This is a genomic window from Pseudomonas sp. yb_9, from assembly GCF_043103635.1.
Taxonomy (GTDB): domain Bacteria; phylum Pseudomonadota; class Gammaproteobacteria; order Pseudomonadales; family Pseudomonadaceae; genus Aquipseudomonas; species Aquipseudomonas monteilii.
The window spans coordinates 55,921-97,556 of the sequence record NZ_JBICKA010000028.1; the positions used below are offsets into that span (position 1 = coordinate 55,921).

46 protein-coding genes and 1 pseudogene (1 of these 47 running past the window's edge) are annotated in these 41,636 nt (G+C 57.4%); 1 reads left to right on the forward strand and 46 read right to left on the reverse strand.

Features of this window, described 5'->3' with window-relative positions; genetic code table 11:
* The 16 genes and pseudogenes from ACF8MI_RS07345 to ACF8MI_RS07420 all read right to left on the reverse strand — a co-directional run.
* Positions 1 to 221, reverse strand: partial view of a cell division protein FtsQ gene (locus tag ACF8MI_RS07345; protein ID WP_200929034.1) — the 5' end (the start) only. The gene continues 934 nt to the left of window position 1, outside the view; the window shows 221 of its 1,155 coding nt (coding positions 1–221); it begins with the start codon at positions 219 to 221; its stop codon lies off the left edge, out of view.
* Positions 222 to 232: 11 nt separating this feature from the next.
* The gene (locus ACF8MI_RS07350) at positions 233 to 1,648 is read right to left on the reverse strand and encodes an MBOAT family protein (RefSeq protein WP_200929033.1); all 1,416 of its coding nucleotides are present in this window, start codon (positions 1,646 to 1,648) and stop codon (positions 233 to 235) included.
* A gap of 10 nt (positions 1,649 to 1,658) precedes the next feature.
* On the reverse strand, positions 1,659 to 2,324 hold the full coding sequence (locus ACF8MI_RS07355; protein WP_200929032.1) for an alginate O-acetyltransferase AlgF: 666 nt from the start codon (positions 2,322 to 2,324) through the stop codon (positions 1,659 to 1,661).
* A complete protein-coding gene (locus ACF8MI_RS07360) occupies positions 2,321 to 2,977 on the reverse strand; it encodes an SGNH/GDSL hydrolase family protein (protein WP_200929031.1) in 657 nt (218 codons plus the stop codon). Before ACF8MI_RS07360 ends, ACF8MI_RS07355 begins: the two co-directional genes overlap by 4 nt.
* 17 nt (positions 2,978 to 2,994) lie before the next feature.
* Positions 2,995 to 6,999, reverse strand: a complete 4,005-nt coding sequence (locus ACF8MI_RS07365) for a cellulose synthase subunit BcsC-related outer membrane protein (RefSeq protein ID WP_392517440.1) — start codon at positions 6,997 to 6,999, stop codon at positions 2,995 to 2,997.
* A 5-nt stretch (positions 7,000 to 7,004) separates the two neighbouring features.
* Complete coding sequence (gene bcsZ, locus ACF8MI_RS07370; protein ID WP_366516186.1) at positions 7,005 to 8,222, reverse strand: cellulose synthase complex periplasmic endoglucanase BcsZ; 1,218 nt, start codon at positions 8,220 to 8,222, stop codon at positions 7,005 to 7,007.
* Complete coding sequence (bcsB, locus tag ACF8MI_RS07375; protein ID WP_200929028.1) at positions 8,219 to 10,495, reverse strand: cellulose biosynthesis cyclic di-GMP-binding regulatory protein BcsB; 2,277 nt, start codon at positions 10,493 to 10,495, stop codon at positions 8,219 to 8,221. Before bcsB ends, bcsZ begins: the two co-directional genes overlap by 4 nt.
* Entirely contained in the window at positions 10,492 to 12,663 is a 2,172-nt protein-coding gene (gene bcsA / locus ACF8MI_RS07380; RefSeq protein WP_200929027.1) for a UDP-forming cellulose synthase catalytic subunit, read from the reverse strand. Before bcsA ends, bcsB begins: the two co-directional genes overlap by 4 nt.
* Positions 12,660 to 13,811 carry a cellulose biosynthesis protein BcsQ gene (gene bcsQ, locus ACF8MI_RS07385; RefSeq protein WP_200929026.1) on the reverse strand — a complete coding sequence of 384 codons (1,152 nt, stop codon included), beginning with the start codon at positions 13,809 to 13,811 and terminating at the stop codon, positions 12,660 to 12,662. Before bcsQ ends, bcsA begins: the two co-directional genes overlap by 4 nt.
* A gap of 464 nt (positions 13,812 to 14,275) precedes the next feature.
* Positions 14,276 to 15,043: pseudogene (locus ACF8MI_RS07390) on the reverse strand (IS4-like element ISPa1635 family transposase); the annotation flags it as partial.
* Between the two features lie 205 nt (positions 15,044 to 15,248).
* On the reverse strand, positions 15,249 to 15,662 hold the full coding sequence (locus ACF8MI_RS07395; protein WP_200929025.1) for a hypothetical protein: 414 nt from the start codon (positions 15,660 to 15,662) through the stop codon (positions 15,249 to 15,251).
* A gap of 3 nt (positions 15,663 to 15,665) precedes the next feature.
* Positions 15,666 to 17,684: an integrase gene (locus ACF8MI_RS07400; RefSeq protein WP_200929024.1), complete on the reverse strand. Its 2,019-nt coding sequence runs from the start codon at positions 17,682 to 17,684 to the stop codon at positions 15,666 to 15,668.
* Entirely contained in the window at positions 17,677 to 19,206 is a 1,530-nt protein-coding gene (locus tag ACF8MI_RS07405; RefSeq protein WP_200929023.1) for a site-specific integrase, read from the reverse strand. The genes ACF8MI_RS07400 and ACF8MI_RS07405 overlap by 8 nt, the downstream gene beginning before the upstream one ends.
* Positions 19,203 to 20,426, reverse strand: a complete 1,224-nt coding sequence (locus tag ACF8MI_RS07410; protein ID WP_200929022.1) for a site-specific integrase — start codon at positions 20,424 to 20,426, stop codon at positions 19,203 to 19,205. The genes ACF8MI_RS07405 and ACF8MI_RS07410 overlap by 4 nt, the downstream gene beginning before the upstream one ends.
* A 142-nt stretch (positions 20,427 to 20,568) precedes the next feature.
* Positions 20,569 to 21,111, reverse strand: coding sequence for a single-stranded DNA-binding protein (locus ACF8MI_RS07415; protein ID WP_104833549.1), 543 nt, complete (start codon positions 21,109 to 21,111; stop codon positions 20,569 to 20,571).
* Between the two features lie 9 nt (positions 21,112 to 21,120).
* A complete protein-coding gene (locus ACF8MI_RS07420; RefSeq protein ID WP_060499569.1) occupies positions 21,121 to 22,515 on the reverse strand; it encodes an MFS transporter in 1,395 nt (464 codons plus the stop codon).
* A 129-nt stretch (positions 22,516 to 22,644) separates the two neighbouring features.
* On the opposite strand from ACF8MI_RS07420, the gene uvrA reads away from it, so the two are divergent.
* Entirely contained in the window at positions 22,645 to 25,479 is a 2,835-nt protein-coding gene (gene uvrA / locus ACF8MI_RS07425; protein ID WP_060499570.1) for an excinuclease ABC subunit UvrA, read from the forward strand.
* Between the two features lie 72 nt (positions 25,480 to 25,551).
* On the opposite strand, the gene bfr is transcribed toward uvrA, so the two are convergent.
* The 30 genes from bfr to rpsJ form a co-directional block, all read right to left on the reverse strand.
* Complete coding sequence (gene bfr / locus ACF8MI_RS07430) at positions 25,552 to 26,016, reverse strand: bacterioferritin (protein WP_016715322.1); 465 nt, start codon at positions 26,014 to 26,016, stop codon at positions 25,552 to 25,554.
* A 163-nt stretch (positions 26,017 to 26,179) separates the two neighbouring features.
* Positions 26,180 to 27,619: a catalase gene (locus ACF8MI_RS07435; protein ID WP_060499571.1), complete on the reverse strand. Its 1,440-nt coding sequence runs from the start codon at positions 27,617 to 27,619 to the stop codon at positions 26,180 to 26,182.
* Positions 27,620 to 27,791: 172 nt separating this feature from the next.
* Complete coding sequence (gene rplQ, locus ACF8MI_RS07440; RefSeq protein ID WP_003255451.1) at positions 27,792 to 28,178, reverse strand: 50S ribosomal protein L17; 387 nt, start codon at positions 28,176 to 28,178, stop codon at positions 27,792 to 27,794.
* A gap of 42 nt (positions 28,179 to 28,220) precedes the next feature.
* The gene (locus ACF8MI_RS07445) at positions 28,221 to 29,222 is read right to left on the reverse strand and encodes a DNA-directed RNA polymerase subunit alpha (RefSeq protein ID WP_003255452.1); all 1,002 of its coding nucleotides are present in this window, start codon (positions 29,220 to 29,222) and stop codon (positions 28,221 to 28,223) included.
* A 22-nt stretch (positions 29,223 to 29,244) separates the two neighbouring features.
* Positions 29,245 to 29,865, reverse strand: coding sequence for a 30S ribosomal protein S4 (gene rpsD, locus ACF8MI_RS07450; RefSeq protein ID WP_009681977.1), 621 nt, complete (start codon positions 29,863 to 29,865; stop codon positions 29,245 to 29,247).
* 15 nt (positions 29,866 to 29,880) lie between these two features.
* Entirely contained in the window at positions 29,881 to 30,270 is a 390-nt protein-coding gene (gene rpsK, locus ACF8MI_RS07455; RefSeq protein WP_003255454.1) for a 30S ribosomal protein S11, read from the reverse strand.
* Between the two features lie 18 nt (positions 30,271 to 30,288).
* Positions 30,289 to 30,645, reverse strand: a complete 357-nt coding sequence (gene rpsM, locus ACF8MI_RS07460) for a 30S ribosomal protein S13 (protein WP_003255457.1) — start codon at positions 30,643 to 30,645, stop codon at positions 30,289 to 30,291.
* 131 nt (positions 30,646 to 30,776) lie between these two features.
* Positions 30,777 to 30,893 (reverse strand): 50S ribosomal protein L36, encoded by a 117-nt coding sequence (gene rpmJ / locus ACF8MI_RS07465; RefSeq protein WP_002555468.1) that lies wholly within the window; start codon positions 30,891 to 30,893, stop codon positions 30,777 to 30,779.
* Positions 30,894 to 30,921: 28 nt separating this feature from the next.
* The gene (gene secY, locus ACF8MI_RS07470; protein ID WP_003257108.1) at positions 30,922 to 32,253 is read right to left on the reverse strand and encodes a preprotein translocase subunit SecY; all 1,332 of its coding nucleotides are present in this window, start codon (positions 32,251 to 32,253) and stop codon (positions 30,922 to 30,924) included.
* Positions 32,254 to 32,688, reverse strand: coding sequence for a 50S ribosomal protein L15 (rplO, locus tag ACF8MI_RS07475; protein ID WP_003255461.1), 435 nt, complete (start codon positions 32,686 to 32,688; stop codon positions 32,254 to 32,256).
* 3 nt (positions 32,689 to 32,691) lie between these two features.
* Complete coding sequence (gene rpmD, locus ACF8MI_RS07480) at positions 32,692 to 32,868, reverse strand: 50S ribosomal protein L30 (RefSeq protein WP_003255463.1); 177 nt, start codon at positions 32,866 to 32,868, stop codon at positions 32,692 to 32,694.
* A gap of 2 nt (positions 32,869 to 32,870) precedes the next feature.
* Positions 32,871 to 33,371: a 30S ribosomal protein S5 gene (gene rpsE, locus ACF8MI_RS07485; RefSeq protein WP_003255465.1), complete on the reverse strand. Its 501-nt coding sequence runs from the start codon at positions 33,369 to 33,371 to the stop codon at positions 32,871 to 32,873.
* A 3-nt stretch (positions 33,372 to 33,374) separates the two neighbouring features.
* A complete protein-coding gene (rplR, locus tag ACF8MI_RS07490; RefSeq protein ID WP_009681973.1) occupies positions 33,375 to 33,725 on the reverse strand; it encodes a 50S ribosomal protein L18 in 351 nt (116 codons plus the stop codon).
* Positions 33,726 to 33,735: 10 nt separating this feature from the next.
* Positions 33,736 to 34,269 (reverse strand): 50S ribosomal protein L6, encoded by a 534-nt coding sequence (rplF, locus tag ACF8MI_RS07495; protein WP_009681972.1) that lies wholly within the window; start codon positions 34,267 to 34,269, stop codon positions 33,736 to 33,738.
* Between the two features lie 12 nt (positions 34,270 to 34,281).
* Positions 34,282 to 34,674 carry a 30S ribosomal protein S8 gene (gene rpsH, locus ACF8MI_RS07500; RefSeq protein WP_009681971.1) on the reverse strand — a complete coding sequence of 131 codons (393 nt, stop codon included), beginning with the start codon at positions 34,672 to 34,674 and terminating at the stop codon, positions 34,282 to 34,284.
* 209 nt (positions 34,675 to 34,883) lie between these two features.
* Positions 34,884 to 35,189, reverse strand: a complete 306-nt coding sequence (gene rpsN / locus ACF8MI_RS07505; protein WP_009681970.1) for a 30S ribosomal protein S14 — start codon at positions 35,187 to 35,189, stop codon at positions 34,884 to 34,886.
* Positions 35,190 to 35,202: 13 nt separating this feature from the next.
* Positions 35,203 to 35,742 (reverse strand): 50S ribosomal protein L5, encoded by a 540-nt coding sequence (gene rplE, locus ACF8MI_RS07510; RefSeq protein ID WP_003255474.1) that lies wholly within the window; start codon positions 35,740 to 35,742, stop codon positions 35,203 to 35,205.
* 20 nt (positions 35,743 to 35,762) lie between these two features.
* On the reverse strand, positions 35,763 to 36,077 hold the full coding sequence (gene rplX, locus ACF8MI_RS07515; RefSeq protein WP_016715319.1) for a 50S ribosomal protein L24: 315 nt from the start codon (positions 36,075 to 36,077) through the stop codon (positions 35,763 to 35,765).
* Between the two features lie 11 nt (positions 36,078 to 36,088).
* Positions 36,089 to 36,457, reverse strand: a complete 369-nt coding sequence (rplN, locus tag ACF8MI_RS07520; RefSeq protein ID WP_002555479.1) for a 50S ribosomal protein L14 — start codon at positions 36,455 to 36,457, stop codon at positions 36,089 to 36,091.
* Positions 36,458 to 36,480: 23 nt separating this feature from the next.
* Positions 36,481 to 36,747, reverse strand: coding sequence for a 30S ribosomal protein S17 (gene rpsQ / locus ACF8MI_RS07525; RefSeq protein ID WP_003255478.1), 267 nt, complete (start codon positions 36,745 to 36,747; stop codon positions 36,481 to 36,483).
* Positions 36,748 to 36,749: 2 nt separating this feature from the next.
* Entirely contained in the window at positions 36,750 to 36,941 is a 192-nt protein-coding gene (rpmC, locus tag ACF8MI_RS07530) for a 50S ribosomal protein L29 (RefSeq protein ID WP_002555481.1), read from the reverse strand.
* Positions 36,941 to 37,354: a 50S ribosomal protein L16 gene (gene rplP, locus ACF8MI_RS07535; RefSeq protein WP_003255479.1), complete on the reverse strand. Its 414-nt coding sequence runs from the start codon at positions 37,352 to 37,354 to the stop codon at positions 36,941 to 36,943. Before rplP ends, rpmC begins: the two co-directional genes overlap by 1 nt.
* Positions 37,355 to 37,366: 12 nt before the next feature.
* Positions 37,367 to 38,053: a 30S ribosomal protein S3 gene (rpsC, locus tag ACF8MI_RS07540; protein ID WP_003255481.1), complete on the reverse strand. Its 687-nt coding sequence runs from the start codon at positions 38,051 to 38,053 to the stop codon at positions 37,367 to 37,369.
* A 13-nt stretch (positions 38,054 to 38,066) separates the two neighbouring features.
* Positions 38,067 to 38,399 (reverse strand): 50S ribosomal protein L22, encoded by a 333-nt coding sequence (gene rplV, locus ACF8MI_RS07545; RefSeq protein ID WP_003103908.1) that lies wholly within the window; start codon positions 38,397 to 38,399, stop codon positions 38,067 to 38,069.
* 11 nt (positions 38,400 to 38,410) lie between these two features.
* Complete coding sequence (gene rpsS / locus ACF8MI_RS07550) at positions 38,411 to 38,686, reverse strand: 30S ribosomal protein S19 (protein WP_003255482.1); 276 nt, start codon at positions 38,684 to 38,686, stop codon at positions 38,411 to 38,413.
* 16 nt (positions 38,687 to 38,702) lie between these two features.
* Positions 38,703 to 39,527: a 50S ribosomal protein L2 gene (gene rplB, locus ACF8MI_RS07555; RefSeq protein ID WP_003255483.1), complete on the reverse strand. Its 825-nt coding sequence runs from the start codon at positions 39,525 to 39,527 to the stop codon at positions 38,703 to 38,705.
* A gap of 14 nt (positions 39,528 to 39,541) precedes the next feature.
* Complete coding sequence (rplW, locus tag ACF8MI_RS07560; protein WP_003255484.1) at positions 39,542 to 39,841, reverse strand: 50S ribosomal protein L23; 300 nt, start codon at positions 39,839 to 39,841, stop codon at positions 39,542 to 39,544.
* Entirely contained in the window at positions 39,838 to 40,440 is a 603-nt protein-coding gene (rplD, locus tag ACF8MI_RS07565; protein WP_003255485.1) for a 50S ribosomal protein L4, read from the reverse strand. The genes rplW and rplD overlap by 4 nt, the downstream gene beginning before the upstream one ends.
* A 12-nt stretch (positions 40,441 to 40,452) precedes the next feature.
* Positions 40,453 to 41,088, reverse strand: a complete 636-nt coding sequence (gene rplC, locus ACF8MI_RS07570; protein WP_003257089.1) for a 50S ribosomal protein L3 — start codon at positions 41,086 to 41,088, stop codon at positions 40,453 to 40,455.
* A gap of 80 nt (positions 41,089 to 41,168) precedes the next feature.
* Positions 41,169 to 41,480 (reverse strand): 30S ribosomal protein S10, encoded by a 312-nt coding sequence (gene rpsJ, locus ACF8MI_RS07575; RefSeq protein WP_003186070.1) that lies wholly within the window; start codon positions 41,478 to 41,480, stop codon positions 41,169 to 41,171.
* Positions 41,481 to 41,636 lie beyond the last annotated feature (156 nt).

Here is a 41,636-nt window from a genome sequence, read left to right on the forward strand (position 1 = left end):
AGCTCCCGGGCAATGCGATGGGTGATTTCACCGTCACGAAAATCTGTCCAGGTGACCTGATCCGGCAGCAGGTCGACCTTGTCGCTGACGAACATCGCCCATAGGCAAAAGCCCAGGCCGCTGAGCAGGAAGACGAACATGACGACCCCAGCCAAAGGGCTGAGGCGAATCATCATGGCGCTCGGCATGACAGGGGCGATGGAGGAACCTTTCTTGGACATTGGCACGCCCCTCAAAACTGGAAGTACAGGAACGGCACGGTTTCACGACTGGCGATCAGGGCAAATGACAGCAGAAACCCAGCAACCGGCCATATCATGCCCACAGCCCTGAACAACCAGACCTCACCAAAGCGGGCCTCGGCACGCGCCTGATACAGTGGTAGCAACAGGCACGCCAGCCCCAGCGCGGCGGCGATGCCATGAGCGGGCCTCAAGGTGGCCGCCATGGCGTCGCCCAAGGCAAACTCATGCAGACCAAACTGCCCGGCGTACATGCTCAGCGCCGTATCAAAATCTGGCGAACGGAACAGCGTCCAGGCCAGGCATACGAACAACAGCGTTACCGTATGCGCAAGCCACGCTGGCAAATCTGGCAAGCCGCTGCGCGTCCACGCACGGTCGACGCATAGGGCGATACCGTGGGCCGCCCCCCACAGCACGTAATTCCAGCTATCGCCACCGTGCCACAGGCCACCAATGGCCATGATCAGGAAAAGGTTACGATAGGTCTTCCAGGTACCGAAGCGATTGCCACCCAGGCCGATATACAGGTAGTCACGCAGCCAGCTCGACAGTGAGATGTGCCAACGCCGCCAGAAGTCCTGGATATTGCGCGCCCAATACGGGCGATTGAAGTTCTCGGGAAAGTGAAAGCCCAGCATCAGGCCCAGGCCGATGGCCATTGCGCTGTAACCGGCGAAGTCGAAGAACAGCTGCATGGAGTAAGCCAGGCAGCCGATCCAGGCATCGACGAAGGATGGGCTCTGCTGCGCGAACGCCATACTCACAAGAGGCGAGAGGCTGTCGGCGACCAGTACCTTCATGCTCAGGCCGATCATGAATCGGCGCGAACCGAGGGCGACGTTCTGCGCATTGAAGTAACGCTGCGCCAGCTCCTTGCGTACCCAGTCATAGCGAATGATTGGCCCGGCAATCGAGTGGCCGAACATCGCCAGATAGGTGGCGAAGTTGCTGAAACGATGCTCGACCGGCACCACCTTCCGATGGACATCGACCAGGTAGGAAATCACCTGCAGGACGATGAACGATAGCCCCGCCGGCAATGCCACTTTCTGCCACTCAAAAGGTAGGGCGCCGTAGGAAGTGATCAACTGGTTAAAGGTAGCCGCAAGAATGTTGGCGTACTTGTACCAGCACAGCACCAGGACGTTGATGGTGATCAGCACCACCAGCAGGCGAATACGCTGCCGCGATTCCTCGCGGGTGCGCTCCACCAGCAGGCCTCCGACCCAACCTACTACCGTCAGCAGCACATGCAGGAGAAGAAAAGCCGGGCTCAACCAACCGTAGAAGAACCAGCTACCAAACAGCAGCACATGGTTACGCCCGCCCGGACTGACCAGCGCGTATACCAGCATGAATGCTGGCAGGAACAGAATGAGGAACTCAAGGGAGGCGAAGACCATGGTCGCGTTGTCAGTTGGCCAGATTGTCTTGCACCGAATACAGGCGCGGGCCTTCGGCTGACGGGACGAGGAATACGGTGTAGCGCAGACCGGCAGCCAGTTCGCCGAGGTCCAGCGGTTCGCCGACGGCAACACCTGCACAACGCAGTTGCACCGCAAGCTTCAACGGATTGATCGAACGTCGCTGCAAGCTCCCATCGGCAACCGCCTTGAAAATATCGACGTTACGCCCTGCCGCTTGCAGCCCTGCGTCGACACACGACGCGTCCAGGCTGTAAAAAGCCAGCGATGCCTTCAGTGCGTTGAAGTCATCCGGCTGCTCTCGCACGGTGACTAGGCGCAAGCCCTGCTGTGCATCGGGCAAGCCAACCACGGTGGCAAATTCGCCGGGCTCGACGGTAATGTCCAGCGCCTGCTCGTGAACCCCCAGCTTGAGGCTGCCTTTCACCGGCTTGCCCGCCGGCACGGTGAGAAAGTCCGACGCGCGCATCTGCTCATCCACGCTCAGGCTCGCACCCGAGCCTGCAGCCTTGAGCTCCAGCACCCCGGTCCCAGCATTGAAGAAGCGCAGAAAGGCAGAGTCTTCACTGGGGCCCGTGGGGTAAAGCGGAATCTCGGCGGCCTGTACAGCGATCACCGAGATCAAATTGACGAGTGTAAGCAGAAGGTACTTCATGGACGCCTTTCCTTCCTAATACCTTCTAATGCACTGCTAATGGCCAAGCCCCACTGCCGATAACCTGGAGCCGTCAGGTGCTGACCATCGACAGTGGCCCACTGGCCTTGCTTGGAGAACGTCAGCGAATCGATATAGCTACAAGGCGCAACATTGCTGGCAAGCAAACTAGATACCTGCTGAACACGCGCATAGGTCTTGCCATACTTGCCACCCTCCGCTCCCCAATTCGGCCCGACCCAAGCACATTGAGTACCGCTGGCGGAAATGGCCTGTACCAGCCTGCTGATCTGCTGCCAAGCCCAGGCCCGCTGAAATGTCGGTTTGTCGTAGCCGGCCATGGTGTCGCCCAGTACCACTAGTACCAGATCCGGCTTCTCGCTGGCGATAAGCTCACCGACAGGCTTGGTCGAGGCTTTACCCCGCAGGACTACAGCTTTCTCCAGGCCCCGCCGCTCGGCACCACCACAGGTACCACCCGGTGAAACCTTCAGCCAATCTCCAGCCTGCGCCCCGCAAACACCGATGCTATGTACCTGGGCTCCCTTCCTCAGCAAGTCATCGTGAAGGCTACCGATCAGGTAATCGGGCGTAGCAAGGTGGCTATCGCCAATGATTAGGATAGAGAGACCAGTGAGAAGAGACCCAGCCATAAATACACCTTAAAAGTTTAATATGGAGATTGATGAGGGCTGACCGGCAGCGACAGTGGTCGGTATTGATCCTCAAACATGTAACGCAGGTATATACCGCCGTTCCATTGGCGGTAGTCTTGGGCGTTGTCGATGCCCAACTCTCCCCCCAGAGAGAAATTGCGCCCCAGTCGGTACTCGGCAACACCGTAGAGGCTGTAGCCGATACCGGTGCTGCTGGAGCCGTCGAACCGCGTAGGAACATCCACTCCTAGGGCCGCCACCTGCTCCAGGTTCCGCTGCATGTCCTTGTCGTTCGGGAAATATGGCGCCGAATCCGTCTTGATATGCTGAATCCCAACCGAGCCGCGCAAGGCATAGGTCCAGCGCTCGGTGCGCTGCGCCCAGCTCAGCGGCACCGCCAGCGAGAAGAAGTTCTGCGGACTGAAATAGCCGCCGTTGCCATAGGTGAAGTTGTTCTGATTGTTGTCGTAGGCGATGCCGGTGAGGCTCAGCCCCGCCGTCAGCATGCGACTATCGTCGTTGAGCAGATACCAGTAGATACCCGAACCCAGCTCCGCGCGGGTATTGGCCTTGACGTTGTTGCCGGTAAGCGCATGCAGCGCGCCATAACCGTAAACCCCCACGTCGCCATCGTCATAGCTGAGCTGCGCGCGGCCACCATTGGCGGTGACCCCGCCCCATTCGACATCGGTGCGCGCGTCACGGGCACCGGCGAAGGACACAAGACTGTCGGTTACTGCACGTCGTGACAGTTCCACGCTGTAACGGGCATGCTCACTGTCACCCAGCGGCCTCTCGACCCCAACGCCACCGATGATGGTGCTGTAGAGAAAGCCCATCGGGCTGACGCCGATATCGGCCTTCACGCCACTGGGTTCGTTTTCCCACGCCACGGCCAAGCCAACGCCGGTGTCACTCTGGCGGCCCACAGCCCCGGCTAACAGTGCATCGGCCCTGGCACCAGCCTCCTCCCTTCTGGTGTTCGCCCTGGCGACTGCCTCCTCGAGCTCACTATCAGTCGCATCAGGGTTTTCGGCGAGAAAATTGTCGAACTCGATCGCCGCAGTAGCGACAGCATTCCCATATTCAGTCGATGCGAAGCTGAGACCAGAGCCGAATCGCACCTTGGCCTCATTGCTGACGCCACCGGCATTGAGATTGACGGGCGTGACCCGCACAGCCAGACGACTGTCCCCCACCGGCAGGTTCACCTCGAATGGTGCTTGCACTTCAGTGATCTTGCTAAGCCCAGACTCACTGTCGTTGCTACGCACTGACAGCCCTTGCGCCAGGAATGCACTGCGCTCCTGGGTGATCTGATCCAGCGAACGGGCGGCTTCACTCATACCAGCCAGGCGATCGCGCGTGACCCCCTGTGCATCCACAGCGAAAGGATTGCCGACAGACGCACCAGACTGTGGGTACGGAGCAGGCGGCAGCCCGCTACCTATTTGCGCATACGATGACAGTGGGTCGGCTGTCTCGGACATGGCCTGCACAGGTGCAGGAATACCGACATCGCTGGTAACCCCAGAACCGACACCAGCAAAGGGGTTGCTGCCAACCGTAGGTGCGGCGGCGGCGAAACTTGGCGATTGCTGACGTTTCTCCTGGGCGACCACTTTGCGCAATAGTTCGGCTGCCGTCCCCGAACGCCCCAGCGAGCGGTAAACCTCGGCTGCCGACGTAAGAATTTGCCCATCCTGGGGTGCCAGTTCCAGCGCTTTTTCCAGCGAGGACTCGGCCAACGCCTTGTCATTGCGACGGGCTGCCAGGCCGGCCACAGCAACCTGCAGACTGGCGTCTTGAGGGTGCCGCTGCATCAGCGGCTTGAGCAGCGCCAGGGCTTTAGCCGTATCGCCATTGGCTTCGTACATGCGTGACAACGCCGAAACTGCCAGACGATCTTGCGGCCGCTGCGCCAGAGCCGGAGCCAGGGCTTCATAAGCCGCAGCCAACTGACCTCGTTCGCGCAATTGCTCAGCCTGCCGCACACGGTAGAGGAACAGCAGGTCGTCGTACTGACGACGCTCATCGACACTCATGCTGCGCCCCTTAAGATCGCGCAGGATCGCGGCAACCTCCACATCCTGCTCGGCCTGCAGGAGAACCCCGGCATAGCTGAGGGTCAGTGAGAGATCCTCACGCGGGCTGCTGGCAAGCAGACCACGCATGATGGCTATGGCGCGCTGCGGGTCACCTGCGTCGGCATAAGCCGAGGCCAATGGTGACAAACGCGAGGCTTTACCCTCTGCAGACTCTTCGAGTCGACTGAGGAATACGCGCGCCTCGGCTTTCTGTCCACTGCGGCTGAGATCGGCGATGCGCTTGAGTTGCAGGTTGAAATCGACCTCGGCGACCAGTCGATTCACATCGGCATCACGCTTGTTTTGAGGAATGCGCGCCAGAGCCTGCTGGGCCTTCTCCCACTCACCCAACTGGATCGACAGCAAGGCGTTGCTGTACAGCGCGTCGCGATCATTGGGCTGCGTGGCGAGCAAGCCATCCATCAAGCTACGCGCCTCGGCCACGGCGCCCATATCAACATACAGGCGCGCAAGGGAGAATCTTGCCCAGGCATTGTTCGGATCATCACGCAGGGCGGACTCAAGCGCCTGACGCATGGTTTGCGTATCTCCACGCGCCTCGGCCAACCGTGCGCGCTGCAGCGCCTGCGCAGCACGTAACCGACCGAGCCCGCCGAACGCCTCACGCTCGGCAGCTGGCAAGCTGTCTATTAGGCGCAGAGCCTCGTCCGGTTTACCCTGCTGTGCCAATGCATGAGCCAGACCACGCAGGGCGCGCGCCTCGCGAGGGCGTTGCGCCAGCACCTGACGATAGCCTACCTCGGCCGGCGCGGCCTGGCCTTCTTGGACCTGAAGGTCGGCGAGCACAAGCATCGCCTCGACATCCTTGGGTTTAAGGCGCCGCGCCTGTTCTAGCTGCTGACGCGCATCAGCGACGCGCTCGCGCGCCAGGCTGTCACGGGCACGCTGCAGCAGAGCCCAGTAACGCACGTCATCCAGCGCACTGCGCCAGGAGTTCCCACCTCTTTGCTGCACGGCCTTGGTGAGCAGCACCTCCGCATCCTCAAGACGCTCCTGCTTCTGACGAATGACACCCAAGCCGCCCAAGGCATCGGCATCATTCGGATAACGCTTAAGTCGCTCGTCGAACAGGCGCTCGGCCCTGCTCAAATCACCACTTTCCAGCGCATTGAACGCCGGCGTCAGCAATGTACTGGTCGTGACTGGGGCCGAGCGGGCGCTGCTCATCTGCCGACGGATACCCTCATCGCCAGGTACCTTCTGCAAGTAGCGACGAAATAGAGGAAGCGCCTCTTGACGGGGCGCCCCCAGCCAGCCCAACACCTCGCGCCAGGTCTCCAGAGCCTCGCTACCGACCTGCTGATGATCGGAAAGATCGGCCAGCCGGCGTAGCCCGTCCAGGCGGGTTGACTCATTACGGGTCAGTAGCTTGGCCAGGGCCAGCGACCAGTCCGCGCGCTCCGGCTGCTCCTGATGCAATCGTTCAAGGCCTTGCCGTGCTTCTAGCCAACCGCCCTTGGCATAGCCCAGATAGCCATAGTATTCGAACCCAAACTCACCTTGTGGCTGACGGTCACCCAGTAGGCGTCGATAGGCCTTCACAGCATCGTCCAATTCGCCGGACTCAGCTAAAATACGCGCCTGTTCTAGCTGCTGCTGACGCCCATGGTCTAGGAGGTATATATCCTGCTCCAACTGCAGGGCCGCGATCTTGGCCGCAGGCAACTGCTTGAGTTGCTGCAAATAACCGCGCGCCCTATCGAAGTCCTGCTCACCGGCTTCCAACCGTCCTAGCCAATAGAGCGCCTGGATATTCTGCGGCTGCTGCGCCAGCAAGCGTCCCCAGGCCTCACGGGCACGCTCGACATTGCCCTGCTTCTGCCAGTACTGGGCCTGTTTGAGCAGTGCCTGAAAAGCCTCCGCAGCAGCTACCGGCTGCGTCCAAAGCACACCTTGCAGCAACAGCGACAACGCACTTAATGTGAAGATGTGGCGCCGCGAGGACATGTCGCCTCCCACTTGAGATCAATGCCGCCATCGGGGCGAAAACTATATTGCTGCTCGAGCCAACCCAGAGCAAACAAACTTAGGACGAAGTCATAATAAGGGGGCTGACCGGTCTCCAGGCGCTGCGGGGAGACACTGAGCTTGAGCTCGTCGATCACGCGCCGCTGCTGCAAATCAGCAAGCCATGGCTGATTCATCGCCTGCAAATAAGGCACTAGCGCGGCAGAGAAGCCGAAGGAGCCCACTCCAAGAGTGGTGCCCTGAGCGATGTCGACTTTCTCGGGCGGTAGACCGTTTACGGCAACCGCTTTCGCCATGCCCGGCAACGCTTTCAGCACGGATGCTGCCAGTGGATCTTCGCGCGATACGAGCCCCGCCCAAAGGTATGTGCGGATGGCATCATAACTGCCGGTTCCGCCCTTGAGCATTGACTCCACAAATACACCTCTATTGGGTGCAACAGCACGGTAACCCACCCAGTCTGGAGCGAACCCTTTGGGGCTCGACTCCCCTATCAGCCTCGGCATGGCCCCACTCACCTGTTCCCACCCGCCTTGGGGCGATATCTTTTCCAAGCGACGTAGTAGCGGCAGCGGCAGGTAACTGGGATTAAGCACCCAGAGTCGGTCGGGCAAAACAAACCCCTGGTAGCCAGGCAGCAACATGCGCCCCAGCGCCGGAAGCTCGGCGAACTCGCGCTGTTCGATGTTGCGCAATAAGTGCTTGGCATCATCGATGTAACTCTGTTTCTGCCAGCGGTTGCCAGCCTCCAGCAAGGAGTAGACGAACCACATATCGGCGTCGGCAGCCGAGTTCGCATCAAGCACGCCCCAACTGCCATCATCCCTGCGTCCCCAGTACCAAGCCGGAAGATTCTTCTCAATGTCGCCACTAGCTAGGTTCATCACCGACCAGCTCCACAGGCGCTGAAAAGTGTCTCTATCGTTCGCTATCAGGGCGAAGAACATCGCATAGGACTGCCCCTCAGAAGAGCTGTGCTGCTGAGGCGTACTCGCATCAAGGACACGGCCGTCCTCCAAGATGAAATGCTCGGCGAAAAGTGGCCATAGCCACCAGTCTGTGACACCACAATTACGCTCCGCAGCCTGCGTCTGGCCGGCTATAACAAGTACTAGACAGATCGGCCAGCACCAACTCGTTAACCTACGCATCTTCACCGCCCTCATACGCTCAAACGTTGCCGCGCACGAGCACGAAGGCTGAGGAACAGCAACACGGTGGCCAAACCAACGCCAAGGGCTGTCAGCACCAGCATCAGCCCTAGGTGCCGTGACAGCAGCCACTGCAAATAACGGAACCAGCCCAACTCACCAATGAAGTACTGCTCGTCAGCGACCAGCGAATTGATACGCCTACCATTGACCACGGCAAGGCTGCCCTGAATCGACCGCTCGTAGTTCTCGCCACCACGCAGCGCTGCTGTAATGTCGCTCAGACCCTCGGGGGCGCTAGCCACGATAACCACCACGCTGCGGCCACTGGTCAGTGGCGACTCGAAGCCAGCCAGGTAGTTGCTCACTGCTCCACGACCAAGAGTAACGCTGCTACGGGCACGGCGTAGGTTGGCGCGCTGATCGCTGACCACCCAATCGCGTAACTGATGCACCAGATCGGAAAACTCGAAGCGCGATTGCCCGTCCAGTGCAGCCGGAAGGTATTGCGCCCAACGCTGCAGCAGCGGCTGATTCGAGCCAGAGCCAATCACCAGAAGATCTCTATCCCGCAGCACAGTGTCGTCATCAGCCTGCACCACACTGAGCCCGGTAGCCGGCAAACCGGTTGAGTTACCGAACCGACCAAGTACATCAAGCATCGCGGAGATATCAGCAACACCGGCACTGCTCGGCATGACTACAGCCGTCTCTGACAAGTCGGCCATCCGCGTAAATGGGAAGCCACTGTCCTGGAAAACACCCAGGTTAGGCATCGCAATGAAATGCTTGTAGCCACTGAGATCGATGGTTGAGTCAGGTTCAATAGTACCGCGCATGTTGTCGATGATGATGTCGCGGCATTCGCCCTGTTTGATGTAATCGTACATGAAGCGCAACTGCAGAGCGGACTGCAGCGGCAGGCTATCGAGCGGAATGCGCAGGTGCGCCTCGCGCAGCAGGGTATCGTCCTGTTGCAGCTTGGCCATCAGACCCTGCTCGTCCTGCAAACGCTCCTGCGAGGGCAGCGGCAAGGACTTGATGAACTTACCGCTGACGCTGATCAGCAATGAAGAGTTGGTCGATTGCGGCTGCGGTGTGAAGCGATACTTCACATGCATCGGTACACCGCTTTCGCGCCAATTGAACAGGTCCGGTGGCAATCGCATTGGCAAGCTGATGGTACCCGGGTCATAACCCGATACGCTCAGCCCCTTGGGATCGATCAACTCAGCCAACCGCACAGGGCGATCACTGGGTAACCAGTTCGGCGCATCGTAAGGTTTGCGCGATTGCAGGACGGTCAGCTCGGAGATCTCAGCGGCTTCCCCGGTCAGCACTCGGCTACCACTGACCAGCGCAAGAGCGGCCTGCTTCAATTGTTCGCCGTCACGCCCGGCAATGACCAGAAGTTTGCCATAGGGGTCATTGGGATTAGTGTGTACGCTCAGTGTTGGCCCATCGACGAGCCCCGTGTCGAAGCCAGCTACCTTGCTTTCACCAACCAGCATCACGATCGCATTGCCCTGCGCCGGGAGCTGCTCGGTACTGACCGGAAAACGCGCACCACGATAGCTGGCCAGAGCACCGAACCAGGACGCTACCACGCCAGCAGCCTCAAGCGTACGGTTGTCCGGCGCCCCTGCCAAGACGAAGGGCAGCTCAAGCAAACGCGAGTCCCGTGCATCGAAGAAGGGCAAGGGCAACAGCGACAAATCGTTAGCCAGTGCCAGCGGTATGGTCTGGAGATCCAACTGGCTATTGTTGCTGACCTTGGCCCACAGACTGGAGTGCAAAGGGTCTTCGCACTGCATGGTGTAGTGGCCGATCAACTGCAGGGTCAAGCGATTGAACTCGGTGACCAGATGCGCCGGGATCTGCACGGATTGCTGTTGCATGCTACCCGCTGTTTCCTTCGGCAGAGCAAGACTGGCCGCAACCTGATCGTTGACTAGCACATTGAGCTGAGAGAGTTCCGGAATAAGCGCTGGCGAGTAGCTGTACTCCAATTGTAGGCGCGCGTCCGTTACCACCTGATCAGCGCGCACATCGAAACTTACGCTATCACTGCCCTCGATACCCCGCAGGTTCATCACGTAGTTAGCGCCCAACTGTTTCAGCGTCGCGCTGTAAGTTGGCTCGAAGGAGACTTGCGTATCGCCCTCAACAACTTCATCCGTGAGTTCTTCGCCATCGGCCCAGGCCGAAGAAAAAACCAGGAGCGCCAGCAAGGATGAAAGGGCGAAAAGAGTCCGAGCTTTAGGTAAGCCAGAGTGCAGAGCGATCATGAATTCCTCGGATTTGTAATTGCCAGATCGGATGCGGAACGAGGCCGACGGCTCATTTCATCAAGCGTTGCGCGCGTGAGTTGTCGAATGCCGCGCCAGCCGATCACACTGACTTCCGCCAATGCAGTAAGTGGTGTGTCGACAACCCCCTGCCCCCAAGTCGAAGCCCAGGTATCGGCGCGGGAGAAAGTCATACGCGTCAGCTCGAATTGCTGCCGCAGATTGAGGTCGATGAAGCTCAAGCCGACAGTAGTGCCTTTGCTAAACACCACTTTGGCCGGCAGCTGACACGTCTCATTACCACGACTGAGCGAGACCTCTAGCTGCTGACCATGGGTAATTTCCATCCCTGCCGGCAGGTTGATACCCATTCCGCGCTGGGAGAAGTCATTGGTTTCACACGCCATGCAGGTGCCATCGGGCAGATATAGCTCGACCGGCAGCTTGGCAAACACCCTTGGTTCAGCGCGTATCTGTCGAGTTTCACTGGCCACAGCCACCGCGGCAGAGCTGATCACGATGTTGTAAATCGTCCAGGCCATGTTGATCAGTAGAGTCGTCGTACTGGCGTCGCCGTCGAATAAAAGCTTGAGCACACCCACCAAAGCACCGAGCAGATTGAGCAAGAGCACGATGATGTAGGGGCGGGCCATCTTCCAGTCGAAGTATCCCTTATCGATCATCCCACCCTTGGCCGTGACGTTGAACTTACCCAGCCTGGGGTTGACCATGGCCAGTAGCACAGGCCGCATGATGTACCAGGCAAGAACGGTCTCGTAGACCTCATTCCAGAAAGAGTGTCGGAAGCGCCCCTGGATGGTCGAGTTGGTCACGCTGGCAATCAGGATATGTGGCAAGGCGTACGCGAGGATCAGCAACGCGGGTGCCTGGAATATCTGCGCATCGAACATCAGATAGGCCAGAGGCGCGGTCAAAAACACCAGGCGTGGCAAGCCATAGAAGAAATGCAGCATGGCGTTCAGGTAGCAGAGCCGTTGCCCGAACGATAGCCCCTTGCCCAACAGAGGGTTGTCGGTCCGGAAAATCTGAGCCATTCCACGCGCCCAACGGATACGCTGCCCAATATGTCCGGAAAGACTTTCAGTCGCGAGCCCTGCGGCCTGCGGCAGAGCAAGGTAGGCCGTGTTGTAACCGAGCCGATTGAGCTTAAGTGCAGTATGTGCATCCTCGGTTACGGTTTCCACGGCGATACCCCCGATTTCCTCGAGCGGCGCACGACGAATGATGGCGCAAGAGCCGCAGAAGAAGGTCGCATTCCATAGATCGTTACCGTCCTGCACCAGCCCGTAGAACAGCTCACCCTCGTTCGGAACGGTGCGAAAGGTATTTAGGTTTTTCTCGAATGGGTCCGGGGAAAAGAAGAAGTGCGGAGTCTGCAGCATTGCCAGCTGTGGATCCTTGAGGAACCAGCCCATCCCCACCTGCAGGAAAGAACGTGTCGGCACGTGGTCCGCATCGAAAATGGCGATGTACTCGCCGCTAGTCTGGCGCAGTGCGTTATTGAGGTTGCCGGCCTTGGCGTGACTATTATCCGTGCGCGTGATGTAGCCAACCCCTGCCTGTTTGCAGAACCGACGAAACTCGTCACGACGCCCGTCATCGAGCACGTAGATGTTGAGCTTGTCTCGGGGCCAGTCGATTGCCTGTGCGGCCAGAACGGTCAGGCGAATGATGTCCAGCGGTTCGTTATAGGTAGGAATGTAGAGATCGACGCTGGGCCACTGACGACTGTCAGCTGGCAGAGGGTAGGGTCTGCGCTGCAGAGGCCAGGCCGTCTGCACATATCCAAGCAGAAGCACAAGGAGCGCATACAGTTCGGCAGCGACCAGACCGTAACCGAACGCTATATCCAACGGATCTTCGAAGCCTAATGACGAGGTCAGGCGCCAATACATATAGCGCAACGAAGCAATCACCGACATGACGATCATCGCCAGAATCGCAAGTCGCCCAGCTTTACGCCGCAGCAAAAGTGCAACCCCCAGACATATGACGCAAAACGTCATCTGCGCTTCTAGATCAAGGGGCGCAGCAATCACCACGACCAGCAGAGCGGCCGCCAGCAAGCCGAGTAGCGCTGAACACCAGGTAGAGCTGAGTAGACTGCCCACCGACGCGGGCAGCGTGCGACCTTCATCGCGACTCATATTGCTGCACACACCGCAGTAGCGGCTGCGATACGTGCGACCAGAGCACCTGAGCAATCCAGAATATCGCCACTCGCCACGCTTTGCGGGTCATACTCCAAAATATTGCGGTTGTAGGCCAATGCATCACCAATGGACGGGTCGTGATGCACCAGACCCAAAACTTTCTTGCCTAGCAACTCCTGAAGAATGCACGTGATATCACGACTCAATTTCCGAGCCTCATCCACCTGATTAATGAGGTAGGTTGTCCCCATAAAGCTCTTACGCCCAGCAGTGTAAGCCTGTATCAGCCCCTCGATCCTGGGCAGCGCTGTATAGGACGCTGCATCGGCAAGACTGACGACCACCGCCTCATTCGCCACGGATAAAGCCTGACGCAGGTAAATAGAGGGGCCAGGTGGCGTATCGATAAAAACGACAGCCCCTTCTTCCAGATCCATCGCGGCCAAGCGCTGGGCAAGCCAGTCGGGTGTGATGCTCAGCTGCTGCTCAAAATCAAGCCGCCGCACTTCGTCGATATCGCCGTAAGGCAATACGAATACACCACTGTCACTCGGCATACCGCAGACATGCCAATCCTGCTCAGCGTGCGCGATACCTAGAGCCGAGCAACTACCTACTCCAACACGGGCCTTGAAATGATGTTGCAAGGCATTCTGAGGATCCAGATCCAAGGCCACCACTGGCCGACCGGCACGTTGCATGACCGAAGCAAGGCTGGCAGATAGGGTCGTTTTACCCACACCACCTTTGGCCGAAACGACCGCAATCACTTTGACGCGCTCGAGCAAAGACTGCGCAGAGGGGGCCTCCGCCTCAACAGAGGGCGACACCTCCCTACGCGCCCGCTCGGTTAATAACTCTTGAAGACCGGTCGACGACCAAACGGAGGCATCACTACTGACCACAGGAGCCACAATGGTGGAGCTGCGCTTGATCTTGAGGACGTGCGTCTCAGCATCGTCAACGGGCTTTTGTGCATGTACCCCCTGGGCGTCGCCTCCTGCGACATCAGCCTCAGCAGATTCATGCGCCGAGCTCTCTTGATCTGCATACTGCAAATCATTATGAGGAATTTCCTGATAATGCTCAGGACGGCCGCCAAACCACTTGAACAAACCACTGATATCGTTCGATAAACTCATATAAAGGTACTGAAATAGGGTTTAAAGAGTGGCAGCCAAAGTAAAGGCGTCAAAATACAGGCAAATAGCGTCATCTAATAATTCATGCGTCAATATATTAAGCATTGACATATAGTGTCAAGATGACATCTGTCGGTTATTTTCCTCACGCCCCTCCCTAAGCAAGAGACTCGATGCCCGCACTAGCGTTATCAAGTTTGAAATTTAGGGCGCAGGCCACAGACCAATGTCATCAACCTAAGCTGCAGCCCTGCCCAAGGCAACCCCCCCGAAGCAGCCAGCCGCCATGGCCATCGGGCGATGACCAGGCCTCTGCCGCTCAATCAGCCGGTCTAGCTGGGCTGGCGGTGATGTGATCATCGTCTGTTCCGGCTGTCTAGGCGAGATTTCTCGTTCTCCGGACGAGCCTATGCCGACCGCTTGTGGCCAGCTTTTTTGCACGGAGGTTGGGCGGTGGTGTTTCTTCAGCGCGTCGGTTTGTAGCCCTCACAACCTCGGCTGGCTGCGCGTTTGCGTTGGCGCGCAAAGCTACGGCCTGAGCGTACGGCACTGAGGCTTTTAGCCATCAAGGCCAGCACATTGCTCAGCCCCTGAGCACAGTGCCGCACCAGCAGCTCGACCAGGGTATTTTTGAGCCGTGACACGCCTTGGGTGAAGTTGACTTTCCATCGCAGCTTGCGACCTTTGTGGCGCTGTTCGATGATCGGCTGTAGCAGGTGCTGCATCAACAGCGCCAGGTTCTTCAACAGTTGAGCGGCATGAAAGTCCTGCTTTACAGCGGTCACGCTGCGGCCGCTGAAGTTGTCCAGCGTCAGGGTTTGTTTGAGGCGACGGAAGTCGGTTTCGATGCCCCAGCGGCGGTGGTAAAGCTCGGCAAACACCTCAGCGGGAAAGGCTTCTCGATCCAGCAGCGAGGTCAGCAATACTTCGCTTTCGCCGTTGGCCAACTCGACCCGGATCAGTCTCAGCTCGATCTGGCTGGCAGGATCAACGCCAGCCTCGGAGCAGAACAGACGTGCTTCAGGATGGTTGGCCACGAAAAGCTGTGTGTCTTCAACTTGGCCAGAGTGTAGAAACGCTTTGACCTGGGCGTTATAGCCACAGGGCAGGCGCATCAGAAAGTGCCGCTGTTGCTGCGCGAACAGCGCGAATAACCAGTGCCCAGGGTAACCACGGTCAAACAGCGTCAGGCTGTCAGCCGGCAGGTGCTCAAGGTGCAGATGGGCACAGTCTATTGTCCTGTTGTCGCCGAATTAAAGGTGGCGACATGTTTATTAATCAAATTAAGGATACAGCTCGAATGGAGCCATAACGCAATCGCGGGGTCGGCGAATAACTTTCCTTGTCCTCTCGTCTATCCTGTGTCCAGGCTGGGCATTCGTAGCGGTTGGATGGCCGCATAATTTGCGTCAGCGGTCTCACATGGTGGCCGCCCGCCTAGCCCTTCTTCTCTGATGAATCGCGGTCAATGGCGGGGAGCGGCGCATCAAGCTTTGCGGGTGTCATCCCGTACTTGTAGGCGTTGTACTGCCAGGTAGCGAACCGTTGCAGCAGGAGCTGATTTTCACGCTTTAGCCGATCATTTTCGCTTTCGAGACGACTGATACGCTGCTCTGCAATAGCCAAGCTTGCTGGTCTCTTTGAGCTTTGGAATCCGGACTTGATCTGCTCTTTTTTGAGCGCGAATGCCGTCTTGACGCGCTCATGGGCATTCAGTGTCTGCCTAGTAGGCCGCGTACCGATCAACGGAGCAACTGCATCACATAAACCATCCCAAGTCAGCTTGTCCCGCACACTGTCGATCTGGTTGATGATGATATCGATGTCTTTTCCCACTAGATGCTTGGCCATGATCTAAACCCCCAGCAGCTCGCGCAGTTCATCGACTTCCGGTTCCTCAATATCTTTAGCTGGGGCTGACAGCTTAGGTGTTGCGGTCTTAGCGGCGAGCACACGCTTTAGCGGACTGAACTCCTGATCATGTCGCATACGAATCACTGCACCATTTGCAGTATCAGGCGACTCAAGAATCTGAATCAGCTGTTCAACTCTCTCGAGTGTCTTGATCTGATGCGCTGTCCAACGGTCAACACTGCCCATATCGAACTCACCAGAACTGCTGGCGTCCTGCGCTTTCTTGAGTTGCAACCGAATACCCTCGCGCTGCTGCGTCAAACGCTGCAATTTCCTGTCATCGCCTTTTACGCACACCTGCTCCGTGCAATTAAGACAGTCACGATGTTTCTGGCAGGGCAACATCGAAAAGTCGTGGACGCAAAAGCCGTACTCAGTCACATGAGCAATACCCTCGCCCACAGCTTCAAGATCGGCAAAGCTCACCGGCATATTGGCCTTGATTTTTGCAAGCGCCGAGCCGACACCAACACCCTTAGCTAGAGCCACGTACTCATCGGTGGACATGTGGTTGTACGTGGCATTTTGGTGGATATTTGCCCGACCAGACCAGCGGGCAATGTATAGCTCACCAAGGGCGTTCTGCTGACCGATGGTGTTCAAATAGTGCCTAACCTGGTGAGAGGTCATCGATATTTCAGACCCGTCCACATTCTTATAGCCATTGCGCGTCCAAATGCTTCTTTCTTGGCCATCGATATAATTCAAATCGGTTGTGAACGTACTCTTGGAAGGCACCCACAACAACACTGGACTCGGGCTCATATCACCACGCAATTCGTTCCAGCGGAAGCAGCAGAGCGCATCCGAGTACTTAATATGCCGTCCCTTGTTTTTCCATGGCCAGCCTTCGGGTAACTGGCTGTGGCAATAGGTATTTAGGAACGCGAGGGTCAACGGCGCGCCCGTGACCTGAAGCATCTGATAAGGCTCATATTTCTTGAAATATTGCCTTAGGGCAGTTCGCGAATTCTCGTTAGACAAACCCAGCGCTCTGCACGCCTGCTCATCGGTCAACGATTGCGTTTCGGATACATTGGGGCAGTTTTCATGGCGATAAAACTTGTCAGGATTCTCTTCGTACCAACGCGCTAGCTTTCGCCCCGCGTCGGATAGCACCGTGAGCCGCCGAACAGCCTCGATGGCAGTCTCGTTGAAGACCTCAGAAGACCACTTGATGTCAGAGCCAAACCCCTTTCCGCCATAAAACCGAAGACCAACGCACTTGGTGCTCTGGTCATCATCTTCGAAGTGTAGGCAGTTAACAGGTAAGTCCTGAATCTCAGTAATGCGCGACGGTGCACACATCAACAGAGCGAATATCGACGTAGTGAATCGGTCTCGCGGCGCCTGAAGGTCATTTGCGAACATCTCAGCCATCCAGTCCAACCATTGCTCATCTGGCATCTTCGCATTGCGCTTAGCCTTGCCCTCCGAGTCTGTCCGGATGATCTCTGCAGGCTTCGAGATCGGATTTTTCCAGATAATTTGGCGCGGGATTATTCCGCTGTCATTGAGGAACTCAACGAGCTTGCGAAGGGCAATTCCAGATTGATAAGCGGTCGCTGGGGTTTCGCGCGCAACATCCACAGCAATATCCATGACATTGGCATCGACCAAGGTGATATCGGCCCTGCCTTTGACCTGTAACAAGGCTTTTTCGATGCACCGAATGGCCTTGATTTCATTTTTGAGCTTTGTTGGGTTGTGGCCCTGTTGGTAACGCATATAGGCCTTGGCGAACGGGATGATCTCTGCGCTCAGCAACTGTTCTTGCGAGTACCCGCGCGAGGGCGCTCCAGCGACAGTAAAATTGCATACTTTTGGCCAAGCATGGCTTTCCCAGTCAAGATTGACCCCGAACACTGTCAGCTTGTCACGGCACATGGCAATGAACGCTTCCAGATTAGCCCTAGCATCAAGCTCTGCTTTAGGCTTAAAAAGCAGAATATTAGACATACCCTGCCTCCCCCCTCATTGCCTTACAACGATTTACAACATCGCTGACGGCAAGTATCAGACGATCATTGACGGAAGCAATCTTCAGATCGCCTGTCTGCTCAAAGACGCTTTCACGCCCTTTGATTAGCCCGTCAAGGACGGTCTCGTGAGGGCCATCAAGCCACGGCTGAAAGTTATTGCAGGTGTAACAGGCAATGGGGGCTAGCGCCCCGCAAAACCCATAGCTGCCGCATGTACCAACACCTTTCGCCCCATTAGTGATGCGACTACTGGGGTCGTTGCCACGTATCGCGTCGCTCTCAGACACGATAAGCACACCCTGGAATGCCTGGGCGATAGGTCCGAGCCGCAGGGCTACTGCTTTGTTGATGTGCTTAACAATATCGGGGATATTTTTGACGTAGACGCCGACATGCTGCGTGTCAGAGTGGTCTAGCGCCTCAGCAATCACGTACTCACGCTTGCCCTCACGCGCCAAGTTCGTACCCAACGTGTATCGGAAGCGATAGGGCGTAAGGTTGATTGGCAGGCCGGTGCGCTCGCTGATGACGCTGATTGCTTCTGAAACCCGACACAGTACGTTGCCCGTATTGCTAGTTCGCATGTGCAAATAATCCATCTTCAGCTGCTCTTCCAAGCTGAGATTGGGATCGAGCACGCTAAGGTTCGGAAATAAGGGCAATTCTGGAACCAGCTTTGAGGCCACTTCGGCGCCGATCATGCCTATGAATTTCCTCTGAACAGCCGCCGCCTGCTGTTGCAAAACAAGCCAGAGGTCTTCGCTGATCGGAAACTTGTTAAATGAACTTCGCCAGCCCTGAAAATGCTGCTTTGCACGCGGGAAGTTGATAAAAAATCTGTCTATGCCGTCTTTGCTGGTCTGCTTGATGAGGTCCTTGACCTTCAACGCGGCGACCTGCACTCGTCGCCGACCAGTCAATGCTAAAATGAGTGTAAGTGCGGTATCCCCTAGCGCCAGACGCCCCTCACCAAAAGCAGTAATGACGGCCTCGACCACGCCTTGCATTTCAATATCGGTCAACGGCCCAGATTCAGGGCACATCGACTGGACGGCATAACCTCGCTCACCAGCACTGAGGCGCCACTTACACAGTATCTGAATGACCTCATCAGCAATGCCAGGGTGCCCCATTGCATGCCACTGCTTGATGAAAGTGCGCACTGCAGCCAACTGCCACTCGGATGTTTTGTCGAGCGTGGAGCGGTACGAGATCAACGATTCGACGCTAAATGGCTCCTGGCCGGCGGTCGCATTTAAATAAGCCTTGCAGTGGTAAAAAAAACTTTGCGCATACCCCGGCGAAGCTGTTGTGGCATAAAACGCGAGCACATGACGAAATGACAAATTCAGGTCTGCACTCAACAGGCTAGTGATTGCAGCAACGGGGAAAGTGGAGTCCTTGCTAAGCCTCCACCGATCATCGCTGAGCCTGAACGTATAGCCTTCCCGCGAAACAAGCCCTTCATCAACTACTGCTAGCGCAGATAGTGCAATCATGCCTTGCCTCCCCTGCTTAGATAGCGATCTTGCAACCCGAGAACCGCCTTAGCCGCTTCCTCTTTGATGTGCCGCTTGTTGTATGTCGCTGCCGTTCCAGATGTCGGACTCCAGCCCATCAGGTATGAGCGCACTTGCTGCTCTCGCTCAGGCGAAACGCCTTTTCCATCCAATTGTTGAGAGAACATATAATTCCAAGCGTGGCGCAACGCGTGGGCATGCACACCATCAAACTCGGGCCCTACACTCTTGATTTCGAACATAAACTTTGCGAATCCGGCAATCGACAGCGGCCGACCACAAGACGGGCCGGCTTTGTGCGTCACGAATAGATAGCCGTGCTTTTTCGCCCCAGGCACTTTGCTCCGATATTTGAGTACGTAGTCGTGAATGCGCTCAACCAGCAAAGGATCTACCGGAATGGTGCGTTCCCGCGTCTTCACGACGGGCTGATATGCGCGCAGATCACCTTTTGCATCCGGCCGTCGCACGATCGATAGCTTATTAGCAGCAAAGTTGATGTCCTCAACTTTCAGGCTCAACAACTCACCGCGCCGCATACCTGTTACGCGCAAAATGGCGATCATTAACGCATTGCGAACCTGCACCTCATAACTTTTAACCGGATTGCCCTCACTGCCAGGCTTGAGCACATTGTCGAGCCTGTCGAGCAATTCAACATCGAGATGAATCTCATCCCGATCCTTTTGCGACTTATTGGAAATTTTCGGGCGACAGGCTCTGATCGTGCTGACCATAGCCTGAATACGTTTCTTAGCTTCTTCAGAGCGTTGCTGAAGCTGGACCGCGAGGAAACCAAGGTAATCCGCAACGACCGTCAGGCGGGCATATTGCACCTTGGTCGAGACCACCTTTGACTTGTGCCTGCGCGCAGCGATTGAGGTGACCTTCCTTTCAGGCTTCGCATCGCCATCTATTGAGCGCTGCATGAAATCGCGTAACGCGTGAATCTGATGAGCCTCGAGATGCACACCGCAAGCAAAACAAGACTCGATATCGACTTTGCAGTCGCGCTGCCAATCGTAGAGCGCCTTTATCGCACTCAAGGCATTTCTGAGGGTATTTACCGCCCTACTGCCACCTCGGACGACTACGGCGGCGTACAAAGCTGGGAAGTAAAGGGGCATCCCGCTTTCATCAACGAGAAGCATATAGCGCTCGCCGCCATCAAAGATGACATGCCTAACCGAAAGCCCCATGACCGCCTCCAAATAGATACGTTTTTACATGGTATTCAACTTATTATTTATGTCAATGATATTTTTACACATGCAAAAACACAAAACCCCCGATATACGGGGGTTCTGGAGTAAAAATTTACGTTTTTATCTTAGGTCAGGGCTAGAACGGAATATCGTCATCAAAGCTGTCAAAGTCAGCCGCCGGCTGTGGCGCTGGCTGCTGCGGCGCCGGGCGCTGAGGGGCCTGTTGCGGGCGTTGGGCCTGCTGACGTGGAGCCTGGTTGTACTGTTGCGGCTGGCCGCCACCGTAGTTGCCGCCACCCTGATTGTACGGGTCGCCGCCCTGCTGCTGGCCCTGCGGACGGCCACCCAGCAGCTGCATGGTGCCGTTGATGTCGACGATGATCTCAGTGGTGTAGCGCTTGATACCGTCTTTTTCCCACTCACGGGTCTGCAGTTTGCCTTCGATGTAGCACTGCGAACCTTTGCGCAGGTACTCGCCGGCGATCTCGGCAACCTTGCCGAACAGCGACACACGGTGCCACTCGGTACGCTCTACCTTCTGGCCCGACTGCTTGTCGGTCCACTGCTCGCTGGTAGCCAGGCTCAGGTTGGTCACGGCGTTACCGTTGGGCAGGTAGCGGACTTCGGGATCCTGGCCACAGGTGCCGACCAGAATGACTTTGTTAACCCCACGGGCCATAACGTTCTCCTAGGCTTCGCACGCCGAAGAGGCTGGGTTCACCAGTCGCTCGAGGGTCGCACGGTCCAAAATTTTCGTATCCAGTTTGATATAGATAGCGGCTTCTTCAGCCACCACCACAGCGTCGGTCACACCCGGCACGGCCATCAGGCGCTCGGACAGGCCGGCTTCACGGACTGCCTCAGGCGTCAGCGGCATGCGCAGACTGGTCACATAAGGCGGCTCGTTCATGCGCAGGGCGACGACCAGCCAGATGGCACACAGCACCGCGCAACCGAGGAACACCGTGTCCAGCCCACCGTGCTGGAACAACCAGCCACCGAGAATGCCGCCCAGCGCCGCACCAAGGAACTGGCTGGTGGAGTAGACCCCCATCGCCGTCCCCTTGCCACCGGCAGGCGACACCTTGCTCACCAGCGAAGGCAGCGATGCCTCCAGCAGGTTGAATGCGGTAAAGAATACCACGGTGCCAATCACCAGTCCGCGCAAACCGTCAGCCCACTCCCAGAAGTATATCTCTGTCAGCAGCAGGACACTGACAGCGCCGGCCAACACGCGTTTCATCTTGCGCTTTTTTTCGCCGTAGATGATGAACGGGACCATTGCAAAAAATGAGATGAACAGCGCGGTCAGGTACACCCACCAGTGCTGCTCCTTGGGCAGCCCACCGCGCTCGACGAAGGCCAGCGGCAGCGCGACGAAGCTGGCCATGAGAATGGCATGGAGGACGAAGATGCTTATGTCCAGGCGCAGAAGGTCCGGATGACGCAGGGTTGGGCCGAGTGCCTGGCGCGCCACGCCCGATTCGCGGTGCTGCAGGATGCTATGCGTGTTGGGCACGACAAAGGCAATCAGCAGGATGCCTACCAGGGCAAGCCCCGCCGTGGTCAGGAACAATCCTGACAAGCCGAAGGCACTTGTCAGCAAGGGTCCGACGACCATGGCGACGGCAAACGACAGGCCGATGCTCATGCCGATCATGGCCATGGCCTTGGTCCGGTGTTGCTCGCGGGTGAGATCGGACAACAACGCCATGACGGCGGCAGAAATCGCACCGGCGCCCTGCAAAACACGCCCGGCGATCACGCCCCAGATGGAGTCGGCCTGGGCCGCCAGCACACTGCCCAGGGCGAAAATCACCAGCCCCAGGTAAATCACCGGCCGGCGGCCGATGCGGTCGGAGATCATCCCGAACGGGATCTGCAATACCGCCTGAGTCAGGCCATAGGCGCCAATGGCCAGGCCGATCAGCGCAGGGGTGGCGCCGGCCAGGTCCATGCCGTAGGTAGCCAGTACCGGCAAGACCATGAACATGCCCAGCATACGAAAGGCAAAGACCAGAGCAAGGCCGCCAGCGGCGCGGGTTTCGCCGCCACTCATGCGCTCGTTGTGGGTGTCGTGCATGGATTAACCTCGTGTGAACCGGCGGCGATTCTATCAGTCCGACAGCGTAACGGCATCTACGCGACGCTTTGCCGCGTCATACTGGCGCGCCGTATACTTCCTTGTTTATGCCCGCCAAGCGAGGCCGCAGTGGACAAGATCCTGATTCGTGGGGCACGTACCCACAACCTGAAGAACATCGACCTGACCCTGCCCCGGGACAAGCTGATCGTGATCACCGGCCTGTCCGGTTCCGGCAAGTCGTCCCTGGCGTTCGACACCCTCTACGCCGAAGGCCAGCGCCGCTACGTGGAATCGCTGTCGGCCTACGCCCGGCAGTTCCTGTCGATGATGGAAAAGCCCGACGTCGATACCATCGAAGGCCTCTCACCGGCCATTTCCATCGAGCAGAAGTCGACCTCGCACAACCCACGCTCCACGGTCGGCACCATCACTGAAATCTACGACTACCTGCGCCTGTTGTATGCCCGCGTGGGTACGCCACGCTGCCCGGACCACGATATCCCGCTGGAGGCGCAAACGATCAGCCAGATGGTCGACCTGGTGCTGGAGCGCCCGGAAGGCAGCAAGCTGATGCTGCTGGCGCCGGTGGTGCGCGAGCGCAAGGGTGAGCACCTGGCCGTGTTTGACGAGTTGCGCGCTCAAGGGTTCGTACGCGCCCGGGTCAACGGCAAGCTCTACGAGCTGGACGAACTGCCCAAACTGGACAAACAGAAAAAGCACAGCATCGATGTGGTGGTAGACCGCTTCAAGGTGCGCGCCGACCTGCAGCAACGCCTCGCTGAATCGTTCGAGACCGCACTGAAGCTGGCCGACGGGATCGCTCTGGTAGCACCGATGGACGACGAACCAGGCGAAGAGATGATCTTCTCCGCCCGCTTCGCCTGCCCGGTGTGCGGCCATGCCATCAGCGAGCTGGAACCCAAGCTGTTCTCCTTCAACAACCCGGCTGGCGCCTGCCCGACCTGCGATGGCCTGGGGGTGAAGCAGTTCTTCGACACCAAACGCCTGGTCAATACCGAACTCACCCTGGCTGAAGGTGCGATCCGCGGCTGGGACCGACGCAACGTTTACTACTTCCAGATGCTCGGCTCGTTGGCCGCGCATTATGGCTTCAGCCTGGAAGAACCCTTCGGCGAGCTCTCGGCAGAACACCAGAAGGTGATCCTGCAAGGCAGTGGCAAGCAAAGCATCGACTTCAAGTACTTGAACGACCGTGGCGATATCGTAAAGCGCTCGCACCCGTTTGAAGGCATCGTGCCGAACCTGGAACGCCGCTACCGCGAGACCGAGTCGGCCACCGTACGCGAAGAGCTGGCCAAGTTCCTCGGCACCCAGCCCTGCCCGGATTGCCGTGGCACTCGCCTGCGCCGTGAAGCACGCCATGTGTGGGTAGGCGAAAAAACGCTGCCGGCGGTCACCAACCTACCGATCGGTGAAGCCAGCAACTACTTTGGCGAGCTGACCCTGACTGGCCGCCGTGGCGAGATTGCCGCCAAGATCCTCAAGGAAATCTGCGAGCGCTTGCAGTTCCTGGTCAACGTCGGCCTCGACTACCTCACCCTCGACCGTAGCGCCGACACCCTGTCCGGTGGCGAGGCCCAGCGTATCCGGCTTGCCAGCCAGATTGGCGCCGGCCTGGTCGGGGTGATGTACATCCTTGATGAACCGTCCATCGGCCTTCATCAACGCGACAACGACCGCCTGCTGGCCACCCTCAACCACCTGCGCGATTTGGGCAACACGGTCATCGTGGTAGAGCACGACGAGGACGCCATTCGCTTGGCCGACTATGTGGTCGATATCGGCCCAGGGGCCGGTGTGCATGGTGGCCAGATCGTCGCCGAGGGCTCGCCACAGGAGGTCATGGACCACCCTGATTCGTTAACCGGCAAGTACTTGTCCGGACGCAAGAAGATCGTCGTGCCAGCCAAGCGCACGCCGCGCAACAAGAAGCTGCAACTAAAGCTCAAGGGTGCGCGTGGCAACAACCTGCAGAACGTCGACCTCGAAGTCCCCATCGGCCTGCTGACCTGCGTGACGGGGGTATCCGGCTCGGGCAAATCGACGCTGATCAACAACACCCTGTTCCCCTTGGCCGCTACTGCCCTCAATGGCGCAAGCAGCCTGGAAGCCGCAGCGCACAGCAGCATGGACGGCCTGCAGCACCTGGATAAGGTGGTGGATATCGACCAGAGCCCGATCGGCCGCACTCCGCGCTCGAACCCGGCAACGTACACCGGTATTTTCACCCCTATCCGCGAGCTGTTCTCCGGGGTGCCGGAGTCGCGCTCACGCGGCTATGGCCCGGGACGTTTCTCGTTCAACGTCAAGGGTGGCCGTTGCGAGGCCTGCCAAGGCGATGGCCTGATCAAGGTCGAGATGCACTTCCTGCCAGACATCTACGTGCCGTGCGACGTGTGCAAGAGCAAGCGCTACAACCGCGAAACGTTGGAGATCAAGTACAAGGGCAAGAACATCCACGAGGTGCTGGAAATGACCATCGAGGATGCCCGCGAATTCTTCGACGCAGTGCCAGCGCTGGCGCGCAAGCTGCAAACACTGATGGATGTAGGCCTGTCGTACATCAAGCTGGGCCAGTCGGCGACTACCTTGTCTGGTGGTGAGGCGCAGCGGGTGAAGCTGTCCCGCGAGTTGTCCAAGCGCGATACCGGCAAAACCCTGTATATCCTGGATGAACCCACCACGGGCCTGCACTTTGCCGATATCCAGCAGTTGCTGGACGTGCTGCATCGCCTGCGTGATCACGGCAATACCGTGGTGGTGATCGAGCACAACCTGGATGTGATCAAGACTGCTGACTGGCTGGTGGACCTCGGCCCGGAGGGTGGTTCCAAAGGGGGACAGATCATTGCCTGCGGTACGCCGGAAGAACTGAGCGAGATGAAGCAGTCCTATACCGGGCATTACCTGAAACCGCTGCTGGAGCGGGACCGGGCCTGAGTGTTGCTGATGGAATGAAAAAGCCCCTGGCACCATTGGTGTCAGGGGCTTTTTCTTGAGACTGTGGGTAACTTACATCTGCGACTGCAGGTAGTTCTCCAGGCCAATGGCCTTGATCAGACCCTGCTGCTTCTCCAGCCAGTAGGTGTGATCTTCTTCGGTGTCCGCCAGTTGCGCACGCAGGATGTCACGGCTGATGTAGTCCTTGTGCAGCTCGCACAGCTCGATGCCTTTGCACAGCGCACCGCGCACCTTGTACTCAAGCTTGAGGTCGGCCTCGATCATTTCCGGCACGGTGCTGCCGACTTCCAAGTCGTCTGCACGCATGTCAGGTGTGCCTTCGAGCATCAGGATGCGACGCATCAGGGCATCAGCGTGCTGCGTCTCTTCTTCCATCTCGTGGTTGATACGCTCGTAGAGCTTGGTCAGGCCCCAGTCTTCGTACATGCGCGAATGAATGAAGTACTGGTCGCGTGCTGCCAGTTCGCCCTTCAGCAACGTGACGAGGTAGTTGATTACGTCCGGGTGGCCTTGCATCGCCCTGCTTCTCCATATGAAAACGTCTATGCCACATAGTGTGAACCAGCTTTTGCCTGCGGTCACTGAAAAATGCGCAATTAGAAGCAAAAAATCGGTTAAACAGTAGTGATATTCATTGAAAAACCGCCCGAATGAGGGCGGTTCTTCTTATCACTTCGACTTAGGCGAGATTGATGCCCAGGGCTTTGGCGATCCCTTCTCCATAGGCCGGGTCGGCCTGGAAGAAGTACTGCAACTGGCGTTGGATGACGTCCTCACTGACACCCGCCATGGTTCCAGCGATGTTGCTGATCAGCAGGGCTTTCTGCTCGTCACTCATCAGGCGGAACAGCGCGCCGGCGTGGCTGTAGTAGTCAGTGTCCTCGCGGTGATCGTAACGGTCGGCCGAGCCATTCAGAGCCAATGCGGGCTCGGCGTGACGTGGCGACTGTTTCGGTGCCGCGGCGTAGCTGTTGGGTTCGTAGTTCGGTGCACTGCCATAGCTGCCAGTGGCCATGGAGCCGTCGCGCTGGTAGCTGTTGACCGGGCAGCGTGGTGCGTTCACCGGCAACTGTTGGTGGTTAGTCCCCACACGGTAGCGGTGTGCGTCCGCGTAGGCGAACACGCGGCCCTGCAGCATGCGGTCCGGCGACAGGCCAACCCCTGGCACCATGTTGCTTGGCCCGAAGGCAGCCTGCTCGACCTCGGCGAAGTAGTTGAGCGGGTTGCGGTTAAGCTCAAGCACGCCCACTTCGATCAATGGGTAGTCCTTTTGCGACCAGGTTTTGGTCACGTCGAACGGGTTCTCGTCGCGGCTCGCGGCCTCGGCTTCGCTCATCACCTGGATGCAGACAGTCCAGCGTGGATAATCGCCACGCTCAATGGCTTCGAACAGGTCGCGCTGGGCGTAGTCCGGATCAGTACCTGCCAAGCGTGCGGCCTCTGCCGGGGCGAGGTTCTTGATGCCTTGCTGGGTCTTGAAGTGCCATTTGACCCAAGTGCGCTCACCCTGGGCATTGATCAGGCTGTAGGTGTGGCTGCCAAAGCCGTGCATGTGGCGGTAGCCATCCGGAATGCCCCGGTCGGAGAACAGGATGGTGACCTGGTGCAGCGCCTCGGGCGAGTGCGACCAGAAATCCCACATCATCTGGGCGTTCTTCAGGTTGGACTGCGGGTGACGTTTCTGGGTGTGGATAAAGTCCGGGAACTTGAGCGGATCACGAATGAAGAACACTGGCGTGTTGTTACCCACGATGTCCCAGTTACCTTCCTCGGTGTAGAACTTGACGGCAAATCCGCGCGGATCGCGCTCTGTGTCCGCAGAACCACGTTCGCCACCCACGGTAGAGAAGCGCAGGAATGTCTCCGTCTGCTTGCCAATCTGCTCGAACAGTTTGGCGCTGGTGTAATCGGTGATGTCGCGGGTTACGGTAAAAGTGCCATAGGCGCCCGAACCCTTCGCGTGAACCCGGCGCTCTGGAATGTTCTCACGGTTGAAATGGGCGAGCTTCTCAATCAGGTGGAAGTCGTCAAGCAGCAGCGGGCCGCGTGGGCCGGCGGAGCGGGAGTTCTGGTTGTCGGCTACAGGTGCACCGCTGGCGGTGGTGAGAATCTTGCTCATGGGCTCTCCTTATCGGTCTTGAAGCGCCGGCTAATCGGCTATGGAGAGAGTATTGACGAGCAAGGTTACAGGGACAAATTCATTAACTGATTTACATCAATAGAAATTAACAATACCAACAGACACAAAAAACCGGGCACTAGGCCCGGTTCTTTGTAGCAGACAGAACGTCTTACTCAGCAGCTTCTACAGCACCGCCGACCGGACGATCAACCAGCTCGACGTACGCCATAGGCGCGTTGTCGCCAGCGCGGAAACCGCACTTCAGGATGCGCAGGTAGCCGCCCTGACGGGTGGCGTAACGCTTGCCCAGGTCGTTGAACAGTTTGCCAACAGCGGACTTCGAACGGGTACGGTCGAAGGCCAGACGACGGTTAGCAACGCTGTCTTCCTTGGCCAAGGTGATCAGCGGCTCGGCAACGCGGCGCAGTTCCTTGGCTTTCGGCAGGGTGGTTTTGATCAGCTCGTGCTCGATCAGCGACACTGCCATGTTCTGGAACATAGCCTTGCGGTGAGAGCTGGTACGGCTCAGGTGACGTCCACTTTTACGATGACGCATGATTCATTCCTTACCAAACACTACGTTCGGTGATTACGACGATCAGGCGGTCGCCTTGTCGTCTTTCTTAAGACTTGCAGGCGGCCAGTTGTCGAGGCGCATGCCGAGAGACAGACCACGAGAGGCCAGGACGTCCTTGATTTCAGTCAGGGACTTCTTGCCGAGGTTAGGAGTCTTCAACAGCTCTACTTCGGTACGCTGAATCAGGTCGCCGATGTAGTAGATGTTCTCCGCCTTGAGGCAGTTGGCCGAACGTACAGTCAGTTCCAGGTCGTCAACCGGACGCAGCAGGATCGGATCGATCTCGTCTTCCTGCTCGACTACGACAGGCTCGCTGTCACCTTTGAGGTCGACGAACGCGGCCAGCTGCTGTTGCAGGATGGTCGCAGCGCGGCGGATTGCCTCTTCAGGGTCCAGGGTGCCGTTGGTTTCCAGATCAATGACCAGTTTATCCAGGTTGGTACGCTGCTCAACACGGGCGTTCTCGACCACATAGGCGATACGACGCACCGGGCTGAACGAAGCGTCCAACTGCAGACGGCCAATGCTACGGCTTTCGTCTTCGTCGGTTTGACGGGAGTCGGCCGGCTCGTAACCACGACCACGAGCTACAGTGAGCTTCATGTTCAGGGCGCCGTTCGACGCCAGGTTCGCGATTACGTGATCGGGGTTGACGATCTCGACATCGTGATCCAGCTGAATATCGGCAGCGGTAACCACCCCCGAACCCTTTTTCGACAAGGTCAGCGTAACTTCGTCACGACCGTGCAGTTTGATAGCCAGGCCTTTCAGGTTCAACAGGATTTCAATGACGTCTTCCTGAACACCTTCGATCGCGGAGTACTCGTGGAGTACGCCATCGATCTCGGCCTCGACTACTGCACAGCCAGGCATGGAGGACAACAGGATGCGGCGCAGCGCGTTGCCCAGGGTATGGCCGAAACCACGCTCGAGAGGCTCGAGCGTGATCTTGGCGCGGGTCGGACTGACTACCTGCACATCAATGTGGCGGGGAGTCAGGAACTCATTTACCGAAATCTGCATGGATGCACCTATTTTCTAGCCCTTACTTGGAGTAGAGCTCGACAATCAGGTTCTCGTTGATGTCGGCAGACAGGTCGCTGCGAGCAGGAACGTTCTTGAAAACGCCCGACTTTTTAGCAGCATCCACGTCAACCCACTCAACGCGGCCACGCTGGGCGCACAGTTCAAGGGCTTGAACAATGCGCAGCTGGCTCAGCGATTTCTCGCGAACCGCGACCACGTCACCCGGACGAACTTGGTAGGATGGAATGTTTACAGTCTTACCGTTGACGCTGATCGCTTTGTGCGAAACCAGCTGACGCGACTCAGAACGAGTCGAGCCGAAGCCCATACGGTAAACGACGTTATCCAGACGGCACTCGAGCAGTTGCAGCAGGTTCTCACCGGTTGCGCCTTTTTTCGAGGCAGCAGCTTGGTAGTAACCGCGGAACTGACGCTCCAGAACACCGTAGATACGACGGACTTTTTGTTTCTCACGCAGCTGGGTGCCGTAGTCAGACTGACGGCCACGGCGCTGGCCGTGGATACCTGGGGCTGCTTCGATGTTGCACTTCGATTCCAGAGCGCGAACGCCGCTCTTCAGGAACAGGTCAGTGCCTTCACGACGAGACAGTTTGCATTTTGGACCAATGTAACGTGCCATTCTTCTGTCTCCTGATTACACGCGACGCTTCTTCGGCGGACGGCACCCGTTGTGCGGGATTGGCGTCACGTCGGTGATGCTGGCGATCTTGTAGCCGCAGCTGTTCAATGCACGAACGGCGGACTCACGACCTGGACCTGGACCCTTGACGTTAACGTCGAGGTTCTTCAGACCGTATTCCAGCGCAGCTTGACCAGCACGCTCAGCAGCGATCTGAGCTGCGAACGGGGTGGATTTGCGCGAACCACGGAAACCCGAACCACCGGAGGTCGCCCAGGACAAAGCATTGCCCTGACGGTCGGTGATGGTCACGATGGTGTTGTTGAAAGAGGCATGGATGTGGGCGATGCCATCAACCACTGTCTTTTTGACTTTCTTACGAGGACGAGCAGCAGGTTTTGCCATGTCTATATTCCTGGGCGATTACTTGCGGATCGGCTTACGCGGGCCCTTACGGGTGCGTGCGTTGGTCTTGGTGCGCTGACCGCGAACCGGCAGACCTTTACGATGACGCAGGCCGCGGTAGCAACCCAGGTCCATCAAGCGTTTGATCTTCATGTTGATGTCACGACGCAGGTCACCTTCGGTGGTGAACTTCGCGACTTCGCCACGCAGGGTTTCGATTTGCTCGTCGCTCAGATCCTTGATCTTAGCGGCTGGGTTTACACCAGCGTCTGCACAGATCTTCTGTGCAGTTGTGCGACCGACACCATAGATGTAGGTCAGCGAGATAACAGTATGCTTGTTATCTGGAATGTTGACGCCTGCAATACGGGCCATTCAGTGGGACTCCAATTGACAGCTACCTACGCCCCGGAAGCCAAGAAATAGGGCGCGAGATAATATCGCTGTAGAAACGAATAATCAACCCAGCAGCACACTAGCTGCTGGGTTTGAAGCGCAGATCACACTCAGCCTTGGCGCTGTTTGTGACGCGGTTCCGCGCTGCAGATCACTCGTACGACGCCTTCGCGACGGATGATCTTGCAGTTACGGCACAGCTTTTTCACCGATGCACGAACTTTCATTACCGACTCCTCGAACCTTAGGGGCGTATCAGCGCAGCAGACCGCTGCCACCGTAGCCTTTCAGGTTGGCTTTCTTCATCAGGGATTCGTACTGGTGCGAAACGAGGTGCGATTGTACTTGGGACATGAAGTCCATCACAACCACTACCACAATCAGCAACGAGGTCCCGCCAAGGTAGAACGGCACATTTGCTGCCACCACCAGGAACTGGGGCAGAAGGCAGACGGCCATCATGTAAAGAGCACCGAACATGGTCAGACGAGTCAGAACGCCATCAATGTAGCGTGCCGACTGCTCACCAGGACGGATACCCGGAATAAAGGCACCGGACTTCTTCAGGTTTTCCGCTACGTCTTTCGGGTTGAACATCAACGCTGTGTAGAAGAAGCAGAAGAAAATGATCCCTGCACTAAACAGCAGAATGTTCAACGGCTGACCAGGAGCGATCGACTGCGAGATGTCCTGCAGCCAGCCCATACCTTCGGACTGACCGAACCAGGCACCCAGCGAAGCCGGGAACAGCAAAATGCTGCTCGCGAAAATGGCCGGGATAACCCCCGCCATGTTCACTTTCAACGGCAAGTGGCTGGTCTGCGCAGCGAAGACCTTGCGGCCCTGCTGACGCTTGGCATAGTGAACGGCGATACGACGCTGACCACGCTCAATGAACACCACGAAACCGATAATCGCTACTGCCAGCAAACCGATAGCGACCAGGGCGAAAATGTTGATATCGCCTGTGCGTGCAGACTCGAAAGACTGCCCGATTGCTCTCGGAAGACCGGCAACGATACCTGCGAAGATCAACATCGAGATACCGTTGCCCACACCGCGCTCGGTGATCTGCTCGCCCAGCCACATCATGAACATCGCGCCCGCCACGAAGGTGGAGACGGCAACGACATGGAAGCCCAGGCCTACAGAAAACGCCACGCCCTGGTTGGCCAGGCCAATGGACATGCCAATGGCTTGAACCAGTGCCAGGATAACGGTGCCGTAGCGGGTGTACTGGCTGATCTTGCGACGGCCAGCTTCACCTTCCTTCTTCAACTGCTCCAGTTGCGGGCTGACCGCCGTCATCAGCTGCATGATGATCGATGCCGAGATGTACGGCATGATCCCCAGTGCAAAGATGCTCATGCGCTCAAGCGCGCCACCGGAAAACATGTTGAACAAGCTAAGAATGGTCCCCTCATTCTGCCGAAACAGATCCGCCAGACGGTCCGGATTGATGCCGGGAACCGGGATATGCGCACCTATCCGATAGACGATGATCGCCATGAACAGAAAGCGCAGACGAGCCCAGAGTTCCGACATCCCGCCCTTACCGAGCGAAGAGAGAGCACCTTGCTTAGCCATTTATTCCTCGAATTTGCCGCCAGCTGCTTCGATAGCCGCACGCGCACCCTTGGTGGCTGCGATGCCCTTGATGGTGACTGCGCGAGTAACTTCGCCAGACAGCATGATTTTCACACGCTGAATGTGCTGGTTGATCACGTTGGCATCCTTCAGGGATTGCACGGAGATCACGTCGCCTTCCACTTTGGCCAGCTCGGACAGACGCACTTCGGCGCGGTCCATGGCTTTCAGGGAAACGAAGCCGAACTTCGGCAGACGACGGTGCAGCGGCTGTTGACCGCCTTCGAAGCCAGGAGCGATCGAACCACCCGAACGGGAAGTCTGACCTTTGTGGCCACGGCCGCCGGTCTTACCCAGACCGCTACCGATACCACGACCTGGACGATGCTTCTCGCGACGGGAACCCGGCGCTGGACTCAGATCATTGAGTTTCATCGATTAACCCTCGACCTTCAGCATGTAGTAAGCCTTGTTGATCATCCCGCGGTTCTCGGGAGTATCCTGGACTTCTACAGTGTGACCGATGCGACGCAGACCCAGGCCTTTAACGCACAGTTTGTGGTTAGGCAGACGGCCCGAGACGCTCTTGATCAGCGTTACTTTTACGGTTGCCATGATCAGAAGATCTCCTCGACGCTCTTGCCGCGCTTGGCAGCAATGGATTCAGGAGATTGCATGGCTTTCAGACCCTTGAAGGTGGCGTAAACCACGTTCACTGGGTTGGTCGAACCGTAGCACTTGGCCAGAACGTTCTGAACACCAGCAACTTCCAGGACAGCACGCATTGCGCCACCGGCGATGATACCGGTACCTTCCGAGGCAGGCTGCATGTAAACCTTCGAGGCGCCGTGGGCAGCCTTGGTGGCGTACTGCAGGGTGGTGCCCTTCAGGTCAACCTGGATCATGTTGCGGCGAGCAGCTTCCATGGCTTTCTGGATCGCGGCTGGTACTTCGCGCGATTTGCCACGGCCGAAGCCAACACGACCTTTACCATCACCTACCACGGTCAGCGCGGTGAAGGTGAAGATACGGCCGCCTTTTACGGTTTTGGCAACGCGGTTAACTTGAACCAGCTTCTCGATGTAGCCTTCGTCGCGCTTTTGATCGTTATTTGCCATAACTTAGAACTCCAGCCCGCCTTCACGAGCAGCATCAGCCAGCGCTTTGACGCGGCCATGGTACTTGAAGCCGGAACGGTCAAAGGCAACTTGAGATACACCGGCGGCTTTCGCACGCTCAGCTACCAGCTTGCCAACCTTAGTGGCCGCGTCGATGTTGCCAGTGGCGCCATCACGCAGTTCTTTGTCCAAGGTCGAGGCGCTTGCCAGAACCTTGCTGCCGTCGGCCGAAATGACCTGGGCGTAGATGTGCTGCGAGGAGCGGAACACGCACAGGCGCACGACTTCGAGTTCGTGCATCTTGAGACGTGCTTTGCGAGCGCGACGCAGTCGGATAACTTTTTTGTCGGTCATTTGCTAGGCCCTACTTCTTCTTGGCTTCTTTACGACGGACTACTTCGTCCGCGTAACGCACACCCTTGCCTTTGTAAGGCTCTGGCGGACGGAAGTCGCGGATTTCAGCGGCCACCTGACCCACCAGCTGCTTGTCGATACCCTTGATCAGGATGTCGGTCTGGCTTGGGGTTTCAGCGGTGATGCCGGCTGGCAGTTCGTAGTCCACTGGGTGCGAGAAGCCCAGAGCCAGGTTCAGGACGGTGCCTTTAGCCTGTGCCTTGTAACCAACACCGACCAGCTGGAGCTTACGCTCGAAGCCTTGGCTTACGCCTTGGACCATGTTGTTCACCAGAGCGCGGGTGGTACCGGCCATGGCGCGAGCTTGCTGGTCACCGTTGCGAGCGACGAAACGCAGCTCGCCAGACTCTTCGGTAACTTCAACAGACGAGTGAACGTTCAGTTCGAGAGTGCCTTTGGCACCCTTCACCGAAAGCTGCTGGCCGGCGAATTTGACTTCGACGCCTGCTGGCAGCTTAACGGGGTTCTTAGCGACGCGAGACATGCCTATCTCCCCTTAGAACACTGTGCACAGAACTTCGCCGCCGACACCGGCAGCGCGCGCAGCGCGATCAGTCATCACACCTTTGTTGGTGGAGACGATAGACACGCCCAGGCCGCCACGTACTTTCGGCAGTTCTGCGACGGACTTGTACTGGCGCAGGCCAGGACGGCTGGAACGCTTCAGTTCCTCGATGACCGGACGGCCTTCGAAGTACTTCAGCTCGATCGACAGGGAAGGCTTGGCCTCACCAGTAACCTGGTAGCCAGCGATGTAACCTTCGTCTTTCAGAACTTTGGCAACCGCGACCTTCAGGGTGGAGGAAGGCATGCTTACGACGGACTTTTCAGCCATCTGGGCATTACGGATGCGAGTTAGCATGTCCGCTAACGGGTCCTGCATACTCATGGGCTAGATGCTCCTGATACAAGAATTATTAGCCTTGCGGCTATCACAACCACCCAAGCAGACAGGGTAAAAAACCCAGGCTCAGGTGAGCCGGTCATTCTAGACACAAGGCAGAAACGAAACAAGCCCCATATAGGGGCTTGTTTGTTGGCAAGGTCACCGGCGGTCGGAAGATTGCTCCCCTTGCGCCGGGATCCAGCCTGCAGCGATTACCAGGAGGCCTTGACCAGACCTGGTACGTCACCGCGCATTGCAGCTTGACGCAGCATGTTACGGCCCAGGCCGAACTTACGGTATACACCGTGAGGACGACCGGTCAGGCGGCAACGGTTGCGCAGGCGCGAGGCGCTAGCATCACGTGGCTGCTTCTGCAGAGCGACAACGGCAGCGAAACGCTCTTCTGGAGAGGCGTTAACGTTGACGATGGTCGCTTTCAGCTCAGCACGCTTCTTAGCGAACTTGGCTACCGTGAGCTGACGCTTCAGCTCGCGGTTTTTCATGCTCTTCTTGGCCATTTTCCTACTCCAATCAGTTGCGGAACGGGAACTTGAAAGCACGCAGCAGAGCGCGGCCTTCGTCGTCCGAACGAGCAGTGGTGGTCAGGGTGATGTCCAAACCGCGCAGAGCATCGATCTTGTCGTAGTCGATTTCCGGGAAGATGATCTGCTCTTTCACGCCCATGCTGTAGTTGCCACGGCCATCGAAGGACTTGGCATTCAGGCCGCGGAAGTCGCGAACCCGAGGCAGGGAGATCGCCAGCAGGCGGTCCAGGAATTCGTACATCTTGTCGCTACGCAGGGTCACCTTGACGCCGATCGGCCAGCCTTCGCGGACTTTGAAGCCAGCGATGGATTTGCGAGCGAAAGTCACAACCGGCTTTTGACCGGTGATCTTTTCCAGGTCGGCAACAGCGTGCTCGATGACTTTCTTGTCACCGATCGCTTCGCCCAGACCCATGTTCAGGGTGATTTTGGTAACGCGCGGAACTTCCATCACGTTCGACAGCTTAAGTTCTTCCTTAAGCTTAGGAGCGATTTCGTTCCGGTAAATCTCTTTCAGTCGTGCCATGGTCTTCTACCTAGCAGTGTTCAAGCATCAACCGCTTTTTGGGTCGACTTGAAGACACGAATTTTTTTACCGTCTTCTACTTTGAAACCAACGCGGTCAGCCTTGTTGGTTTCGCCGTTGAAGATGGCAACGTTGGAAGCGTGCAGAGGCGCTTCTTTCTCGACGATACCGCCCTGTACGCCCGCCATCGGGTTAGGCTTGGTATGACGCTTGACCAGGTTCACACCACCAACGACCAGACGGTCGTCAGCCAGAACCTTCAGCACCTTACCGCGCTTACCTTTGTCTTTGCCGGCGATCACGATGATCTCGTCGTCACGACGAATCTTTTGCATGTCGGATCTCCTTACAGCACTTCAGGGGCGAGCGAGACGATCTTCATGAACTTCTCAGTACGAAGTTCACGGGTCACTGGCCCGAAGATGCGAGTGCCGATCGGCTCTTGCTTGTTGTTCAGCAGAACAGCAGCGTTGCCGTCGAAACGAATGATGGAACCGTCAGCGCGACGAACACCGTGACGGGTGCGCACGACAACAGCAGTCATCACTTGGCCTTTTTTGACCTTACCGCGCGGAATTGCTTCCTTGACGGTAACCTTGATGATGTCACCGATGCCGGCGTAACGGCGGTGCGAACCACCGAGCACCTTGATGCACATGACGCGACGAGCGCCGCTGTTATCGGCCACATCGAGCATGGATTGAGTCTGAATCATAAAATTTCTCCGACCCCTAGCCCTTAGACTTCAACAGCGCGTTCGAGGACTTCAACCAGTGCCCAGGACTTGGTCTTGGCCAGCGGACGGGTTTCACGGATGGAAACCTTGTCGCCGATCTTGCACTGGTTGGCTTCGTCGTGCGCGTGCAGCTTAGTCGAACGCTTAACGTATTTACCGTAGATCGGGTGCTTTACGCGACGCTCGATCAGAACGGTGATGGTCTTGTCCATTTTGTCGCTGACGACACGGCCAGTCAGCGTACGGACGGTTTTTTCAGCTTCAGCCATGATCACTTACCTGCCTGCTGGTTGAGCACAGTTTTCACGCGAGCGATGTCACGCTTAACTTGCGAGAGCAGGTGCGACTGCCCCAACTGGCCAGTTGCTTTCTGCATACGCAGATTGAACTGGTCGCGCAGCAAGCCGAGCAGTTGCTCGTTCAGTTGCTGTGCCGATTTTTCACGAAGTTCATTCGCTTTCATCACATCACCGTCCGCTTAACAAAGGAGGTGGCGAGAGGCAGCTTTGCAGCAGCCAGGGCGAATGCTTCGCGCGCCAGCTCTTCAGAAACACCCTCGATCTCGTACAGGACTTTACCTGGCTGGATCTGGGCAACCCAGTACTCCACGGAACCCTTACCTTTACCCATACGAACCTCGAGAGGTTTCTTGGAGATCGGCTTGTCCGGGAACACACGGATCCAGATCTTGCCGCCACGTTTAACGTGACGGGTCAGCGCACGACGTGCGGACTCGATCTGGCGAGCGGTGAGGCGACCGCGAGCAACAGCTTTCAGGGCGAACTCGCCGAAGCTGACTTTGCTACCGCGCAGTGCCAGACCACGGTTGTGGCCAGTCATCTGCTTGCGGAATTTTGTACGCTTTGGTTGCAACATTTGGCGTACCCCTTACTTAGCAGCTTTTTTACGAGGCGCTGGTGCTTGTGGTTTCAGTTCTTCTTGGCGACCACCAATAACTTCGCCTTTGAAGATCCAAACCTTCACACCGATCACACCGTAAGTGGTGTGAGCTTCGTAGGTGTTGTAGTCGATATCGGCACGCAGGGTGTGCAGCGGCACACGACCTTCGCGATACCACTCGGTACGAGCAATCTCAGCACCGCCGAGACGACCGCTCACCTGGATCTTGATGCCCTTGGCACCAATACGCATGGCGTTCTGTACGGCGCGCTTCATGGCGCGACGGAACATTACGCGGCGTTCCAGCTGCTGAGCTACGCTCTGCGCAACCAGCATAGCGTCGAGTTCCGGCTTGCGGATCTCTTCGATGTTGATGTGCACAGGCACACCCATCTGCTTGGTCAGGTCCTGACGCAGCTTCTCGACATCTTCACCTTTCTTCCCGATAACGATACCTGGACGAGCGGTGTGGATGGTGATGCGTGCAGTTTGAGCCGGACGATGAATATCGATACGGCTTACGGACGCGCTTTTTAGTTTGTCTTGGAGGTACTCACGCGTTTTCAGATCCTTCAACAGGTAATCTGCGTAAGTAGCACCGTCTGCGTACCAGACGGAGGTGTGCTCCTTGACGATTCCCAGGCGAATGCCAGTGGGATGTACTTTCTGACCCATCTGATCGACTCCGTTACTTGTCCGCAACCTTGACAGTGATATGGCAAGACCGCTTGACGATGCGATCAGCACGGCCTTTGGCACGTGGCATGATGCGCTTCAGCGAACGCCCTTCGTTGACGAAGACGGTGGAGACCTTCAGGTCATCAACGTCTGCGCCTTCGTTGTGTTCGGCGTTGGCTACGGCCGACTCGAGGACTTTCTTCATGATTTCAGCGGCTTTTTTGCTGCTGAAGGCCAACAGGTTGAGCGCTTCGCCCACCTTCTTCCCGCGGATCTGGTCGGCGACCAAGCGGGCTTTCTGGGCGGAGATGCGAGCGCCCGACAACTTAGCGGCTACTTCCATTTCCTTACCCCTTAACGCTTGGCTTTCTTGTCAGCCACGTGCCCGCGGTAGGTGCGGGTACCGGCGAACTCGCCCAGTTTGTGGCCGACCATGTCTTCGTTCACGAGAACTGGGACATGTTGACGACCGTTGTGTACCGCGATGGTCAGACCGACCATTTGTGGCAGGATCATCGAACGGCGCGACCAGGTTTTAACTGGCTTGCGATCGTTCTTCTCCACCGCCACTTCGACCTTCTTCAGCAGGTGAAGATCGATAAAAGGACCTTTTTTCAGAGAACGTGGCACTGTCGTATCCCTCTAGTTACTTGCGACGACGGACGATCATGTTGTCGGTACGCTTATTACCACGGGTTTTAGCACCCTTGGTTGGGAAGCCCCATGGCGATACCGGATGACGACCACCGGAGGTACGACCTTCACCACCACCGTGTGGGTGGTCAACCGGGTTCATGGCAACACCACGAACGGTTGGGCGAACGCCGCGCCAGCGTTTGGCACCAGCTTTACCCAGCGAACGCAGGCTGTGCTCGGAGTTCGAGACTTCGCCCAGGGTCGCACGGCACTCAGCCAGGACTTTACGCATTTCACCAGAGCGCAGACGCAGGGTCACGTAGACACCTTCGCGAGCGATCAGCTGAGCCGAAGCACCAGCGGAACGAGCGATCTGAGCACCTTTACCCGGCTTCAGTTCGATGCCGTGAATGGTGGAACCCACTGGAATGTTGCGCAGCTGCAGGGAGTTACCGGCCTTGATTGGGGCCAGGGCACCTGCGATCAGCTGGTCGCCAGCGCTCACGCCTTTAGGGGCGATGATGTAGCGACGCTCACCGTCTGCGTAGCACAGCAGGGCGATGTGAGCAGTACGGTTTGGATCGTATTCGATACGCTCGACAGTGGCTGGGATGCCATCTTTGTCGTTGCGACGGAAGTCGACCAGACGGTAATGCTGCTTATGACCACCACCAACGTGACGAGTGGTAATGCGGCCATTGTTGTTACGACCACCAGACTTCGATTTTTTCTCGATCAGCGGTGCGTGAGGAGCGCCTTTGTGCAGCTCCTTGTTGACCACCTTGACCACGAAACGGCGGCCAGGGGAAGTCGGTTTGCATTTAACGATTGCCATGATGCACCCCTTCCTTACTCAGCACTGCTGCTGAAATCGAGATCTTGGCCTGGCTGAAGGGAGACGATCGCCTTCTTCCAGTCATTACGCTTGCCCAGACCACGTGCGGTACGCTTGGTTTTACCCAGAACGTTAACAGTCGACACGTTTTCAACTTTTACGTTGAACAGGCCTTCGACAGCTTTCTTGATTTCCAGCTTGGTTGCATCAGTAGCAACCTTGAATACGAACTGGCCTTTTTTCTCAGCCAGAACGGTAGCCTTCTCGGAAACGTGCGGGCCAAGGAGGACTTTGAATACGCGTTCCTGGTTCATCCCAGCAGCTCCTCGAATTTCTTCACGGCCGAGACAGTGATCAACACTTTCTCGTATGCGATCAGACTGACCGGGTCGGAACCTTGTACGTCACGTACGTCGACGTGCGGCAGGTTGCGAGCAGCCAGGTACAGGTTCTGATCAACAGCGTCGGAAACGATCAATACGTCGCTCAGACCCATGCCGTTCAGCTTGTTCAGCAGATCTTTGGTTTTCGGTGCTTCGACAGCGAAGTCCTGAACCACGACCAGACGGTCGCTACGCACCAGCTCAGCAAGGATGGAGCGCAGGGCTGCGCGGTACATCTTCTTGTTGAGCTTCTGCGAGTGATCTTGAGGGCGAGCTGCGAAGGTTACACCACCGCCACGCCAGATCGGACCACGAGTGGTACCAGCACGAGCACGGCCAGTACCCTTCTGACGCCATGGGCGCTTACCGCCACCAGCCACGTCGGAACGGGTCTTTTGCTGCTTGGTGCCCTGACGGCCGCCAGCCATGTAGGCCACGACTGCTTGGTGAACCAGCGTCTCGTTGAATTCGCCACCGAAAGTCAGTTCGGAAACTTCGATCGCCTGAGCGTCATTTACATTGAGTTGCATGTCAGTTTCCCCTTAACCGCGAGCCTTGACAGCTGGACGTACAACCACGTCGCCGCCAGTAGCGCCAGGAACGGCACCCTTAACCAGCAGCAGGTTGCGTTCAGCGTCTACGCGAACTACTTCCAGGGACTGAACAGTCACGCGCTCGGCGCCCATGTGACCGGACATTTTCTTGCCCTTGAACACACGACCAGGAGTCTGGCACTGGCCGATGGAACCAGGAACACGGTGCGACACGGAGTTACCGTGGGTGTTGTCCTGACCACGGAAGTTCCAGCGCTTGATGGTACCGGCGAAGCCTTTACCTTTGGACTGACCAGTAACGTCTACCAGCTGGCCTGCAGTGAAGAGTTCAGCTTTGATCAGATCGCCAGCCTGGAAATCGCCTTCTTCAAGACGGAACTCCCAGACACCGCGACCAGCGGCAACGTTAGCCTTGGCGAAGTGACCTGCCTGAGCGGCAGTCACACGCGAAGCACGACGCTCGCCGACAGTGACTTGCACTGCACGGTAGCCATCGGTTTCTTCAGTTTTGAACTGGGTGACACGATTCGGCTCGATCTCAATGACCGTGACCGGAATGGAGACACCTTCTTCGGTGAAAATGCGGGTCATACCGCACTTGCGACCGATTACACCAATAGTCATGTTGTAAACCTCATGAGTGTACGGGGCTTTCACCCGCTATGGCCGCCCATTTCAGAGCGTTACACGACTAGACCGAAGTCTTAGCCGAGGCTGATCTGTACTTCCACACCTGCCGCCAGATCAAGCTTCATCAGCGCGTCAACGGTTTTATCCGTTGGCTGGACGATGTCCAGAACACGCTTATGAGTGCGAATCTCGTACTGGTCACGCGCGTCTTTGTTGACGTGCGGGGAGACCAGAACGGTGAAACGCTCTTTGCGGGTAGGCAGTGGAATTGGACCACGCACTTGTGCACCAGTACGTTTCGCGGTTTCCACGATTTCCTGGGTGGATTGGTCGATCAGGCGATGGTCGAAAGCCTTCAACCTGATACGGATTTGCTGATTTTGCATTGGATTTCAGACTCCAGGCTGTTCCCAACGGACGCACTACGCCCGCTAAAAGGAGGCGTGATTCTATAGACGCCCCCATTTAGTGTCAACCCAATAAAAAAAACCCCCGCTGAGCGGGGGTTTTTTCAATCGGTCGAGTGATTACTCGATGATTTT

Excerpts from the sequence above, each read along its gene's own strand:
- ACF8MI_RS07350 (WP_200929033.1), bottom strand. The coding sequence starts at position 1,648 with ATGGTCTTCGCCTCCCTTGAGTTCCTCATTCTGTTCCTGCCAGCATTC.
- ACF8MI_RS07355 (WP_200929032.1), bottom strand. The coding sequence starts at position 2,324 with ATGAAGTACCTTCTGCTTACACTCGTCAATTTGATCTCGGTGATCGCT.
- ACF8MI_RS07360 (WP_200929031.1), bottom strand. The coding sequence starts at position 2,977 with ATGGCTGGGTCTCTTCTCACTGGTCTCTCTATCCTAATCATTGGCGAT.
- bcsZ (WP_366516186.1), bottom strand. The coding sequence starts at position 8,222 with ATGAGGGCGGTGAAGATGCGTAGGTTAACGAGTTGGTGCTGGCCGATC.
- bcsB (WP_200929028.1), bottom strand. The coding sequence starts at position 10,495 with ATGATCGCTCTGCACTCTGGCTTACCTAAAGCTCGGACTCTTTTCGCC.
- bcsA (WP_200929027.1), bottom strand. The coding sequence starts at position 12,663 with ATGAGTCGCGATGAAGGTCGCACGCTGCCCGCGTCGGTGGGCAGTCTA.
- bcsQ (WP_200929026.1), bottom strand. The coding sequence starts at position 13,811 with ATGAGTTTATCGAACGATATCAGTGGTTTGTTCAAGTGGTTTGGCGGC.
- ACF8MI_RS07395 (WP_200929025.1), bottom strand. The coding sequence starts at position 15,662 with ATGGCCAAGCATCTAGTGGGAAAAGACATCGATATCATCATCAACCAG.
- ACF8MI_RS07400 (WP_200929024.1), bottom strand. The coding sequence starts at position 17,684 with ATGTCTAATATTCTGCTTTTTAAGCCTAAAGCAGAGCTTGATGCTAGG.
- ACF8MI_RS07405 (WP_200929023.1), bottom strand. The coding sequence starts at position 19,206 with ATGATTGCACTATCTGCGCTAGCAGTAGTTGATGAAGGGCTTGTTTCG.
- ACF8MI_RS07410 (WP_200929022.1), bottom strand. The coding sequence starts at position 20,426 with ATGGGGCTTTCGGTTAGGCATGTCATCTTTGATGGCGGCGAGCGCTAT.
- ACF8MI_RS07415 (WP_104833549.1), bottom strand. The coding sequence starts at position 21,111 with ATGGCCCGTGGGGTTAACAAAGTCATTCTGGTCGGCACCTGTGGCCAG.
- ACF8MI_RS07420 (WP_060499569.1), bottom strand. The coding sequence starts at position 22,515 with ATGCACGACACCCACAACGAGCGCATGAGTGGCGGCGAAACCCGCGCC.
- bfr (WP_016715322.1), bottom strand. The coding sequence starts at position 26,016 with ATGCAAGGCCACCCGGACGTAATCAACTACCTCGTCACGTTGCTGAAG.
- ACF8MI_RS07435 (WP_060499571.1), bottom strand. The coding sequence starts at position 27,619 with ATGAGCAAGATTCTCACCACCGCCAGCGGTGCACCTGTAGCCGACAAC.
- rplQ (WP_003255451.1), bottom strand. The coding sequence starts at position 28,178 with ATGCGTCATCGTAAAAGTGGACGTCACCTGAGCCGTACCAGCTCTCAC.
- ACF8MI_RS07445 (WP_003255452.1), bottom strand. The coding sequence starts at position 29,222 with ATGCAGATTTCGGTAAATGAGTTCCTGACTCCCCGCCACATTGATGTG.
- rpsD (WP_009681977.1), bottom strand. The coding sequence starts at position 29,865 with ATGGCACGTTACATTGGTCCAAAATGCAAACTGTCTCGTCGTGAAGGC.
- rpsK (WP_003255454.1), bottom strand. The coding sequence starts at position 30,270 with ATGGCAAAACCTGCTGCTCGTCCTCGTAAGAAAGTCAAAAAGACAGTG.
- rpsM (WP_003255457.1), bottom strand. The coding sequence starts at position 30,645 with ATGGCCCGTATTGCAGGCGTCAACATTCCAGATAACAAGCATACTGTT.
- rpmJ (WP_002555468.1), bottom strand. The coding sequence starts at position 30,893 with ATGAAAGTTCGTGCATCGGTGAAAAAGCTGTGCCGTAACTGCAAGATC.
- secY (WP_003257108.1), bottom strand. The coding sequence starts at position 32,253 with ATGGCTAAGCAAGGTGCTCTCTCTTCGCTCGGTAAGGGCGGGATGTCG.
- rplO (WP_003255461.1), bottom strand. The coding sequence starts at position 32,688 with ATGAAACTCAATGATCTGAGTCCAGCGCCGGGTTCCCGTCGCGAGAAG.
- rpmD (WP_003255463.1), bottom strand. The coding sequence starts at position 32,868 with ATGGCAACCGTAAAAGTAACGCTGATCAAGAGCGTCTCGGGCCGTCTG.
- rpsE (WP_003255465.1), bottom strand. The coding sequence starts at position 33,371 with ATGGCAAATAACGATCAAAAGCGCGACGAAGGCTACATCGAGAAGCTG.
- rplR (WP_009681973.1), bottom strand. The coding sequence starts at position 33,725 with ATGACCGACAAAAAAGTTATCCGACTGCGTCGCGCTCGCAAAGCACGT.
- rplF (WP_009681972.1), bottom strand. The coding sequence starts at position 34,269 with ATGTCTCGCGTCGCTAAGAACCCCGTTAAGCTGCCAGCAGGCGTCGAA.
- rpsH (WP_009681971.1), bottom strand. The coding sequence starts at position 34,674 with ATGAGTATGCAGGACCCGTTAGCGGACATGCTAACTCGCATCCGTAAT.
- rpsN (WP_009681970.1), bottom strand. The coding sequence starts at position 35,189 with ATGGCCAAGAAGAGCATGAAAAACCGCGAGCTGAAGCGTCAGCTCACG.
- rplE (WP_003255474.1), bottom strand. The coding sequence starts at position 35,742 with ATGGCACGACTGAAAGAGATTTACCGGAACGAAATCGCTCCTAAGCTT.
- rplX (WP_016715319.1), bottom strand. The coding sequence starts at position 36,077 with ATGCAAAAGATTCGTCGTGACGACGAGATCATCGTGATCGCCGGCAAA.
- rplN (WP_002555479.1), bottom strand. The coding sequence starts at position 36,457 with ATGATTCAGACTCAATCCATGCTCGATGTGGCCGATAACAGCGGCGCT.
- rpsQ (WP_003255478.1), bottom strand. The coding sequence starts at position 36,747 with ATGGCTGAAGCTGAAAAAACCGTCCGTACGCTGACTGGCCGTGTCGTC.
- rpmC (WP_002555481.1), bottom strand. The coding sequence starts at position 36,941 with ATGAAAGCGAATGAACTTCGTGAAAAATCGGCACAGCAACTGAACGAG.
- rplP (WP_003255479.1), bottom strand. The coding sequence starts at position 37,354 with ATGTTGCAACCAAAGCGTACAAAATTCCGCAAGCAGATGACTGGCCAC.
- rpsC (WP_003255481.1), bottom strand. The coding sequence starts at position 38,053 with ATGGGTCAGAAAGTACATCCCACTGGCATTCGCCTGGGAATCGTCAAG.
- rplV (WP_003103908.1), bottom strand. The coding sequence starts at position 38,399 with ATGGAAGTAGCCGCTAAGTTGTCGGGCGCTCGCATCTCCGCCCAGAAA.
- rplB (WP_003255483.1), bottom strand. The coding sequence starts at position 39,527 with ATGGCAATCGTTAAATGCAAACCGACTTCCCCTGGCCGCCGTTTCGTG.
- rplW (WP_003255484.1), bottom strand. The coding sequence starts at position 39,841 with ATGAACCAGGAACGCGTATTCAAAGTCCTCCTTGGCCCGCACGTTTCC.
- rplD (WP_003255485.1), bottom strand. The coding sequence starts at position 40,440 with ATGCAACTCAATGTAAATGACGCTCAGGCGATCGAAGTTTCCGAACTG.
- rplC (WP_003257089.1), bottom strand. The coding sequence starts at position 41,088 with ATGACTATTGGTGTAATCGGTCGCAAGTGCGGTATGACCCGCATTTTC.
- rpsJ (WP_003186070.1), bottom strand. The coding sequence starts at position 41,480 with ATGCAAAATCAGCAAATCCGTATCAGGTTGAAGGCTTTCGACCATCGC.